This window comes from Paractinoplanes bogorensis, from assembly GCF_018829635.1.
Classification (GTDB): Bacteria; Actinomycetota; Actinomycetes; order Mycobacteriales; family Micromonosporaceae; genus Actinoplanes; species Actinoplanes bogorensis.
Map to the genome: position 1 here is coordinate 513203 of NZ_JAHKKG010000004.1, position 57671 is coordinate 570873.

Genomic DNA, 57671 nt, shown 5'->3' on the forward strand with positions numbered 1-57671 from the left:
CGAAGCGCGGGTCGACGGCGTTGAACACGTGGGTGATTCCGTGCTCGCGGCAGAGCTCGGCTACCGCGTCCTGGTCGGTGGCGTCGATCTTGGCAGCGACGAACCGCGGGTCTTCCGTGTTGCTCGCGGCTCTGGTGGCCCGGCCGAGGTCGTAGTCGGCCACGACGAACAGCTCGAAGAAGTCGCGGCGGGCCGCGATCGACGCGGCAGCGGATCCGACACCGCCCGCTCCGACGGCAAGGATGCGCATGAGAGACCGTACCTTTCGGGAATTTCGGTCGTGAGATCACTGAAACCGTGCCCCAAGAGCCTTGACGCCACGGAAATGCTTGTCAAGAGCGATCAACTCTGCGATAAACGCAGGACGACTGGTCCCGCCGTCGTCTCATCCAGAAACGGATTCCATTGATAACCGCAAACCGGACGAGTGATTCGATTGCCGTGCACCGGTCGGCCGGGAAGAATCGCGGCGTGACGGCGGACGTGGCACTGGACGACATCAACAAGCAGATCATCGAGCACCTGCAGCGCGACGGGCGGATGTCCTACGCGACGCTGGCCAAGACGATCGGGCTCTCCGAGGCGGCCGTACGCCAGCGGGTGCAGCGCCTGCTCGACGGCGGCCTGATGCAGATCGTGGCGGTGACCGACCCGCTGACCCTCGGGTTCGCGCGGCAGGCCATGGTCGGTCTCAAGGTGAACGGCGACCTGCGCGCCATCGCCGACGAGATCGCCACCATCCCCGAGGTCGACTACGTGGTGATCTGCGCCGGCGGCTTCGATCTGCTGGTCGAGCTGGTCTGCACCGACGACGAGCACCTGCTCGACCTGCTCAACGAGAAGGTCCGCTCGATCAAGGGCGTACTCGCGTGCGAGACGTTCATGTATCTCAAGCTGGCCAAACAGACGTACGCGTGGGGAACCCGATGATCCCGTCCTTCTGGCTGAGCACCCTCGACCCGGTCACGCCGCGGCCCCCGCTGCCCGGCGACCGGTCCTACGACGTGGTGATCGTCGGGGGCGGCTACACCGGACTGTGGACGGCCTACTACCTGTCGCAGGTCGCGCCGCACCTGTCGATCTGCGTACTCGAGGCTTCCTACTGCGGATTCGGGGCCTCGGGCCGTAACGGCGGATGGGCCTCGGGCCTGTTCCCGGTCGGCCACGCCAAACTCGCCCGGCGGTACGGCGCCGCCCAGGCCACCGCAATGCATGCTGCACTGGCCGGCGCGGTGGATGAGGTGGGCCGGGCGTCCGCTGCTGAGGGGATCGACTGCCACTACGCCAAGGGCGGGACCATCTCGCTCGCGCGGTCGCCCGCGCAGTTGCGGCGCGCGCGCAAGTCGGCCGGCTTCCTCCCGCAGGACGAAGCCGCGGCAATGTGCAACGCGACCGACGTGCTCGGCGGCGTCTACAGCCCCGACTGCGCGGCTCTGCACCCGGCGCGCCTGGTACGTGGGCTGGCGGACGTTGTTTCGCGACATGCCGACATCTATGAGGGCACGCGGGTCTTGTCCATTGCGCGCGGCTCGGTCACCACTTCCCACGGCACGGTCACGGCCGGGACGGTGGTGCGCGCGCTCGAGGGGTACACGTCGCAGCTCGAGGGGCACCGGCGCGCGCTGGCTCCGGTCTACTCGCTGATGATCGCCACCGAACCGCTGCCCGAGTCGGACTGGGAGCGCATCGGCCTGGCCCGCCGCGAGACGTTCACCGACGAGCGCCACATGATCATCTATGGCCAGCGCACGGCCGACGACCGGCTGGCCTTCGGCGGACGCGGCGCGCCCTACCACTTCGGGTCACGCGTCGAACCGTCGTACGACCAGGTCCCCGCGGTCTTCGACAGCCTGGCCCAGACGCTGACCGACATGTTCCGCATCCGCCCGCGGATCGCGTACCGGTGGGGCGGCCCGCTGGGCATCCCGCGGGACTGGATGCCCAGCGTCGGCCTGCGCGACGGCGTCGCCTGGGCCGGTGGTTACGTGGGCGACGGTGTGGCCGCGGCCAACCTGGCCGGCCGCACGCTGGCCGACCTGATCGCCGGCGAGACCACCGAGCGCACCACGCTGCCCTGGGTCAACCACCGCTCGCGGCGCTGGGAGCCCGAGCCGATCCGCTGGCTGGGCATCAACGCCGCCCTGCGCGCGACCACGCTGCGGGACGCCCTCGAGAAGCACCCCGCGCCCGCCCGCTGAGCCCGCTCACCTGGTCAGGTTGACCAGATTGCCGTCGGGGTCGTGGACGTGCGCGACCCGCTGCCCCCACGGCATGTCGTTGGGCGCGCCGAGCAGCTTCCCGCCGAGCGCCTCGACCGGCCCGAGAAGCGCGTCGACGTCGTCGACCTCGATGCTGAGCGCGTAGCGGGCCGACGCCTCGTGCCCGGCGTCCGGCTCGTTGACCAGCCCGAGTTCCGAGTCGCCGATCCGCAGCCCGACATAGAAGACGTCGCCCTCCTCGGGGAAGCGCATCGTCTCGACCGCCCCGAACACCCCCGCATAGAAGGCGAGCATCCGGTCGAACCGCGGCGTACTGAGGATTGATTGCACCGTAGACATGTCTCTCAGACCGCACCCGGCCCTCCAACTCATCGCTGCTCGCCTAGAGTTCCTCGCGTGGATGACCCGGAGACCATCGCCGCCGGCATCGCGCGGCTCGACGACGTCACCGGCGTCTGGGCCGTGGCCGACCAGGGCGACGCCGACTTCGTGGCCGACCTGGGCCTGGCCTTGTGGCATGTGCACGGCAGCGACCCGTCGCCGCCGTGGCAGTACCGCAGCGTCTTCGACCGCGTGCTCCGGCTGCTCACCCTCACGCCCGGTCCGATCGATCCCGCCGTACGCCTCCTCTCGGTCACCATCGACCGACGCCAGGCCCGGTACGTGGCGTCTCTGCTCGCGTCCGCGCATTCCGCCGCTTCCCTCCAGGCGTTCGACGACATGCCCGAACTGTGGGCGTGCCTGCGGCAGGAGCTGGTGCTGCGTGGACAGCCGGTATGGCCGGTGGACGGCTCGCACCCGCTGGACTGGTTGCCGTCGACGCTGCGGCCGATCGAGGGACAACCTCGCCTGCCGCGGTACGGCATCAACGGCATGAGCGGTGCATTGCCGTCGGCGAGTGTGCGGCCGATGGCCGGGACCGCCGCGCTGCCCGGCTGGCACGAGACGACAACGGGGTCGCGCATCGACGCGGCTGTCCGGAACTGGGCCGAGCACTCGAACGGCCGGATCGAGGCGCGGACGTTCGCGTTCGACGACGACCTGACGGCCGAGGCGGTCGGCGCCGCCCTTGCGGGTGTGGGGCTGAAGTCCGTACGGGAAACGGGGTCGGGTTGGGGTCTGACCTCGGCGGCCGATGCGTGGACCCAGCTGTTCATGGCGGCGTCGGCCGGCGGTGCCTACGGCGGGGCGCAGTTCGGGGCGTACGGGCGGCTGCTCGCCTGGCAGTCCCTGGGTGCGCTGGCCGGTGCGGACGACGACGTGACCTCGATCGAGGCTCTCGCCGGCGGATGCGAATGGTTCTGGTTCGCCGGCGCCTCCGACTGGTTCGAGCAGGTCGCGTGGGACATCGGCCTGGCCGCGGTGTCACCCGGCCGACGCCGGCTGGCCGTCCTGGCCGCGACGGACACCGACTGATGCTGGACGAGGTGCTGCGCCCGGCCGTCCGGGTGCGCGTGACCGATCGCGGCCCGTCCGGCCCCCTGGTGCTGGAGGTGACCGACGCCGCCGCGATCGGGCGGCTGCGCGCGGCCCTCACGACCACCGGCTCGACCGGCGCCTACTGCGCGTGCCACGGCGATCTCGGTTTCGACTTCCTCGACGCCGACGACCGGAGCCTCGCCGTGGTCGGCTTCCACCATGCCGTGACGCTGCGCTGGTCCGGCTGGGAAGACGGAGACGCCCGCTTGCGCGACGGCCGGGCGGTACTGCACTGGCTGGCTGATCAGGGGCTCCCGGAGCCGCTCGCCCAGGAGGAGCGACGCCGGCACGAGCGTTCGGAGGCCCAGCGGGTCGAGCAGAGCTGGATCGCCGCCGCGCCGCCCGTCGTGCGCGATCTGGCCGAGGTGGCCGCGAACGCCAGCCACACCAACGGCGTGATCCCGCCTGACCTCTACGACCGGTTGCGTGAGCGTCTCACCGCGGCGTTCCCCGGCCCGCTCGAGCGAACCGGCGTGCTGCTGGCCTGGTACGGCGCCGGTACGGGCCGGCTGAGCGGCTACCCGGTCCACGAGGCGGCCCCCGCGCCGCTGCTGGCCGAGACGCCGATCGCCCGCATCGTCGAGACCCTGCTGACCCACCCGGACGACGACGCGATCGCGGCCGGGGCGATCCGCCACCTGCGGCACTGGAAGAGCCGCCCACACCTCAAGCGCGACTTGGCGACGATCCCCGAGGCGCTACGGGCACGGCTGAACCTGAGCTGACGCCACCCGCCCAGCGAATCGTTCACAGCGGCAACACCACTGCTGACCAGCGCCCGGCTCACCGCCGGGCGCTGCTTGTCAACCCGGCCCAGCCGACCTGGTCCGTGTCGAAGGCACCGGCAGTTGCGGCGCCGGCCTGGCCTCAGCGGAACTGCGGCACCAGGTCGGCGGCCAGGCGCTGCATCGGGGTGTGGTCGTAGGCGACCCGCGGCACGTAGAACAGCACGTAGTCGGCGCCCGCCTCGACCAGGCGCTCGACCCGGCCGATGGTGTCGGCGGTGGACTCGGCCAGGTCGAGCTCGACCGTGGTCGACTTGGTGATCGCGCCGAAGTCGCGGCCCAGCCGGTCGCAGTGCTCGCGCAGCACGGACAGCTTGTGCCGGATCGTGTCCGGGTTGCCGCCGCCGATGTTGCAGCCGTCGGCGTACTTGGCGACCAGCTTCAGCGTCACCTTCTCGCCGCCACCGCCGAGCCAGAACTCGGGCTTGCGCCGCGGCTGGTTGATCGGCTCGTCGATCGAGAAGTGCCTGCCCTGGAAGACCGGCCGGTCCTCGGTCCACATCTTGTGCACGATCTCGACGGCCTCGCGGAACTCGGCCATCCGCTCCGGCACGTCCTTCCACTCGTAGCCGTACGCCTTCCACTCGTGCTCGTACCAGCCCGCGCCGAGCCCGGCGATCAGCCGCCCGTGGGACGCCACGTCGACCGTCGACGCGATCTTGGCGTACAGGGAGGGCTGGCGGTAGCCGTTGCAGCCGACCATCTGGCCGATCCGCACCCGGCTGGTGTCGCGGGCCAGCGTCGAGGTGGCCGTCCAGCACTCGAAGACCGAGTTCAGGGTCGGTTCGGGAACGGTGTGGAAGTGGTCGTACAGCCAGATCGCGTCCCACGGGCCGGCGTCGGCGACCCGGGCCACCTGGGTCATCGCCTCGTACTGCTCGACCGGGTCGGCGATCTCGGCCAGGTCCATCTTCCAGCCCTGCGGGACGAACACTCCGAAGCGCACACTCATGATCCTCAACCTAATCGATGCTTGGCAAACACCGCCGGTGGGACAAGAGTGTCGTGAGATCCACGCGTCACGGGGGAAGCGGGAACTCATGTACTACATCGCGCTCGACGCCGTCCGGCGGCGGTCCGGGCCGGCGCTGCTGCTGGGGTTGCTGGCCGCGCTGCTGGCGACCGGGGCGAGTGCCGCGGGCTGGTACGGCCTGACCGTGTCGTCGCGCAGCGCCGGGGCCGAGGTGCTGCGGGCGCCGGTCGAGGAGCGCGTCATCCTGGCCCGGACGGTGGGGGAGGCCACCAGCGATCCGCGCGGGTCGCTCGACCGGTTCGCCGCGACCGTGCAGGGGCTGCTGGCGGTGCCCTCGGGGACGCCGGTGCTGGGCGTGGCCCACGGTGCGACGTACTACTACCCGGGCCGGGGGTCGGCCGCGACCGGGCTGCCGATCGCCTACCGCGACGGGTTCTGCGACCACGTGAAGGTCACCGGTGCCTGCCCGTCGGCCGCCGGTGACGCGGTGATCAGTGCCGACACGGCCGCGCGGCTCAAGTTCAAGACCGGGGACAGTTTCTCCGTACGGTCGTCGACCTCGGCCGATCCGCTGACGTTCCGGGTGACCGGCGTCTACCAGCTCGTCGATCCCGGTGGCACGTACTGGAGCGACAAGCTGTTCCGGTCCCAGGGCTCGCTCGACCCGTTCTTCACCTCGCTCGACACGTTCCGCAACCCGCTGCTCAACCGCCCGATCTACGCGTGGGATCTCGACGTGCCGGTGCCCCTGTTGCGCGGCGACGGCGCGTACGACCTGAACGGGCTGGTCAACGAGGCGGGCCCGCGGTTCGCGGCGGCGCAGCTCGAGTTCTCCGCCCCGACCGGCAAGCTCGTCGACCGCGTACGGGAAGAACGTATCGCCGTGGCCCGGGGTATCGGCATCGCCCTGGGCCAGCTGGCCGTCCTCGCCTGGTTCGCGATCGCGCTGGCCGGCCGCTACACCGGTCGCGAGCGCCGGGCCGACGCCGGCCTGCTCAAGCTGCGCGGCAGCACGGCGCGCGGAATCCTGCGGCTGGCCCTGAGCCAGCACGTGGTGCCGCTGACCGGCGGTGGGCTCGTGGGCTGGGTGGCGGGTTTCCTGCTGGCCTGGCCGCTGGCCGGCGGGCTTCCGGTGACCGTCGAGCTGTGGGCCGCCCTGCTGCTCTCGCTCGGCCTGGTCGTCGTGGTGCTCGGCATCGCCCTCCTCGTGCTGCTGGCCGTCGACGCGTTGCAGCAGCGGGCCCCGGTGGCGACGCTGCTGCGGCGGGTGCCGTCGGCGCGGGGCGACTGGCGGTCCGCCGTGGTCGACCTGGCCCTGGTCGCGCTGGCCGCCGGCGCCGTCTATCAGGCCCGCGGGAACGGCAGCGGGCTCGGCGTGGTCGCGCCCGGACTGGTCGCGCTGTCGGTCGGGCTGCTGCTGGCCCGGCTGCTGCGCCGGGCGGCCGACCGGGTCGGCGCGGTGGCGCTGCGGGCGGGCCGGATCCGGCTCGGGCTGACCTCCGTCCGGGTCTCCCGCCAGCCCGGCACCGACCGGGTGTTCGCCCTGGTCGTGGTGGCCGTCGCGTTGACCGCGCTGACGTTCGGCACCTACTCGGCGGCCCGGGCCGAGCAGACCGTCCGGGCCGACGTCGAGCTGGGCGCCCCGCGGGTGCTCACGGTCACCGCCGCCACCCGCACCGAGCTGCTGCACGCGGTGCGCCGGGCCGACCCGGCCGGCCGGTACGCGATGGCGGTCGTCCTGGACACCTCGTCCAACCCGGCGATCCTGGCCGCGGACAGTGCCCGCCTCGCCGCCGTCGCCACCTGGCGTCCCGAGTACGGCCCGGCCGGCGCGCTGACCGCGGTGCCCCGCCCGGCGGTGCTCCCGCTGGTCACCGGCACCCGGCTGACCGTGGCGGTGACCAGCCGGCGCACCACAGCCACCCTGCTCGGCGCCACCCTGCAGCACGAGGGGACCGGCGAGAGCGTGCGGGTCGAGTTCAAAGGCATCCGGCCCGGCGCGAGCACCGTGTCGGCGGCGCTGCCGAAATGCTCGGTCGCGCCCGGCTGCCGGCTGGTCGGCTGGGAGCTGTTCACGCCCGAGGGCTCGGACGACGGCTCGGTCACCATCCGCTCGCTGACCCAGCAGGGCCCGGCCGCGACCGTGCTGACCGGCGCCCAGCTCTCCGACGTCAAGCTCTGGCACGGCGAGTTCGGCAGCGCGGCGGCCGAGCTGTCGACCACCGGGGGCGGGCTCACCATGACCACGATCACCGGTGGTTCGATCAAGGCGGTGGTCGTCGACTCGCCGTTGCCGCAGCCGATCGTGCTGGCCGGGCCGGCGCCGAGCCCGTGGGCCTTCGACGACGCGGCGGTGGGCCGGTTCGGCGACCCGGCCGCGCCCGTACGGATCGTCGCCGCCGCCCACGTGCTGCCGGTGCTCGCCGGCCCCGGCATGCTCACCGACCTCGACGCGGCCCGGCGGGTGGCCGGCGACAGCGACCAGGGCGGCCTGCTCCAGGTGTGGCTGACCGCGGACGCCCCGGCCTCGGTCGTGGACGCCATCGGCCTGCCGGTGCTGTCCGACCGCACCGCCGCCGCCCGGGCCGAGGACCTGGCCGCCGACGCCTCGGTCGTCACCATGCCGTTCGGCCTGTTCGGGGCGGCGCTGTCCGTGCTGATCGCGGCTGCCCTGCTCGGGGTGGCGGCCGCCGTCGACCGGGAGCCGCAGCTCGAGCACCTGCGGGCGTTGCGGGCGCAGGGCCTGTCCCGCCGGGTCGCGCTGGCCACGGCGTACGCCGGGGCCGGGTCGGTGGCCCTGGCCGGGCTCCTCGGCGGGCTGGTCGCCGCGCTGGTCGCCCGCCCGGTCTCGGACCTGACCGCACCGCCGTTCGCGGACGGCTGGCGGGTGATCCCGCCACCGGGTGTGCTCGGCCCGGTCGCCCTGACCGTGGCCGGGGTGGCCGGCCTGATCGTGCTCGGTGCGACCGCCTGGCTCTCGGTCCGCCGGCTGAGCGGGGAGCTGTCGTGATCGCCCTCGTGCTCGCCATGGTCTGGGCCCGCCGCGGCCAGGCCCTCGTCCTGGCGTTGCTGGCCCTGTTCGGGGTGACCGCCGCGGTGGCCGCCCCGGCCTACCTGCGCGCGGCCGACCGCGCCATCGCGGCCGGGCAGGTCGCGACGGCCGCGCCCGACGACCTGTCCCTGTCGGTGCGGGCGTTCCAGAACGACCAGCGCAAGGTCCCGGCCGGATCCGATCCGGTCGGGCCCAACCTCGAGCGCGACGGCGCGGCGCTGCTCGGCATGCCGGGCTTCGACTACGTCTACTCGGTCGAGTACTTCAGCATGGGTATCGAGCCGACCGATGCGTACGCCACCAAGACGGTCTATCGCCAGAACGTGTGCGACCACCTGGTCATGACCGCGGGCCGCTGCCTGGTCGGCGAGGCCGACGTCGTCCTGCCCGAGGAGACCGGACGCCGGCTGAAACTGCGGCCGGGCGACTCCATCGAGATGACGTTCGCCCTGCACGTCGCCCCGCAGGGAGAGCCGCCGCACTACATCGAGAACGGCCGGGCGCGGCGCTTCCTGGTCGCCGGCCTCTACCAGGTCCCGTCCCCGGGGGACGTCTTCTGGGGCCGGCACGCCTACTTCGACCCGCCGGCCGGGTTGCCGCCGGGCGCCGGCCGGCCCGTCTTCGTCACCAACGCCACCGTGAAGGCGACGGACCGGGGCGCGGTGGAAACCGGTCTCGACGCTTCGCCGCGGCCGGGGACCCTGTCGGTCGACAACCTTCCCGCCGTACGCACCGGTCTGGCCGCCGTGGAGTCCGGGGTGACCCTGCTCGGCGGCGGGGTCGACCTGCGCAGCGGCCTGCCCGACCTGCTCACGCGGATCGACTCGGGCCGCGCCGCCGGGCACCGCCTGGTGCCGGTGCTCGCCCTCGCCCTGGTGCTGCTGGCCTGTCTGACGATCTTCCTGGCGGTCGGCTACGGCACCGAGGGCCGGCGCCCGGAGCTCGCCGTGGTCGCGCTGCGCGGCGCCCGCTGGGGGCAGCGGTGGTGGCTGGCCACCGGCGAGAACGTGGTCGCCATCCTGATCGGCGCGGTGGCCGGCTGCGTGGCCGGGCAGCTGCTGGTCAACGCGTTCAGCGCCTGGCGGTTCCCCGGGGTCGGGGCCGATCCCGGGCTCGACTCGCTGCGCTGGGCGCCGGTGGCCGCGTTCGCCGCCGTCCTCACCGCCCTGATGGCCGAGCGGCGGCAGATCGCCACCCCGGTGGCCGAGCTGCTGCGCCGGGCCCCGGCCGTGCCGAACAGCGCGCGGGCCATCGCCGTCGAGGTCGTGGTGGTGATCCTGGCCGTGGTCGCGGTCGTGCAGCTGCGGGCCGGGCTGCGCGGCGTCGGCACCGCGGCGGCCGCGCTCGTGCTGGTGGCGGGCTCGCTGGTGGCCGCCCGGCTGCTGGTGCCGCTGGCCACCGTCCTCGGCCGGTGGGCGCTGCGCCGGGGCCGGGCCGGGATCGCGCTGGCCGCCTTCCAGCTTTCCCGCCGGCCCGGTGCGGTCCGCCTGTTCGCGCTGCTCACCGCGGCGGTGGCGGTGGTCGGGTACGCCGCCGCGGCGGTCGACGTGGCCGCGCACGGCCGGTCCGACGAGGCGGTCCTCGGCACCGGCGCGACCCGGGTGATCCAGCTCGGGCCGACCAGCCGGCAGAACCTGCTCGCGGCGGTGCGAGCGGTCGATGAGTCCGGATCGTTCGCCATGGCGGCCATGCGGCTTCCGAAGGATCCGGCCGGACCGGTCGTGGTCGCGGCCGATCTGTCCCGGCTGGCCCGGGTCGCGGCCTGGCCGGCCACCGGGCCGAGCGCCTCCGAGGTGGCCGCGGCGCTGCTCGATCCCCGGGTCGCGCCGCCGGTCGGCATCACCGGCACCGACGTGTCGTTCGACATCACCGCCCGCGGCTTCCAGCCGGGCAAGGCGGTCACGATGACGGCGATCCTGTCGCCCCGCGACGGCGGCAACGACGAGATCGTCCCGCTCGGCGTGCTGCGGAACGGCCGGGGTGCGTACGGGACGAAGGTGGCCGCGTGCGCCCGCGGGTGCACGCTCAACTCGCTGCGGATCGCCGGCGGCGAGGGCTCGCTCGACGTGGCCGGGCAGATCACCGTCCACCGGCTCGACGGCGTCCCGGCCGCGGTGCTCACCGACCCGTCCCGCTGGCGGGCCACCGAGGGCGGCGGGATCGCCCCGGAGGGCTCGCCGGACGGGCTGCACATCGAGGTGACGTCGCTGAACGGGCTGCCCGCGGGCATGTTCGTCCTGCCCGTGGCCACGCCCTGGCCGCTGCCGGTGGCGGTGGCCGGCATCGGCACGCTCTCCGCCGTCGAGGGCTTCGACGCCCGGGCAAAGGCGGTGTCGGTGAAGCTGGCCGTGGCGGCCGTGCCCGGTGGCGGATCGCCCGCGGTGCTGACCGACCTGAGCTACGCCGACCGGGTGGCGACCGACGGCGCGACCAGCACCAACGGCATGGTCTGGCTGACCTCGGAGGCACCCGCCGACATCGTCGCCCAGTTGACCGCGCACGGGCTGACGGTGATCGGCGACGTGCGGGCCGGCGAGGTGCGCGAGCGGCTCGACGCCGAGGGCCCGGCGGTCGCGCTGTGGTTCTACGTGATCGTCGCCGGGCTGGCCGCCGCCCTGGCCGCCGGGGCGCTGATCCTGGCCGCCGCGGTCGACCGGGACCGCCGCGTCGAGGATCTGTCGGCCCTGCGCGGCCAGGGCCTGACCCGGGCCGCGCTGCGTCAGGCGACCCTGTGGACCTATCCTGTGATGGTGGTGGTCGCGCTGGTCGCCGGTCTGGGCGTGGCGTTGCTGGGCTGGTGGCTGACCGGCTGGGCGCTGCCGCTGGCCGGCCTCGAGCCGCCCGAACTGCCGCTGGCCGGCTGGCCACGCGTGGTCAGCGTGCTGCTGACCGCGCTGGGCACCCTGCTCGTGCTGGCCGGGGTGGCGGTGCTGACCGGGCGCCGTACCCTGGGCCGGATCCGCTGAGCAGGATACCCCTACTCAAGTCAGGGGTTACCCGGCACCGAAGCCCGTATCTCCCGCGACAGGGCCCCTGTAGGGTGCTGACGAAGCATTTCAGGTGAGGTAGGGGCGCTTTCCGGTGTTCAGTCGAATTGCCATCGTCAACCGTGGTGAGGCCGCGATGCGGCTCATCCATGCCGTTCGTGAGCTGGCCGCGCAGACCGCGACCCCGATCGAGACGGTGGCCTTGTTCACCGACGTCGACCGGGGCTCGACGTTCGTGCGCGAGGCCGACATCGCGTACGACCTGGGCCCGGCCGCGTCCCGGCCCTATCTCGACCTCAAGACCCTCGAGCGGGCGCTGATCGACAGCGGCGCCGACGCGGCCTGGGTCGGCTGGGGCTTCGTGGCCGAAGATCCGGCGTTCGCCGAACTGTGCGAGCGGATCGGCATCACGTTCATCGGGCCCAGCCCCGAGGCGATGCGCAAGCTCGGCGACAAGATCGGCGCCAAGCTGATCGCCGAAGAGGTCGGCGTCCCGGTCGCGCCGTGGAGCCGCGGGCCGGTCGAGACCCTCGAGGCCGCCCTGGCCGCGGCCGAGCACATCGGCTACCCGCTGATGCTCAAGGCGACCGCCGGCGGTGGCGGCCGCGGCATCCGGGTCGTGCGCGACCCCGACTCGCTGGCCGACGCCTACGAGCGCACCAGCCAGGAGGCCGCCCGCGCCTTCGGCAGCGGCATCGTCTTCCTCGAGCGCCTGGTCACCGGCGCCCGCCACGTCGAGGTGCAGGTCATCGCCGACGGCCAGGGCACGGCGTGGGCGCTCGGCGTGCGCGACTGCTCGGTGCAGCGCCGCAACCAGAAGGTCATCGAGGAGTCGGCGTCGCCGGTGCTGCCGGCCGAGCGCGTCCTCGAGCTCAAGACGTCGGCCGAGCGGCTCGCCGTCGCGGTCGGCTACCGGGGCGCGGCCACGGTCGAGTTCCTCTACCACCCGGGCGACGACCTGCTGGCCTTCCTCGAGGTCAACACCCGCCTCCAGGTCGAGCACCCGATCACCGAGTCGACCACCGGGTTCGACCTGGTCAAGGCCCAGTTGCACGTGGCCTCGGGCGGGCGCCTGACCGGCGAGCCGCCCCTTGAGCGCGGCCACGCCATCGAGGCCCGGCTCAACGCCGAGGACCCCGACCGCGACTTCGCCCCGTCGCCCGGCCGCATCGCCCGGCTCGACCTGCCCGCCGGGCCCGGCATCCGGGTCGACACGGGGGTCAGCGAGGGCGACACGATCCCCGGTGACTTCGACTCGATGATCGCCAAGGTGATCGCGTACGGGAAGGACCGGGACGAGGCCCTGGGCCGCCTGCGCCGGGCCATGGCCGACACCACCGTGGTCATCGAGGGCGGGGCGACCAACAAGAGCTTCGTGCTCGACCTGCTCGACCAGCCCGAGGTGATCGACGGCTCGGCCGACACCGGCTGGATCGACCGCGTCCGCGAGCAGGGCCGGCTCGTCTCGCACAAGCACTCCGCCGTCGCGCTGGCCGCGGCCGCCATCGAGGCGTACGAGGAGGAGGAGCTGACCGAGCGCCAGCGCCTGCTCTCCACCGCGTTCGGCGGCCGGCCCCAGGTGCGGCACGAGAGCGGCACCCCGCTCGACCTCAAGCTGCGCGGCGCCACCTACCGCGTCCGGGTCGCCCGGATCGGCGCCCGCCGGTTCCGGGTCAGCATCGAGGCCGGTCACCTGCTGCGCACGGCCGACGTCGAGCTCGAGCGCTTCGACGAGCACACCGGCCGCATCACTGTGAACGGCGAGCGGCACCGGGTGCTGACCGGCGCGCACGGCGCGATCCTGCTGGTCGAGGTCGACAGCGTCACCCACCGGATCAGCCGCGACGAGGGCGGCGTGCTCCGCTCGCCGATGCCGGCCCTGGTCATCGCCACCCCGCTCGAGCCGGGGGCCGAGGTCGAGGCGGGCGCGCCCGTGCTCGTGCTCGAGGCGATGAAGATGGAGGCCGTGATCCGCGCGCCGTTCAAGGCCCGGGTCAAAGAGGTCGCGGTCACCGTCGGCGCCAAGGTCGACTCGGGTGCCCCGTTGCTGCGGCTCGAGCCGATCGGCGACGCCGAGGCCGAGCAGGAGGCGGCCGCCGGTGAGGTCGAGATCGACCTGCCCGAGGCGCCGGCCGCGCCGACCGGCCGGCAGCAGGTCGCCCGCGGTCAGGAAGACCTGCGCAGCCTGCTGCTCGGGTTCGACGTCGACCCGCTCGACGAGCGCCGCGTGCTGGCCGACTATCTGGCCGCCGCGTCCGGCGAGACGCACCGCCCCCTCGCCGGTGAGGTCGAGCTGATCGAGGTCTTCGCCGACCTGGCCGACCTGGGCCGCAACCGGTCGGCCGGCGACGACGGCCCCGGCGACACCCACGTGCACAGCGCCCGCGAATACTTCCACTCCTACCTGCAGAGCCTCGACGTCGAGCGGGCCGGGCTGCCCGAGTCGTTCCAGGCCCGGCTGTCCAAGGCGCTCGGCCACTACGGCGTCAAGGAACTGGAGCGCACGCCCGAGCTCGAGGCCGCCGTCTTCCGCATCTTCCTGGCCCAGCAGCGCGCCTCGGGCGACGCCGCGGTCATCGCCACCCTGCTGCGGGCCTGGCTGCAGTCCTCCCCGCCCGACGAGTCGCTGCGCGAGCCCGCCGGTCTGGCCCTAGAGCGGCTGATCGCGGCCACCCAGGTGCGCTACCCGGCCCTGGCCGACCTGGCCCGCGGCGTCGTGTTCTCGTGGTTCGGCCAGCCGCTGCTGCTGCGCAACCGGGCCCGCGTCTACTCCGGCATCCGCAAGCACCTGCGCCACCTCGACCTCGAGCCCGCCTCGGCCGACCGCGCCGACCGGGTGGCCGAGATGGTCCGCAGCACCGAGCCGCTGGTCCGGCTGCTCGGCCAGCGCCTGGTCCGCGACAACCTCGACAACTCGGTCATGCTCGAGGTGCTGACCCGCCGCTACTACGGCAACAAGGGGCTCACCGGCCTGCGTACGTCGGGCCTGTTCGTGGTGGCCGAGCGGGCCGGGTCGTGGATCGTCTCGACGGCCGTCCGGTTCGACCGGCTCGGCGAGGCCCTCGACGGGCTGGCCGCCCTGGCCGGCGACGCCGCGATCGACGCCGACATCTACCTGTCGTGGGAGGGCCAGCCGGCCGACCCCGACGAGCTGGCCGCCGCGCTGTCCGAAGTGGTCGGCGCCCACCCGCTGCCCGCCCAGGTCCGCCGGCTCACCACCACGGTGGCCGGCCGCGGCGGCGCGGTCATGCACCACCACCTCACGTTCCGCCCGTCCAGCGCCGGGATGGCCGAGGAACGGCTGATCCGCGGCCTGCACCCGTACATCGCCCAGCGCATGCAGCTCGAGCGGCTGCGCAAGTTCGACCTGACCCGCCTGCCGTCGTCCGACGAAGAGGTCTACCTGTTCCGCGCCGTCGCCCGGGAAAACGCCGGCGACGACCGGCTGGTGGCGTTCGCCCAGGTGCGCGACCTGACCGAGCTGCGCGAGCACGACGGCCGTCTGGTCTCGCTGCCGACCGCCGAGGACACGATCGCCACCTGCCTCGACTCGATCCGCCGGGCCCAGGCCCAGCGCCCGTCGGACAAGCGGTTCAGCACCAACCGGATCGTCATCTACGTGTGGCCGCCGATCTCCATCACCCGCGAAGAGATGGAGATGATCGCCCGCCGAGTCCTGCCGACCAGCGCGGGTGCCGGCCTGGAAGAGATCCTGTTCATCGGCCGCTACCGCGACCCGGCCTCGGGCGAGCTGACCAAGGTCGCCGTGCGCATCTCGAACGACGCGACCGGCGCCCCGGTGCTCACCATCGGCGAGCCCTCCGACGAGGTGGTCGAGCCGCTCGACAACTACCGGCTCAAGGTCCTGCGCGCGGCGGCCCGCAACACCGTCTACCCGTACGAGTTGACGGCGCTGCTCGGCTCCTTCCGCGAGTACGACCTCGACGATTCGCACACTCTCGTCCCGGTCGACCGGCCCAAGGGACGCAACAGTGCGGCCCTGGTCGCCGGTGTGGTCTCGTCGGTCACCGAGCGCCACCCCGAGGGCATCACCCGGGTCGTGCTGCTCGGCGACCCGACCAAGGCGCTGGGCGCGCTGTCCGAGCCCGAGTGCCGGCGCGTGATCGCCGGCCTCGACCTGGCCGAGCAGATGGGCGTGCCGCTGGAGTGGTACGCCCTGTCGGCCGGTGCCCGCATCTCGATGGAGTCCGGCACCGAGAACATGGACTGGGTGGCCGCCGCACTCAAGCGGATCGTCGAGTTCACCCAGGCCGGCGGCGAGATCAACATCGTGGTGGCGGGCATCAACGTCGGCGCCCAGCCGTACTGGAACGCCGAGGCCACGATGCTCATGCACACCAAGGGCATCCTGGTCATGACGCCCGACTCGGCGATGGTGCTCACCGGCAAGCAGTCGCTCGACTTCTCCGGCGGCGTCTCGGCCGAAGACAACTTCGGCATCGGCGGCTACGACCGGGTGATGGGCCCGAACGGTCAGGCGCAGTACTGGGCGCCCGACCTGGCCGCCGCCCGCGACGTGCTGATGTCGCACTACGACCACACCTACATCGTGCCGGGCGAGGTCTCGCCGCGCCGGGCCGTGACGGTCGACCCGATCGACCGCGACATCTCGTCGTTCCCGCACTCCGCGGCCGGCAGCGACTTCACCACCGTGGGCGAGATCTTCTCGGCGGCGGCCAACCCCGACCGCAAGAAGCAGTTCGACATCCGTACGGTGATGCGCGCGCTGGCCGACCAGGACCACGCGGTGCTCGAGCGCTGGGCCGGCATGGCCGACGCCGAGACCGCGGTGGTGCAGGACGTGCACCTCGGTGGCATCCCGGTCTGCCTGCTCGGCATCGAGTCGCGTTCGGTGTCGCGGCGCGGCTTCCCGCCCACCGACGGCCCCGACACCTACACGGCGGGCACCCTGTTCCCGCGCTCGTCCAAGAAGGCGGCCCGGGCGATCAACGCGGCGTCGGGCAACCGGCCGCTGGTCGTGCTGGCCAACCTGTCCGGCTTCGACGGCTCACCCGAGTCGATGCGCAAGCTCCAGCTGGAATACGGCGCTGAGATCGGCCGGGCCATCGTCAACTTCGACGGCCCGATCGTCTTCACGGTGATCTCGCGCTACCACGGCGGCGCGTTCGTGGTCTTCTCGAAGATGCTCAACCCGAACATGACGGTGCTCGCGCTCGAGGGCTCGTTCGCCTCGGTGCTGGGCGGCGCGCCGGCCGCGGCCGTGGTCTTCACCGGCGACGTGAACCGGCGGACGGCGGCCGACCCGCGGGTCAAGGAGGCCGAGGCCCGCGTGGCTGCGGCCTCGGGTGGCGACCGGGGTGCCCTGGCGGCCGAGCTCGACGAACTGCGCAACGCGGTCCGCACCGAGAAGCTGGGCGAGGTGGCCACCGAGTTCGACCGTGTCCACAGCATCCAGCGGGCGGTCGAGGTCGGCTCGGTCGACGCCGTCATCAAGGCCACCGAGATGCGCCCGCGCATCATCGAGGCCATCACCAACGCCCTGCGCCGCCAGGGCCGCTGACACCCGCGTTTCCTCGCACCGCGCCGTCCTCGTCTTGAGGGCGGCGCGGCTTCGCCGGTCAGCCCTGCAGGGCCGGCGCGCCGTACTGGCGCACGCAGTCGATCCCGTAGACCTCGGCCTGAATGCTCTCGTGGATCGGGGCCACCGGCAGTTCGTCGAGGATGGACCACATAGCCTCGGCGTTGCTGGCCAGTTGTGGGTCCTTGCCGTCGTTGGCGTCGGTGATCTTCTTGAAGGCGCCGTAGCTGCTCGTCATGAGGCTCTTGGCGGTCGCCTGGTCGCCGCCGTCGAGCGCGGCGAACATCTTGCGGACGTCGGCGCACGCGGCGAGCATCTCCGCGTTGCCTTTCCCCGGTGCCTTGGCCGCGGCGGTGGCTTCCGCCGCCGTGCCCGGCTCGGCGGCGCTGGTGGTGTCGTCGCCCCCGCCGCAGGCGGCCGCGAAGCCCACCAGGGCGACCGCCGCCAACGCCGCGGCCGTCCGCTTCACCTTGATGCTGCCCATGTCGTCCCCCACCCTTGTCCCCTGATGTCCCGGTCAGGGTGTGGGGTCGCGCCTAACAAACGCTAAAGGCCCGGCGCCGGCTCGTCGGGGGCCGCGACCACGAATGTCTCGGCTGCCGCGGCGTCGACACCGAGGCCGGCCAGCACGCCGGTGCCGTTCTCCTCCTCCAGCAGGCCGAGCAGGACGTGGCCGGTGCTGATGCTCTCGGTGCCGAGGCGGACGGCGGCGCGGAAGGTCAGTTCGAGCGCCTTCTTCGCCCGTGCGTCGTAGGGGATCAGCACCGGGTCGGCGTCGCCGGGCTCCGGCAGGGTGGCGGCGACGGCTTCGCGCGCCTGGTCGAGGTCGATGCCCTGCGCCCGCAACGCCCCGGTCGCCGTTCCCTCGTTGCCGAGCAGGCCGAGGACCAGGTGGGCCGGGGTCATCTCGGCGTGGCCGGCCCGCTTGGCCTCGCCCATGCTGCCGACGATCGCGCTGCGGGCGGGCTGGGAGAACCGGTCGAAACCCCGCGACGGGTCGGCGTCCGGCTTGCCGACGAACCGCTTCTGCGCGGCCTGCTTGGTCACCCCCATGCTGCGGCCGATGTCGGTCCAGGAGGCCCCGGACCGGCGGGCCTGATCGACGAAGTGGCCGATCAGGTGGTCCGCGATCTCGCCGATGCGGTCGGCCAGCAGCACCGCGTCGCTGAGCCGGTCGAGGGCGTCGTCATGGTTCTGCGTGATCGCCGAGATCAGGTCGTCCAACCGAACCGGCGGCGTAGTCTGCGTCATGCCGTCAACCATAGGTTGACGGCATGGCATCGTCAACCCGAAGTTGACGCGAGCCGTGGTCAGGGTTTTGCGGAGCGCCAGCCCGTGGGGTCGACGCCGCCGGGGACGGGGGATGCGGGGTCGTAGGGCTGCCGGGTGAAGACGAACGTGCCCATGTCGAGGTGGGTGACGGTGCCGCTGTCGTCGCGGACCTCGCGCAGGCGCTCGCCGGTGAAGTAGCCGCTCAGGCCGATCCACGTGCCGTCGCCGGCTGGGCGCAGCCGGGTGCCCCGGGTGCCGCCGCCGTTCAGCGGGCCCAGCTCGACGTGGCCGTCGGCCGCCGGGCGCAGCACGAACGCGGCCGGACCCCAGTACCACGGGCCGGCCAGCTCGAGGACCGACTGGTCGACCTCGGCCAGCGGCGCCCACGGCTCGGGGATGCGCGGCTCGCGGTCGGCGACGATCTCGAGCAGGTCGGCCGCCACGGTGCCGACCGGCAGGCCCGCCGTCGTGTTGGCCAGCAGCACCGCGCCCAGGCCGTCGGCCGGGCTCACCCAGACCGTGGCGACGAAACCGGGCACCGAGCCGGTGTGCCCGTTCAGCATCCGCTCGCCCCGGCGCAGCAGCTGGCTGCCCAGACCGTAGGACGACGGCCAGGTCGACGCCTCGGGAGCCGAGGACGGGAAGCGCATCTCTTCCAGGGACTCGGTGCGCAGCACCCGTGAATCGCCGTCGAGCAGGAACGTGGCGAAACGCGCGAGGTCGCCCGCCGAGGACCAGAGCTCGCCCGCCGGGCCCATCGGACCGTAGGCCTGGGCCGGCTCGGGCAGCAGCACGTCGGCCCACGGATGCACGGCCCAGCCGGTGGCCTGCGGCGGCGACGGCTGCAGACCGGTGCGGGTCATGCCCAGGGGCTCGAGGATCTCGCGCGCGAGCACCTCGGACCACGGCGCGTCGCGCAGCCGTTCGACCAGGGCGCCGAGCACGGCGAAACCGGGGTTGGAGTAGTGGAAGCGCCGGCCCGGCTGGTGCACGCGCGGATCGTCGGGCAGCACGTCGGCCAGCTCGGGACGCAGCGAACCGGGCGACCTCTCCCACCACGGCCCGGGCGGTTCGGCGGTCAGGCCCGCCGTGTGCGCCAGCAGGTCACCGATCGTGGCGTCGCCGACCGTCGTGCCGGGCAGGTGGTCGTCGAGCCGGTCGGCCAGGGCGATGCGGCCCTCGTCGCGCAGCCGCAGCACCAGGATCGTCACGAACGTCTTGGTGATCGAGCCGATCCGGTATTGCACGTCGGCGCCCGGGGTCGCGCCGTCGACGCTGCCCCAGCCCTCGAGCCAGACCGGACGGCCGTCGCGCACCACCGCGCCGACGACGGAGGGCGCCCGCGCGGCGACCTGGGCGGTGGCCAGGCGGTGGCGCAGGGCGCGAGAGGTCTCGGGGAGAAGTGCCATGCCGAGAACCTACAAGGCCGGACCGGCAGTTTCCGTCCCCTGTGGATAACTCGCGAGCGCGACGGCGAGGCGGTCGAGAACCGGGGTGACCGTGGGTGACAGCTGGTTGTTGACGATGATCGAGAACACGAGCGGACGGTGACCGGGCACTGTCACATATCCCGACAGGGCCGAGGCTCCGGTGAGCGTGCCGGTCTTGGCGTGCACGGTTCCGGCGGCGGGCGTGCCGAGCATCCGGTTACGCAGCGTCCCGCCGAGCACCGGGTCGCCGGCGACGGGCAGGGCCGCCGACCACAGTGGGAACCACGGTTCGGCCCGCACGGCGACCAGGAACCGGGCGAACGCGGCCGGGGGCACCAGGTTGCGCCGGGACAGGCCGGACCCGTCGACCTGCCGCAACGTCGTGACGTCGACGCCGAGCCGGGCCAGATAGGCGGCGACCGCCTCGGTGCCCGCGGGCCACGTTCCGTGCCCGATCGCCTTGATCAGCAGCTCCGCCATGCTGTTGTTCGACTGCTTGAGCAGCGGCGCCATCAGCTCCCGCAGGGGCCGTCCGGCATGGCGCGCCAGCAGCACGGCATCGGCCGGAGCAGCCCGGCCGGCGACGATCAGACCCGTTGCCCGTACGCCGTGCCGCCGCAACGCCGATCGGAACACGTCCGCGGTGAACGTGGCCGGATCGCGCACCGAGACCGCCTCGGTGACCGGAGCCGCGACGCTGCCCGTGACGGTGAGGACATTCGTGCCGTGACCACGCGTCACCGAGATACCCGTCCCGGAACTCGCCGTGACCGTCCGGTTGACCACCCTCAGTTGCCCGTTCGGCGGGCTCAGCGTGAGCCGGGCCGGCCGGTTGTCCACCGCCGCCGGAACGGCCTTGACGTTGACGGTTCCGGCCAGATAGTTCTCGTCCGGCGCCAGCGTCAACGCCGAGATCGGCGCGGCCGAGGAGGAGGTCTCGTCGTCCCACGCCCATTCCAGACCGAGCCGTTGCGAGTCGAAGGAGGTGTCGTCGGCCACCAGGTTTCCGGTGATCTCGCGGAGCCCGGTCGCGGCCACGTCCCGGGCCATCGCGTCGAGGTCGCCCGGCGAGAGCGCCGGATCACCCGTGCCGCGCAGATAGAGATCTCCGGCGAGGGAGGCGCCCCGGCGTACACCGGAAGCCCTGGCCTCGGTGACGAACCGATGCCCGGGACCGAGGATGGCCAGGGCCGCGGCCGAGGTGAAGAGCTTGGCGTTCGACGCGGGCAGCAGGCGGCGCGCACCGCGGCGATCGACCAGGGTCGCGCCCGTACGCGCGTCGGCCACCACGACCCCGACCTGCGACCCGGCCAGCACCGGATCGGCCAGGACGCCGTCGACGACCCGCCCGAGGCCGCCCGGCCCCACGGCATGAGCGGGATGAGCGGCGGGGTCGGCCACGAGACTGAGCGCGGCTACGGCGGTGACGACGAGGACACGTACGCGGGACATGTCTTGATCAACGACCGGGAACCTGATCCGTGGCTCGGGGCGTCGATCATGCGTACGCGGGACGCCTTTCGCTCGAGTTTCGGGTCGGGCGACCACGATGGCCGGTAACGACGACGGAGGTTTCTCGTGCGAGCACTGCCCGCCCTGATCGCGGCTCTGACCCTCGCCGCCTGCAGCACGGACGGCGGCACCGGCGACCCGGGCCCTGCCCCTGCCACCTCGACGGCGACCGGCCCCGACGAGATCGCCACCGGCCTCGACGTGCCGTGGGGCCTGGCCTTCGAACCCGGCGGCGAAGCGCTGATCGCCGAACGGGACAGCGGCCGCATCCTGCGCATCACCCCGGGTGCCGATCCCGAGCCGGTGTACCAGGTGCCGGGTGTCGCGGCCCAGGGTGAGGGCGGCCTGCTCGGCCTCGCGACCAGCGGCGACTGGGTCTACGCGTACTTCACCGCGGCCGACGACAACCGGATCGTCCGGTTCCGGCTCGGGAGCGGGTCCGCGCCCGAGGTGATCTTCGACGGGATCGCCAAGGCCGGGTTCCACAACGGCGGGCGCATCGCGTTCGGGCCCGACGACATGCTCTACGTCGGCACCGGCGACGCGGGGGAGACCGGCAGCTCGCAAGACCCGGCCAGCCCCAACGGCAAGATCCTGCGCCTGACCCCGGAGGGCGAACCGGCGCCGGGCAACCCGACGGCCGGCTCCCCGGTCTACAGCCTGGGCCACCGCAACGTGCAGGGGCTGGCCTGGGACGAGCGGGACCGGTTGTTCGCCACCGAGTTCGGGCAGAACGACCTCGACGAGATCAACCGGATCGAGCCGGGGAAGAACTACGGCTGGCCCGAGGTCGAGGGCGAGGGCGACACCGACGGTGGCCGCTTCACGAACCCGCTGGTCACCTGGCCGACCAGCGACGCTTCGCCGTCCGGGCTGGCGATCTCGGGCAACACGCTCTTTGCGGCCGCGCTGCGGGGTGAACGGCTGTGGAGCGTGCCGATCGAGGGCGACGGCGTGGGGGAGCCGCGGGCGTTGTTCGAGGGGGAGTACGGCCGGCTGCGTACGGTCGCGGTCGCCCCGGACGGGTCGCTCTGGCTGACCACCTCGAACACCGACGGCCGCGGTGACGCCCGCGACGGCGACGACCGCATTCTGCGCATCGCCGCCGCCGCGGAAGGAGCCTGAGCCGTCAGAACCGGGCCACGGCCCGGACGCCGAGTTTCCGGATCGCCGTGTCCGACGGGTTCGGCTTGACGAAGATCTCGGTCAGCAGGTCGTCCTGGAACGCGAGCACGATCTTCGTGTCGGAGCCGGCGCCGAGGTGGAAGACGAGCAGCACGGATTCGTCCCCGGCGAAGTCGGTGTCGGCGATCCGCACCGACTGTCCCGGCGCCGGCTTGCACCGTCGCACCCGGTCGGTCACGTCGGCGAGGTAGGCGGCCGCGCCACCCGGGGTGGTCACCGTCGTCTCCTGCAGGACGAACACCTCCGGGCCCTTGCGCAGTGACTGCACCCGCCCGGTGACCGCCTCCGGTTTCGACCCGCCGAGGCAGCCGATCGCCCCCAGGGTGAACTCGGCGCTCCAGTCACCGTCGGTCCCGACGGCGGACGGCACATATCCGGCGCCGACGTCCGACGGCTGCAACATCATCGCGGGCGTGACGTCGGCGGGCGGGGTCGACGACGGCGTGGCCGGCGGCCAGGACGGGGGCGGCGCGGTGGAAGGCGGCGGCGAGGGCGCCCCGGACGGTAACGGCGATGGTGAGGAGGATGGCGACGATGGTGACGGTGCGGGCAGGGGCGGGCCGGCCACCGGCGCGGACGGCGCGGAACCGATGGCGACCCCACCCGCGACCAGCCCGATCGCCACGACGGCACCCACCGCCCCGATGCCGATCGAGGTACGCCGCCGGGCTCGCGACCGCACCCGGTGGACGGATTCCCAGGCAGTGTTCTCGGTCTCGGCGAACAGGCGCCGGAACAGCGGATCAGGCATGGTCGTACTCCTCCTCGTCGAGCAGCCCGGCCAGCGCCCGGCGCCCCCGGGCCAGCCGGGTCTTGACCGTGTTGACGGGCACGCCGGTCTGCGCGGCCACGTCGGCGACCGGCAGGTCCATCAGGTGGTGCAGCGTGATCGCCTGCCGCTCGCCCACCGGAAGCTGCCGGAGCGCCGCGATCAGCGCCACCGTGCCGGGGTGGGGCGGGGGCACATCAAGATCAACCCCGTGTCTCCCGTACGCCCGCAGCCGGTTCCGCGCCTTCCGCCACTGGTTGAGGCACAACCGGTAGGCGACCGTTCGCAGCCACCCCTCGGGGTCGTCGTACCCGCTCACCGCCGGCCACCGCTGCCAGGCACGCACGTACGCCTCCTGCGCCGCGTCCTGAGCCTCGGCCCGGTCCCCGGTCATCGCGTACAGGTAGGTCACCAGCCGATGCCGGGTCCCGCCGTAGAACTCCTCGAAGCCGTCATGGCCGGCCACCGCGCCCCCTTTCCGGCGTCGTTACTGACTGACACCCGCCAGGTGGCCGCCAGGTTTCACGAGATCTTGTCGAGAATCGCCGGCAGGGGGGCATCGGCCGCACCGGCCAGCACGAGGTCGGCCGCCGTGAACCGGTCGACCGCCACGTACGCGTTGGGTACGGCCACGCAGCGCAGCCCGGCGGCCCGGGCCGCGGCCACCCCGTGCGGCGTGTCTTCGAACGCGAGCCCGCGCTCCGGCGCGATGCCGAGCCGGTCGAGGGCGAGCCGGTAGACGGCCGGATCCGGTTTGTGAGCCTCGACCTCGTCGCCGCAGGCGGTGACCGCGAGCCGGTCGAGCAGGCCGGCCCGGTCGAGGTAGCCGTGCACCCACGACCGGGGCGAGCTGCTCGCCACGGCCAGGCGCAGCCCCAGCTCGGCGGCCTGATCGAACCACTCCCGGATGCCCGGTGCGGGCTCGAGCCGCTCGTGCAGGACGTCGCGATACGCCGTACGGAGGGAATGGCTCTCGGTCTGGTCGTAGCTCTTGCCCACGGCGGCGGCGAGGGCGGCGTAACGCTGATCGTTGACGTTGCCGCCGTGATCGGCGAAGAAACCGTCGAGCGGCAGGTCGAGCCCGTGCCGGCGCCACTCCCAGCGCCAGCTCTCGAGGAGGGTCGACTCGGTGTCCATGAGCAGGCCGTCGAAGTCGAAGATCAGGGTGTCGGGACGCACGCCCCAGTATGGCCGGAACCGGACGGGATCGGATGATCGGATGAGGCCAGGAGCGTCGCCGGTCCGGTACCGTACCGCCGTCATCAGCTTTGAGCGGGGGAAACTCATGGTGCGTGGTAACGGACGGCTTCGCGGTGCTCTCATCGCGACCGGCGCGGCGACAGTGGCCGGCATCGGCATGATCGTGTTCGCGGCGCAGTCGTCGGCGGAGACCAACGGCGACGCAGCCAAGGTGCGGGCGTTGACGACGATGCCGCCGCCCGCGGCCCCGGCCGTCGCGATGAAGGTCACCGGGCTGCCCGGCGGCGTCGCGCTCGTCGAGTGGAGCGAGGTCCAGGCGCCGTCCGGCATCTCGTTCACCGGTTACCGCGCCACGATCACCGACACCACGGTGGTCGTCGTGCCGGGCCCCACGCCGACGCCGACCCCCACGCCGCCCGGGCCGCGTCCCGTCCTCGCGACGCAGGAACTGCCGCTCACCGCCCGGTCGGCCCGGTTCACCGGCCTCGACCAGACCCACCAGTACGCGCTCTCCGTCGTGGCCTACGGCACGCAGGGCCAGAGCGGGCAGAACGGCACGGCACTCAACCCGAACCCGGTCTCGGTGACCGCCGCGCCGACGTCGGTCGTCTACGGCAAGCCGGCCACGCTCACCATCAAGACCTACCGTGCCAACCAGAGTGTGCTGGTCGAGAAGCGGGCGCAGGGCAGCCCGACCTGGCTGCCGGTCAAGACGGTCAAGTCCGATGTGAACGGCACGGCCACCGCGAGCGTCGTGCCGGCCGAGATCACCGCCTACCGGGTCACCACGCCCGGCGAGCTCAGCACCTGGCCGGGCACGGCCTCGACCACGGTCACGGCCCGCTTCTCGGTCACGATCAAGGCCAGCGCCACCACGATCAAGCCCAACCAGCAGATCACCGTCACCGGCACGGTCCGTCCGGTGAAGGCCGGCACCAAGGCCAGCCTGCAGCGCAAGTCGGGCGCCACGTGGGTGACGATCGCGAGCAGCGCGGTGAAGGCCGACGGCACCTACTCGATCCCGAAGACGTTCGCCAAGGGCACCTGGCCGCTGCACGTGGTGATCACCGGCGGCACCACCGTCGCGTACGGGACGAGCGGGCAGGTCACCGTCACCGCGAAGTAGTTAATCGGAGGCGCCGCCCGATCTTGCCGGGCTAACCTCACTCCCGACCGGCCGCCGGCTGAGCGGCGGCCGGAAACGGACACCGGACCGCCGGATTCCGGGAGGGAGTGACGTGATGGAGAAGATCAACGAGCGCCTGGTGAACTGGGCCAGCCTGCTCGAGACGGAGACCAAGGGACAGGCCGAGAAGGCGTCCCGCCTGCCGTTCATCTTTCCGCACATCGCCCTCATGCCGGACGCGCACCTCGGCAAGGGGGCGACGGTCGGCTCGGTCATCCCGACGCTGGGCGCGATCATCCCGGCCGCGGTCGGTGTGGACATCGGCTGCGGCATGGCGGCGGTGCGCACGCAGTATCACAAGGACGAGCTGAAGCCGGGCCTGGCGACGCTGCGTACGGCGATCGAACATGCCGTCCCGCTGAGCGCCGGCGTCTACAACTCGTCGGTGACGGACACCGCCCGTACGCGAATCGAAGCTCTGACCGTCAAGGCGGACAAGGCCGGATTCGAGCCGGGCCGTTATGCCGGCAACTGGGAACTGCAGCTGGGCACGCTCGGCTCGGGCAACCACTTCATCGAGGTCACCGCGGACGAGAAGGGTCAGGTCTGGCTGTTCCTGCACTCGGGGTCGCGCGGCGTCGGCAACAAGATCGCCACGCACCACATCAAGGTGGCCCAGGAAGCGGCCAAGCGCTGGTGGATCGACCTGCCCGACCCCGACCTGGCCTACCTGGCCGAGGGGACGGACGAGTTCTGGCGCTACATCCGGGAGCTGCGCTGGGCCCAGGACTTCGCGCTGGCCAACCGCGACGAGATGATGGACCGGGTGGCCGGCTGCTTCGCCGAGTTCGCAGGCGGGCCGGTGCACGAGGTCGAGCGGGTGCAGTGCCACCACAACTACACGGAGCAGGAGACGCACTTCGGCAAGAAGGTGTGGCTCTCGCGCAAGGGTGCGATCAACGCCGAGAAGGGCCGCCCGGGTCTGATCCCGGGGTCGATGGGCGACGCGTCCTACGTGGTGGTCGGCAAGGGCAACCCGCTCGCGCTGAACTCGTCGCCGCACGGCGCGGGCCGGCAGCTGTCCCGGTCGAAGGCGCGCAAGACGTTCACCCGCGACCAGCTGCGTGAGGCGATGAAGGGCATCGAGTACCGGGACACTGACGCGTTCCTGGACGAGATCCCGGGCGCCTACAAGCCGATCGACGTCGTCATGCAGGACGCCGACGACCTGGTCGAGGTGCGTCACACGCTGCGTCAGCTGGTCAACGTCAAGGGAGACTGATCGCCGGCGTTCTATCGCAGCAGCGGGAACACCGTTCCGGCGATGAGTGCGCCCACGATCGTGCCCGCGACGACCTGGGCGAGCGTGTGCGCCGACAACACCAGCCGTGACCAGCCCACCAACGGGACCACGGGCACGGCGATCAGCGCGACGGGACCGTAGACGGCCACCAGCACGGCTACGGTCCCGGCGGCCACCCCGGCGTGGATCGACATCTTCCACCACGCGGTGACGGCCGCGAAGACGACCAGACCGGTGATCCCGGCCGCGAGCAGCGCCAGCAGCTCACGGGGCGCGCCGAGCGCGACGAGCACGGCGGTGCCGATCGCGACCGACACCATGCCGAAGATCAGCGGGCCACGGCGGTGCTCCCGCTCGGGGATGTGATGGCTGGTGAGGCGCCCCCGGCGGACACCCCGCACCACGTACGCCATGGGAATGCCCGCGGCGAACAAAGCGGCCGGCGCGCCCCACCATCGCGACACGCCCGGCTGACTGCCCGCGTGGAAACCGACGACCATCAGCAGCGTGGCGACCAGCACCCCCGGCGCGAACACCTCGGTGATTACGCGGGCTGTCCTCTGTCCCGCAGCTCTTTGTCCCGCCGTCGCGGTCCCGGTCCTCACACCTGCGCCTTCCGGTAGGACGCCGGCGGCACGCCGACCATGGCGGTGAAGTCGCGGGTCAGGTGGGCCTGGTCGCTGTAGCCGAGCTCGGCCGCGAGTTCGCCCAGGTCGACCGGGGTGCCGGCCGAGATGCGGTCGGACGCCTCGTGCAGCCGGGCGCGCCGGATCACCCATTTCGGGCTGACACCGACGTGGTCGGAGAACACGCGCTGGAGCTGCCGCACGCCGATCGCGAACTCGCGGGCCAGGTCGTCGACGCGCGTGATCCTCGTGTCTTTGCCGGCCTGCGCGACGACGGCCTCGGCCAGTTCGGCGGCGGGAGTCGGACGGTCAGGCGCCCGCGTGCGCAGAAAAGCGTCCATTTCCCGTACGGCGTCAGCGTCGTCCGCGGCCAGGATGCGCTCGGCCAGCCCGTCGCCGAAAACGTCCTCGACCGGCAGGTAGCGGCCGGTGACGGTGGCGACGGGCGCGCCCAGGAACGGGCGGAACCCGGCCGGCCGGAAGCGCACCCCGAAGACGCGTCCGGCACCCTCGAGGACCTCGTGGAACGGCCCGGTCACCACCCCGGCGACCCGGCAGCGCCCCGGCTTGAAGGTGACGTTGACCGCGGGATAGGGCAAGACCTTCTGCTCGTACGGGTCCTGGCCGCGCAGATCCCACGAGACGATCCAGTAGTGCTCGACAAAGGGTCGCAGCGCCTCGTGCGCGGCCGGCGAGCTGAACTGGAACTTCCGCCGGCCCTGGCCCGGGTTGAGGATCGCCGGCACACGGGGAGCCTAACAAGTCGCGTTTCTTCAATCGCGCTGGTGAGGGTCGTTCCTAGGCTGCCCGCATGGAACTTCACGACATCATGGTCCGGGCGCTGGCCGCGACGTCCACGGTGGTGCAGCGGGTCGGGGCCGGCCAGCTGGACCGGCCGACACCGTGCCGCGAGTGGGATGTGCGGGCGCTGACCAACCACCTGCTCCTGGTGGTCGAGGCGCTCGAGCTGGCCGGGCACGGCGCACCGATCCCGGACACGCACTGGACCTCGACCGCGGCCGCCGCGGTGCCTGTGTCCGCGCGGCCTGAGTCTGCGCTGCCTTCTTCCGCGCTGCCTTCTTCCGCGTTTCCGGATTCCGCTCGGGTTTTCCAGGGTGCGGCCTCGGCCTGGGACGCGCCCGAGGCCTGGACTCGCCCCGTGCCGATGGGAGGGATGCCGATGCCGGCTGACATGGCGGTCGCGATGCTGGTCAGCGATGTGGTGATCCACGGCTGGGACCTCGCCCGCGCCACCGGCTCCCCGTCGGCGGGCTCGTCACCGGCCGGGTCGCCGGCTTCCTCGTTCGCGGTCGATGACGATGTCGCGGCGATGACGCTGCGGTTCATGACCACCATGAGCGAACAGGGGCGGGCCATGGGCATCTTCGCCGCCGCCGTGCCCGCCGCCGGGGATGCTTCGGATCTCGACCGTGCTCTGGCGTTGAGCGGCCGCGACCCTTCATCCTGAGCGGCCGCGGTCTCTCGTCGCTCTGAGTGGCCGGATCCCCCTCGCAGAGTCAGCAGGCGCGGCGCCTCGGGCGTGTCCGGCGTCGTCGCGGTAGGTTGGCGTCCCGTGGCCTCCCGCTTGCAGACGACCGACCCGCCCTACGTCGGCCCCTACCGTCTGGTGTCCCGGCTCGGTGAGGGTGGCATGGGCTCGGTGTTCCTGGCCGAGGCCCCCGGCGGGCGGCTCGTCGCGGTCAAGGTCATCCGGCCCGAGTATGCGCACGAGGAACACTTCCGGGCCCGTTTCCGCAGCGAGGTGAGCCGGGCCCGGCAGGTGCCGCCGTTCTGCACGGCCGAGGTGCTCGACGCCGACCCCGACCACGACACGCCCTACCTGGTCGTCGAGTACGTCGACGGGCCGACGCTGAGCGAGGTCGTCGCCGAGAACGGGCCGCTGACCGGGGGCAGCCTCCACGGCGTCGCGGTCGGCGTGGCCACCGCGCTGGCCGCGATCCACGGCGCCGGGGTGATCCACCGCGATCTCAAACCGCGCAACGTGCTGTTCGCGCTGGGCCAGCCCAAGGTGATCGACTTCGGTATCGCGCGACCGCTCGAGCCGACCAGTTTCCACACCCGGGCCGAAGAGGTCGTCGGGACGCTGGCCTACATGGCGCCCGAGCGACTCGATCCCGGCAGTGAAGACCGGCTGACCCCGGCGGTGGACGTTTTCGCCTGGGGCGCCGTGGTGGCGTACGCGGGAAACGGTCGAACGCCTTTCGGTGGCGACACCCCGGCGGTGACCGCGGCCCGGATCCTGACCCAGCCGCCGCGGGTCGACAACCTGCCGTCGTATCTGGCCGAGCTGGTGACCGCGGCGCTGGACAAGGAGCCGCGCAACCGGCCGACCGCGGGGGAGCTGCTCGAGCGGCTGCTGGTGACCGGGGCGCCGAGCGGGCCGCCCTTGCCGCCTTTGCCGCCGCAGTTGCGGGAATCGGCCGAGGCGGCCGCGCAGCACTCGGGCCGGCACCAGACCGGGTCGTCCCGCCGTCCCCGGCGCCGGGCCACCCTGATCGCGGTGGCCGCCGCCACGGTCGTCGCGGCCGCGGTGGGCGTCGGGTTCCGGTCGCTTGGCGGCGGCGAACCGGTGGCCGCGGTCCCGTCGGTCGTGCCCACGTCGTCGGCCGCGACCGGGCCGAGCCTCTTCGATCCGTTGACCACCGAGTCGCTCTTCTCGAAGACCGCCGCCTGCACGTATCGCAACGGCCTGCGCGTGGTGGCGTCGGAGTTCTCGATGTGCGGCAACTACACCGACACCGTGTTCCCGTCCGCCCAGAGCATCGCCGTCCGGGCCACCCTGGCCGACGCCCGGTCCTGCGCGGCGATGTGGTTCCGGGTGACGCCGGGCGACAAGGACGAGTACGCGGACGGCTACCGGGCCCGGGTCTGCACCGACCAGGTCGAGCTGACCAGCTCGATCGACGGCCGCGAGACAGTGATCGCCGCGGCGAAGCGGACGACCTCCACCGGCGCCGCCCACCAGCTGCGGCTGGTCGCCGACGACCAGCAGGCCACGCTGTCGGTCGACGGGCAGGAGGCGGTCCGGGGGCCGCTCACCGAATCGTCGCTGACCAGCGGCCGGGTGCTGCTCGGGGCGGTGGCCGCGGGCGGGCGGGCCGTCGTCACGTTCACCGACGCCCAGCTGAGATCGGGCGACGGCACGGACGTGCCCCCGTTCATGACCGGCGACGCGCAGCTCACGGCGGGCATGCACATGCTGTACGACCTGGGGAAGGTCGCCATCCTCGAGCCGACCGAATATGTGACCGGGGCCGAGTACTGCCGTCGCTTCACCCTGCCGGCCACGTCGCCCCAGTGCGACAAGACGCTGGTGCCGATCGCCAGCGGTACCCGGGTGAGCCTGCCGATCGCCGCCAAGCCGCGCTACCTCGACTACCGCCACGACCCGGCGAAATGTTTCGACGAAAGCACCCATGCGGGCACGTGCGCGGTCCCGTTCAAGACCTACGTCACGGTCACGTCCGAGCCGTCGCCCCGGCCGTCCCTGGTAACGATCAAGGCCGGCCAGGTGACCACGGTGGCCCGCATCAACCTGGAATCCGACTGAGGCCTGTTTCCTAGATAGGGTGGGCCTCCGCAGCCCGCCTCAGTTCTGAAACAGGCCTCGCCGACTCTGTCTTGGCCGTCCTCGGCGGCGGAATCGGTTTGCGCGGGCGGTGACTCGGCGGCCAGTCTCTTCGGCATGTCATTCGAACCGCCGCCGTCGCCGCTGTCGTCACCCTCGCCGCTTTCTCCGCCCTCGTCGGTGTCGCCGCCCTCGTCGGTGTCGCCGTCGTCGCCGTCGCCGCTGTCGCCTCCGGAGATGGTCAACGCGGGCGAGCTGGTGCTCAAGCGCTGGGAGCTCGCGTGGGCCCCGGAGACCCTGGCCGCCATCCGCGAGTCGCTGCCCGAGCTGCGGGAGTTCCTGCCCTGGGCCACCGACGCCTACAACCTCGACGACATGCACGACTACCTCACAAGGTCGCGGGAGGGCTGGGACGAGGGGGATCAGTTCAACTACGCGATCTTCACCTCGGTCGGCGAACTGGTCGGGTCGATCGGTCTCATGACGCGGATGGGACCCGGGGTGCTCGAGATCGGGTACTGGACGCGGAGTCCGTACGCGGGAAGGGGTTTCATGACGGCGGCGGTCCGGGCTCTGACGCGGATGGCCCTGACGCTGGATGGCATCGAGCGGGTCGCGATCAAGCACGACGTGGCGAACAAGGCGTCGGCGGCGGTCGCGATCAAGGCCGGTTTCGCCGAGGTGCGCCGTGAGGGGCACGTGCCGGCCGCGCCGGGGGAGACCGAGGTGACGGTCGTCCGGGAGTTCGCCCGGGACGCCACCTGAGATATCGCCCGCTCACCTGCCCGCTATGTCGCCCGGCGCGTCGCCCGGGAAAGTGGACATTGACGGGCCCCTCTGTCTGCCAATAACTTACGGGGAACCTCCGGAAGTTGCGGGCGTGCGAAGTCCACCGTTTCGCCGCCCGCGACCCCGTACCCCGAAGGAGTCGGCAGTGAAGAGAACCGTTCTCGCCGTGGTGACCGTCCTCGCCACGAGCGCAGCTTTGATTCAGCCTGTTCAAGCAGGTGGGCACGCCAAGTCGCTTCGATCGGTAGCTCCGCGAGACTTGCGGATCGGCACCGCGGTGGCCGGCGGCGGCCACCACCTCGACCAGCCGTATCCCGACCCGTTCACCTACGACAAGCCGTACCGGCGCGTGCTGGCCAAGGAGTTCAACTCGGCCTCACCCGAGAACCAGATGAAGTGGGAGTTCATCCACCCCGAACGCAACAAGTACAACTTCGGCCCGGCCGACGCGATCGTGAAGTTCGCCCGGCAGAACGGTCAGGTCGTCCGCGGCCACACGCTGCTGTGGCACAGCCAGAACCCGGCCTGGCTCAACGAGGGCACGTTCACCAAGGCCGAACTGCGGCAGATCCTCAAGAGCCACATCTTCACCGTGGTCGGCCGCTACAAGGGCAAGATCCAGCAGTGGGACGTGGCGAACGAGATCTTCAACGAGAACGGTGAGTACCGCTCCGAGAACATCTGGATCCGTGAGCTGGGCCCCGGCATCATCGCCGACGCGTTCCGCTGGGCGCACCAGGCCGACCCGAAGGCGCAGCTGTTCCTCAACGACTACGGCGTCGAGTGGCCCGGCGTGAAGGTCGACGCCTACGAGGCGCTCGCCAAGCAGTTGCTGGCCGACCGCGTGCCGCTGCACGGCTTCGCCTCGCAGGCCCACCTGAGCATGCGGTACGGCGCCCCCGACCAGCTCGCCGGCGTGCTGCAGCGCTTCGACGACCTGGGCCTCAAGACCGCCATCACCGAACTCGACGTCCGCATGGACCTGCCCGAGGGCGGCGCACCCACCGCCGAGCAGCTGGCCACCCAGGCGTCCTACTACAAGACCACCCTCGACGCCTGCCTGGCCGTGGCCGGCTGCAACTCGTTCACGATCTGGGGTTTCACCGACAAGTACTCCTGGGTCCCGGTCTTCTTCCCGGCCGAGGGCGCCGCCACGGTCATGTGGGACGACTTCACCAAGAAGCCGGCCTACTACACCCTCCGCGACACCCTGGCCGCCGCCCGCCGCTGACCACCTCCCGCCGCGCGCGTTCCCGGCGCGCGGCGGCCCAGCGCGGTCCGAGTTCGCGTGCCGGGCACTCGTCGATCTCGCGGCCTGGCGAGCGTGCCTCGCGCAGTGCTGCCTCTGCGTGTGCCCGCCCGGACCCCCGATCTCAAGCCCGGGCGGGCACACGCGGCTCAGCGGGCCACCGCTCGGCCCGCCCGCGGTTCGGCCCGCTCGGCCCGCCCGCGGTTCGGCCCGCTCGGCCCGCCCGCGGTTCGGCCCGCTCGGCCCGCCCGCGGTTCGGCCCGCTCGGCCCGCCCGCGGTTCGGCCCGCGCGTGGCTCGGCACGGGCCCGCGACTCGGCGGTCAGCGCTCGTCGAGCACCTCGCGCAGCTTGGCGGCGAAGTTGTCGGGGTCGCCCTGCTGGCCGAACTCGCCGCCCAGGAAACCGGCGTGGCCGCTCGGGAACGGCGTCGCCTCGATGCCCAGACCGGCCGCGACCCCGAGCCCGGCCCGGTGCGCCAGCTCGCCCTTGGACTCCTCGCCCACGCCGACGACGATGCGCGTCGAACCCTCGCGAAGGCGGGCGAAGTCGGGCGCGTAGTGCGTACAGGAAACGAGGTTTTGACCCAGAAGAATGTCGTCGCGGGAGCCGTCGTCGTCGGACGACATGCCGAAATCCTCGGGCGACGGACCGGGCTGGTCGATCCATCCGGCCGGGATCTCGCCCTGGTGGCCGACGATCGAGATGAACTTGACCATGGCAGGGCCCGAGCCCGACTTCTGGTAGAGGTCGGAGATGGCGTGCACCGCGGCCGACGCGTTCGCATGGTCGGGCACCGCCGCCACGACGGGCGGCTCGTGCGCGACCAGCGTGCTCACCTGCTCGGGGTGGGCCGTGACCAGCGCGAGCGCGTTGACGGCACCGCCGCTGCTGGCGAACACGTCGACCGGGCCCCCGCCGACGGCGTCGATGACGCGGCTCAGATCGTCACCGTGCTGCTCGGGCGTCGACGTGGTCTGGCCGCCGGTGAGCTTGCTGCGGGAGACACCGCGCGGGTCGTACGTGACGATCTTGCGGTCGGGGAAGTGGCTCGCCAGCGTGACGAAGCCGCTCGCATCCATCGGCGAGCCGATCAGGAGCAGGACGGGGCCGTCGCCCGGGCGGACGTCATAGGTGATCTCGGCGCCGTCGGTGGTCAGCGTGTGCGTCTCAGCAGTCACTTCAGTGGCCTCTCATCTCAAGTCTTGCCGGTAGGACTCGCCTCGCCGTCCGGACTCATCGGCTGCGACGGAAAAATTCTCACCCGGCGGCGGCCGGCCCGACAGAGCCTTCGGTACTGCCGGAAACCGGAACTTAAGTACTGGGCCTGCCGCCGGAGCCGCGGCTACTCTTCCCGGCATCGGCTTCGAGGGGTCGGCATCGGCTTCGGCTTCCCGGCATCGGCTTCGAGGGGTCGGCATCGGCTTCGGCTTCGCGGCTTCGGCTTCGCGGGGTCGGCATCGGCATCGGCTTCGCGGCATCGGCCGAAAGTCGGAGCCGGACGGGACAGTTTCCCGCCCGGGGTCGATGCGAGGATCATGCCGGTTCCGCGATTCTCTATCCCGGAACCGACCACGGGAGGGTCACGATGACAATCGAGGACGACAACCGGCCGGCACGGCAGCGAGTCGCACTGACCGGCATCAGCTCGCGGGCGTGGGAGCATCCCGCCGACCGGGGCGCGCTGACGGCGTTGCGCGAGCTGCGCGGCTTCGACGACGTGGTGCGCGGCCTGTTCGGCATGTGGAACGAGCGGGGGTTCCGCCTGTCCTACCTGGCCGGGGCCATCCGGGTCGACCACCGGCAGTACCCGCGGGTGCACGGCCTGTTCGCCGAGGCGGCCGACGCGCTCGACGTCGCCGAGCGGCCCGAGCTCTACGTCAGCCAGCAGCCGGTCATCACCAGCAAGTCGATCGGCATGGACCGCCCGTTCATCGTGATCAGCACGGCGGCCGTCGAGAAGCTGGACGACGAGGAACTGCGCACCCTGCTCGGCCGCGAGATCGGCCATGTCCGCAGCGGTCACGCGGTCTACCAGACGATCATGACGATCCTGACCCGCTGGGTGACCAACATCAGCTGGGTGCCGGTGGGCGTCATCGCGATGCGCGCGATCATCGCGGCGATGTACGAGTGGTGGCGCAAAGCCGAGCTGTCGGCCGACCGAGCCGGTCTGCTCGCCGCGCAGGATCCGGCGGCGTCGCTGCGCCTGTTCATGAAACTGGCCGGTGGCGGCGACCTGTCGCAGATCGACACCGTGGCGTTCCTCGAGCAGGCAGCGGAGTACGAGGGCGGCGGCGACATCCGCGACAGCATCCACAAGATCGGCATGACCGCGTTCAACAACGAGCCGGTCCCGGTGGCGCGCGCCTCCGAGCTGCAGAAATGGGTCGACTCCGGCGACTACGCCCGCATCCTCGGCGGCGACTACCCGCGTCGCGACGACGACCGCGACGCCTCGGTCACCGCCGACATCAAGGACGCGGCCGCCAGCTACCGCGACACGCTGCGTGACACGCCTGACCCGCTGGTCACGTTCGCCCGGCGCGCCGCCGGCGGTGCGGCCGACCTGGTCGGCTCGGCCGCACGCGGAGCCCGCGACTGGGCCCGTGGCCGCGGCGACGGCGGCAACAGCGACGGCGGCACCAACGGCAACGGCGCCTGACCTCCGGCCGGGCGCAACCGGCCGGCGCAGGACGACGAGCGCCCGGCAGCATCGGCTGCCGGGCGCTGGCGGGCGGCGTGGCGAGCGTGCACCGGGCGCCGGGCGGCGTGGCTAACGCGCACCGGGCGGCAAGCGGCGTGGCTCTGACGAGCACCTGGCACCGGGCAACGCGAGCCGTAGTAACGGACGTGCGCGCCGCTCGGTGTCAGAGCGTGGCGTCGTGGGCGGCCATCACGTCCTGGCGGGCCGGCTCCTCGCGCAGGATCGCCGCGTTGAGCCACTCGTCGGGGATCGCGAACGCGTCGACCAGCGTGGTCATGTGCGGGCGCAACTGCCGCAGCAGGTCGTTGACCATGCCGGTCACCGCCTTGGACCGGGCCGGGGTCAGCCGGCCGTGCTCCAGGTACCAGCCCTTGTTCGCCTCGACGGTGCTCAGGGCGTACAGGTCGCAGACCTTGCTCAGCAACGCCTTGACCTCGTCGTCGGCCGTGCGGTCGATGCCCGCCACGAAAGCCTCGAGCACGATCCGGTCGACGTGCGCGCGGGCCGTCTCGAGCACGTGGTCCTGCACGTCGTTGAAGATGTCGAACTGCCGCTCCGGCTTCAGCGAAGCGCCCTTGCGCAGCCGTCGCACCGCACCGTCGAGCAGGTGTTTCTCCCGATCCTCGAACAGGGCCAGGTGCCAGCCGCGGTTGGTCAGGGCGACCTCCTCGTCCCGGCCGGGCACCGCGTCGATGAGCCGTTCGATCAGGCTGCGGGCCGCCGTCCGTTCGAGCACCATCGATCGCACCTGGTCGGCGACGAACGTGGCCCGCCCCCACCCGTCGAGCGACCCGAACGCGTCCCGATAACCGGTCAGCAGCCCCTTCGCCACGAGCTGGAGCAGGACCGTGTTGTCCCCCTCGAACGTGGTGAAGACATCGGTGTCGGCCTTCAGCCCCGGCAGCCTGTTCTCGGCCAGATAGCCGGCCCCGCCACACGCCTCGCGCGCCGCCTGGATCGAGCGGGTCGCGTGCCACGTCTGCGCGGCTTTCAGCCCGGCCGCCCGCGACTCCAGTTCGCGCTGGCGGTGCTCGTCGACCGGACCGTCCGCGGTCTGCACGTCGTGCAGCGCGGTCACCAGCTCGTCCTGCGCGAAATGCAGTGCGTACGCGGTGGCCAGGTTGGTGGTCAGCACCCGCTGGTGGGCCAGATAGTCGTTCAACGCGATCTCGCGGTCCTCGCCGGGCGCGCCGAACTGACGACGAGATTCCCCATACCGTACGGCGATGGTCAGCGCGCTCTTGGCCGCGTTCGCCGCCGACCCGCCGACCACCACGCGCCCGCGCACCAGGGTGCCGAGCATCGTGAAGAAGCGGCGCACGTCGTTGTCGATCGAGCTCGTGTACGTGCCGTCGGGCGCGACCTGCCCGTACCGGTCGAGCAGCATCTCGCGCGGCACGCTCACGTGGTCGAACGAGAGCCGTCCGTTGTCCACGCCGAGCAGGCCCGCCTTGTGCCCGTCGTCGCCGGTCGTCACCCCCGGCAGCGGCTTACCGTCCTCGTCGCGGATCGGCACCAGCCACGCGTGCACGCCGTAGCGCTTGCCACCGCTGATCAGCTGGGCGAACACGACTGCCATGCGCCCGTCGCGCGCGGCGTTGCCGATGTAGTCCTTGCGCGCCGCGTCGTGCGGGGTGTGCAGGTCGAATGTCTGCGTCGCCGGGTCGTAGGTGCAGGTCGTCCGCAGTTGCTGCACGTCGGAGCCGTGCCCCGTCTCGGTCATCGCGAAGCAGCCGAGCAGATCGGCCGAGATGATGTCGCGCAGGTAGCGGTCGTGATGGTATTTCGTGCCGAGCGCGACCACCGCCCCGCCGAACAGGCCCCACTGCACGCCCGCCTTGACCATCAGCGACAGGTCGATCTGGGCGAGCATCTCGGCCGCGACCACCGAACCACCGGGGTCGGCCTGGCCGCCGTACTCGATCGGGAAGCCGGCCGCGACGCCCGGGTCGGCCGGCAGCCGGCGCAGTTGCCGGGTGACGCGTTCGCGGGCCTCGTCGATCGTCTCGCCGAAGACCGTGACGAACTCGTCGCCGGTCAGCTCGGAGCGCGCGGCTTTCCGCACATGCGCCCACCGGCCGTCGAGAACCTCTTGCAGTCGCGAGCTGAGCATGTCGCCTCCACCACTTGTTACTGGTGAGTAGCAACTTTACCCCGGCCCGCGCGCGATCAACCGGTGAAGCACGCCACGTCAGCCGGCGAGGACCCAGCGTGGCCGACCGGCGTCGTACAACTCGTCGACGACATGGCGGGCCCAGCGCATGCGGGGAGCGGCGCACTCGGGGTGGTCGCCGTACTCACCGGCGACGTCGGCGGCGCACCCTCGGACGCCGCCGTGCGTGCGCACCGCGTGACGGATGGCCTGCTCGGCGGTGGCGTGCGACGGGTGGCTTCCGGTCGCCAGAGGGCTTGTGAACAGCGCTTCCGCGCGGGCAACGGTCAACATCGGGGCGATGGCGGTCATGGGGATCTCCTCCTTCAACTGACACTCTCCGTAGGTAGGACCGGAGTCCCCTCGGGAACTCATCGCCAAGTTAGCCCCGGGGTACGACAATTTCTGCTGCGCGGCCGCGAGCCGAACCCGCCGCAACGGCGCGGTGACTCGCGGCCACGGATCAAGGGCCCGACGCACGTGGAGCGTGACTCACGGTGACGGCCCTGCGTCAGCCGTAGGTCGGGTGCTGCGGCCAACCGCCGGGGGAGTCCTCCCAGTCCTCCTGCCGCCCGTACGCACTGAGGTCTCGAACGTTGTTCGAGAACAGCAGACGATCGACACCGCGCTGCCCCGTGCTGTACGTACGGAAAATCTCGTCGCCGTCCCGCAGGAACATGCTCAGCAGAAAGCCCCCGCCCGCGCCGCAGTCGTCGGCGAACGTCGTGCCGTGCGACGAGACGAACGGCAACGTCCACCCGCGCTCGGCCTTGTACCCTTCGATCTGCTCGATCGGCATGTTCGAGACCGTGGCCCAGCTGATGCCGCTCGCGGCGAGCATCTCGAGACCGTGGTCGGGCACGTTGTCGGTGAACGCGGTGCAACCCGGGCAGAAGTGCCCCGGACCGTTGTCCATGAACTGGTAGACGGCGAGCTCGGGGCGCCCCTCGAACAGGTCGAGCAGCGAACGCTTCCCCGACGGCCCCTCGAACGCGTAGTCGTTCGCGAACCGGACCATCGGCAGCCGGCGCCGCCGAGCCGCGATCGCGTCGAGCTCGCGGGTCGCTCTCTTCTCGGCCACGAGCAGCTCAGCGCGTTCGCGCTCCCACTCTTCGGCCGTCACTACCTGCGGTTTCTCCATCATCGACCCCTTCCCGCCGTACGCCCGCACGAAACGCCCGACGCCCCCACGAAGCGCCAGGTGCCCGCACGAAACGCCAGGCGCCCGCGCGAACGCCCGATGCCCGCGCGAAACGCCGACGCCCGCGCGAAACGCCCGACGCGCCCACGGGTGGTTCGGCCGGCTCGACGCGGTAGGCGAGGTACCGGCGCGGGGTCAGCCCGAAACCATCAGGTGCAGCATCATCCCCGCGTCGGCGTGGGGCAGGTTGTGACAGTGGTTGGCCCACATCCCCGGATTGTCCGCTTGAAACGCCACCTCCCACACCTCGCCCGGCCGCACATCGAACGAGTCCAGCCACAGCGGACTCCCCGTCGCGGGCCGGCCGTTCCGTGACAGCACCAGCACGTGATAGCCGTGCAGATGCCACGGATGCACGACGAGCGACCGGTTGACGATCCTGAACCGGACGACATCCCCGAGCCGGACCGACTGCACGGGGATGTCCGGATCGGCCGCGCCGTTGACCGTGTGCGCATAACGGGGCAGCAACCCGCGCAGATCCAGTCCACGATCGAGCACCAGAGTGAACGTACGGTCGAAACGCGCGAACGGCCCCGGCGCCGATTGTCCGTAGGTGAGCGGATCGAGCACCGGCCACCCGTCCGGAGCGGCCGTCGCGCCACCGGCCGACCAGAGCAGCCGCCCGTCCACGGTGAGCGCGGCCGGCGCCGTCATGACCACGTCGTACCGACCGCCGGCCGGAATCAGCAGCGCCGTCCCGGACACCGTCGGCGGATCACGCAGCTCCCGCCCGTCGATGGCCGCGACGCGATAGCTGCCGCCCGGTGCGTACCGATGCGTCGTGCTGTCCGTGTTGATCAGCCGCAGCCGCACCGGCGTCCCCGCCGGAACCGCCGCCTCCTCCGGCGCCGGCAACACCACCCCGTCCAGCGTGTGCACCGGCACGACCACGTCGCTGTCGACCTCGGAGGTGGCGGGGTGGACGAGCAGCACGCCGTAGAGGCCCTTCCGCACGCCGATGTCGGAGGCGGAATGCGTGTGGTACCAGTAGGTTCCGGGCTGGTCGGCGCGGAAGCGGTAGACGAACTCGTGCCCCGGGAGCACCGCCTCCTGGGTCACGCCCGGCACTCCGTCCTGGTCGTTCGGCACGTCGTAGCCGTGCCAGTGCAGGGTCACGCCCCGGTCGATGTCCTTGTTGCGCAGCGTCACCTCGATCACGTCGCCGACCGTGGCCGAGATCTCCGGGCCCGGAACCTGTCCGTTGAATGTCCATGCCTGCACGTTTCGGCCGTTGACGTTCACGGTGGCCGTCGCGGCGGTGAGCGTGAACCGTCTGGCCGGCTTGCCCACGACGGTCGCCGTTCCTCGGCCGACGGACGCCGGGGGAGCGGTGTGCGCGTGACCGGCGCCCGAGGGAGCGGTGTGCGCGTGACCGGCGCCCGAGGGAGCGATGTGCGCGTGACCGGCGCCCGAGGGAGCGATGTGCGCGTGACCGGCGCCCGAGGGTGAACCCGGCGAGACGGCGAACCCGGTTCCGGCCACCAGCGCCGCGACCGACGCCAGGACAGCCGCGCGGAACACCCGGCGCGAGGGCCGCGGACCGACGAATCGCCATGTCGCGACCGTGGCGGCCAAGACGCCGGCGGCCGCGAGCAGCCCCGCACCCACCGATACCGGATAGCCGTGCAGGAGCGAAACGAGCAGTCCGGCGATCGACGTATAACCCGCGAACAACAACGGAACCGCCGCCGCTCGACGTCGGACCAGCGAGGGCGCGGCGACGGCGACTCCGGCGACCGCGAACGGCCCGGCGATGAGCACTTTCTCCGCCGCGAACCACCAGCCCGCCCGGGCCAGCGCCACCACCGTGACCGCGCGGACAACCGTGGCGAGCAACGCGAACAGCCCCAGCCCGAGAGCGACCCGCCCCCGTCCGGCCGCGGCCGCTCCTCCTGCCCCGAGCCATCCAGCGCTGACCAGGACCGCCACCACAAGATCGGCCGCGATCAGAGACCCGGCACTCACGCGGCCCCACCAACGGTGCTCGAGCTTTTCGGAGTGATGGAAGCGGTCGCCGGCTGCGCGAATCTGCTCGCCGCGCGCACGATGCCGACCACGACGTGGACGGCGATGATGCCGTTGACGGCGTGCAGGCCGCCGACGATCAGGCCCACTGTGGTGCTCCCGCCGGCCGCGTCGGTGAACGCTCCACTGAGCGCGGCGAGCAACGCCTGCACCAGGGTGAGGCCCAGCGGCAGGAGAGTCATCGCGATCAGCCGGCCCGGCGCCTTGGCCAGCACGGCGGACAGTGTCGTCAGGATGCACAGGGCCGGGATGACGGCCATTCCGGTGAGGCTGTGCAGGGCGTACGAGCTGTCGCCCTGGGGTCTGGTGAAAGCGCCCACCGCCGCGAACACGAACTGCAGGGCGAACACGACGAGCAGCACGGTGCTGACGATGACGAAGGCTCTGCGCATGACAGCGTCCTATCGGTGAGCCGGGGCGAGCGCCCGGGCGACGTGGTCGGTGGCGGTGAAGGCGCCGTACGCGATGAGGCGGACCAGATCGGCCGGGCCCGGACGGGAGAGTTGCCACAGTCCGGCGTCGCCACGGCTGATCGCGGCCGGTGCGAACGCGGCCAGCAGGGCGATCCGCGTCCCCACCCGCTCGGCCGCCGGGAGGTCCCGGACCAGGTCGGCGGCCCATTCCGCGGGCCGGGCCGGGTGCCGCCCGTCCTCCCACCGGACGGTGGCCGCGACGGTCTCGCGACCGGCTTCGCTCAGCGACTCACCGCCGAGCGAGGCCGCGCCGCGCAACGCCTCGTAGGCGACGCCGATCGGCGTGGACAAGGACCAGGCCGGGGGCGGACTCACCGGCGCGGGCAGCAGGGGCAGGCTGCGGCCCGGTTCCGGGGCGGCGCGGGCGGTCCGGGCGACCAACCGGCCGCCGGTGGACCGCACGGTCGCGTAGCGCTGGATCCCACCGGGCAGCAGGTCGGGACCGAGCAGCGCCGAGACCATCCGGTTGATGAAGTGGAAGGCGAGCAACGTGCCGGTCAGCGGCGGACCGTACGGGCCGGTCCAGGCCGAGGCCCGCGGGGTGCGACTGGCCGCGGCCCAGCGGGCCAGCGTGGCGTGCCGTGGCCGGAGAGGCGGGTCGTCGCGGGCCAGGGTCTCGGCCAGATCGTGTTCGCCGAGGCCGTGCAGCATCGTGAGGTGCGCGTCGAGGCAGAACCGGCAGCGATTGGCCCGGGAGATGGCGGCCGCGACGATCTCGCGTTCGACGCGGCCGGCGTCACCGGCGAGCAGCGATTCGCGCATCAGCGCCCAGCTCGCGGCCATGACGTCCGGGGCGGGGGAGAGCGCCCGGAAAGTGGGCACCGGTCCGAGGAAGTCCTCGCGCAACTGCCGCTGCACGAGCGCGGCCAGACCGGTCGCTTGTGGAGGGTCGAACAGTCGGTAGGTCATGGATCCGATGCTCGGCCCGGGTATGAGCGAAAGCGTCCGGCCGCCGCAGGCAGTTGCGCACGGCCCGGTACTGCGTGCGCAGTACGCCACAACTACCGCGCAAGTGGGATGCCCGTCGAGGACCGGCCGTCCTACAGTGCGGGGGTGCGCCCGGACCTGCCGTACCTGATTGCCGGCGCCGCCCTGGGCGGCCTGCTGCTCGGCAACGCCGCCTTCGCGCCCGACGCCGGCCCGGTGCGGGCCCTCGACGTCGTGCTGGTCGTCCTGATGGCCGCGGCGGTGAGCGTTTGCCGTCGTTTCCCGGTGCCGGCGCTCATCGTGGTGACCATTTCGATGCTCGTCCTGCACATCCGGGTGCACGCCGGAGTGGCCGCGGCGTTCCCGGTGCTCGGTCTGGTCTATCTCACCGCCTGGCGCGGCCTCCGGGTTCCCGCGGCCGTGGCCAGTGTGGTGTTCCTGACCGGGTTCCTCGCGCGTGACATCACGGCCGCGCCGGCCGGGCTGACCGGGGAGCCGCTCGTCGAGCGCACGTCGCTGCTGCTCGGCTGGTTCGTAGCGGCCAATGTGGCCGGTCTGGTGGCCGGGCAGCGGCGGGCCTACCTCGAGCAGGTCGAGCAACGGGCGGCCGACGCCGAGCGAACGCGCGAGGAGATGGCGCTGCGGCGGGCCGGCGAGGAGCGGTTGCGGATCGCGCGCGACCTGCACGACTCGCTCACCCACAGCATCTCGGTCATCAAGGTGCAGGCCGGGATAGCGGTGCACCTGGCCCGGAAACGCGGCGAGGATCCGCCGGCCGCGCTGCTGGCCATCCAGGAGGCGGGCGGCGCCGCGATGCGCGAACTGCGCGCGACGCTCGATGTGCTGCGCTCACCGTCCGATCCGGACGGTGTCGGGCTGGCCCGGGTCGGCGAACTGGCCGAACGGACAAGAGCGGCCGGCATTCCCGTACGCCTGACCGTCGCGGGCGATCCGGCCGACGTGCCCGCCGCGGTGGACGAGGCCGGCTACCGGGTCGTGCAGGAGGCGCTCACCAACGTCGCGCGGCACGCCGGACCCGCCACGGCCGACGTACTCGTGGAGTACGCGCCGGCGAAACTGACCGTATCGATCACCGACGACGGTGCGAGCACCCTGACACCGGTGACACCGGGCGTCGGACTGATCGGAATGCGCGAACGCGTCACCGGACTGGGCGGCGAACTGCACGCCGCGCACAAAGAGCCGTGCGGTTTCGCCGTACGGGCAACGTTCCCGCTGAACGGCGCGACGTGATCCGGGTTCTGATCGCCGACGACCAAGCGCTGATGCGGGCCGGGTTCCGGGCCCTGCTCGAGGCCGAGGACGACCTGGAGGTCGTGGGGGAGGCGGCCGACGGCAACGCGGCCGTACGGCAGTGCCGGCTCCTGCGGCCCGACGTGGTGCTCATGGATGTGCAGATGCCCGGGCTGGACGGTATCGAGGCGACCCGCCGCATCGCCGCCGAACCCGGGCTGAACGCCGTACGCGTCCTGATCCTGACCAACTACGGCCTGGACGAGTACGTGTTCGCCGCGCTCCGGGCCGGGGCCAGTGGGTTCCTGCTCAAGGACGCCGACCCGGCCGACCTGCTGCAGGCGGTCGCCGTGGTGGCCCGGGGCGACGCGCTGCTCGCCCCGGCCGTCACGCGCACCCTGATCAGCGAGTTCGTCACCGGGCCGCCACCGCCCGACCCGGCCGCCGGGCGCGACGTGCTCACCGGCCGCGAGCAGGAGCTGGTCGGGCTGGTCGCCCGCGGGCTGACCAACGACGAGATCGCCGCCCGCATGGTGATCAGCCCGCTCACGGCCAAGACGCACATCAACCGCGCGATGACCAAGCTGCACTGCCGCGACCGCGCACAACTGGTCGTCTGGGCCTACGAGTCCGGGCTGACCGCACCGCGCAAGAGAGGCTGACCGCACCGCGCAAGACAGGCTGAGCGCGCCGCACAAGAAAGGGCTGAGCGCACCGCACAGGAAAGGGCTGAGCGCACCGCACAAGAAAGGGGCTGAGCGCACCGCGCAAGAGGGGCTGACCGTAACGCGCAAGAGGCTGAGCGTCCCGCGTAAAGAAGCCGGGCGTCCCGCGCAAAGAAGCCGAGCGGGACGCAAGGAACGCGCAGCAAAAGGCCGTCAGTCGGCGATCGGGCGGGACAGCGTCGCGATGATGCGATCGATCTCGCCCAGGACGAATGCCGCGAGCCGCCGCTGCGCGGTGATGGCGTCCGGATCGGTCTCCTCCAGATCGCCGAGCACCACGATGTTCTCGTCGTTCAGGTGGTGGCCGGCGCCGTGTAGTTGAAACTTCCCAGGATCACCAGTTGCTCGTCGATCACCATCAGTTTGTGGTGCACCTTGCGGACACCGTTGCCGGGCGTGTTCTCGTACAGGGAAGCGCCCTTGACCTTGAGGGGGACGGTGGCCGCCCACTTCTGGCTGCCCTGGCCGCGATCGAGTATGCCGCGCACCGGAATGCCGGCCTTGAGCAGCCAGAACATCGTGTCGTCGATGCCCGAGGACTGAGCGAAGGTGAACATCGCGAAGTCGACACGGTGCGAGGCCTTCAGCATCTGCTTCATGATTTCCATCTCCGGCCCCTGGTGCGGCGCGAAGACCGGTTTGACCCGGATTCCGCCGAGCCGGAACTCCCGGGGACGGGGTTCGCGCCGTTCGTGCAACTCACCGAACGTGCCGCTGCGCAAACGCTCGAATTCGCGCACGTACAGGCCCGTCGCCGTCTGCCCGCGCAGGATCAGGATGTGGTTCAGGTTGTTGCCCGCGGCGCCGTTGCGACCGGTGTCGGTGAGCGTGAAGTTGGTCGACCCGGTGAGCACGGCCGCGGTGGGCGCGCCCGGATCCCGTACCAGAAACTTCTGGTGGAAGATTTTCGGATTCAGATCGGTGACCAGGTCGACGCCGGCGCGCAGCAGGGCCGCGTGGATGACCCGGTTCTCCTCGTTGTCACCGGCCAGGCTCCACGGGTCGGCGGCGGGCGGGTCCTCGACCAGGTAGTCGCCCTCGAGAATGATCTGCACGCTCACCTTGCGCGCCTTGGCCGCCAGGACGGCCTCGGCGATGGCCCGCGAGTCCAGTTCCTGCACGGCGATCAGCAACGTGTCGGTGGCGCCCGCGATGAACTCCCGGATGACCGCGTCGAGGTCGTCCGGGCCGCCCAGCACCGTCGGTCCCGTGTAGAACTCCACACTTCCCAGATCCAGCCCCATGACGATCAGTGTGGGCGTCCGCGCGGTGCGGCGATGTCAACTGCGCGACCCTTGGCGGGTGCTTTCGTCCGGAGAGTTGATGTGGCCCGGCCGGCTCATCGACCAAGCTGAGCGGGGCGCGGGAGAACGGGGACACATACATGGCACTCGTGACGTCGAGCAGGATCGATGCGGTCGACGAGGCGTACCTGGAACGGGCGGTGGCTCTGGCCTGGGATGCGCGCAAGCGAGGCGATCATCCGTTCGGGGCGTTGCTGGTCGCGGCGGACGGCACCGTGGCCGAAGCGCTCAATTCGACGGTCACCCAGGCCGACCCGACCGGGCACGCCGAGACCAACCTGGTGCGGGTCGCGGGTGGCTGGGGATTGCGCGTTCTGGGCGAAAGCACGCTCTATACGAGCACCGAACCGTGCGCGATGTGCGCCGGGGCGATCTATTGGTCGGGCATCGGGCGGATGGTGTTCGCCTTCGCGTCCGACGAGCTGAGCGCGATGGTCGACGAGGAGGAGGGCGTCCCGCCGCTCAACCTCTCGTCGCGTGAGGTGCTGGCCCGGGGCGGCCGGCCGATCGTGGTCGACGGGCCGGCCGGGCTGGCCAGTGCGGCCGACGTGCACCGGGGTTTCTGGCGTTGAGTGCCGGTTGCCCGAAAGGATGATCGAATTCGGCCGGGTGTGAGGATCGTCGCGTCTTTCCGGCTGTTTACCGGGTCACCGCCGGCGTGGTCCCGTACGTAGGCTGTGTGCCGCATGCCCGCGGACTCCCGACTCGGCCGTGAAGGACTTCGATGACAGCAAGCACCGCCACGGCCGTGGCGACCGACGGCGCGCCCGCCGCGCCGGCCAGGTCGCGCAACCGGTACATCGACACGCTTCGCGCGACCGCGATCATTCGTGTCGTCGTCTACCACGCGTTCGGCTGGGCCTGGCTGACCTGGGTGCTGCCCGCGATGGGCGTCATGTTCGCGATCGCCGGCTCGCTGATGGCCGCCTCGCTGGCCAAGGGCGGCACCCGCAAGGCGGTCTGGTCGCGTATCCGCCGCCTGCTGCCCGCGCTCTGGACGTTCGCCGCGGTGGCGCTGCCGATCATGTTCTGGCACGGCTGGTCGTCGTCCGATCCTGATCACCCGCTGCACAAGCTCAACCTGCTCTTCTGGATCTTCCCGCTGGAAGACCCGCCGGGCAGTTCGTGGGGCGAGCCGTTCTGGGAGGTGCTGTGGTATCTCCGCGCCTACCTGATCTTCGTCCTGGTCTCGCCGGTCCTGTGGTTCCTCTACAAGAAGCTCGGCTGGATCACCATCGCGCTGCCGCTGGCCGCCGTGGCCGCGCTGCACGTCACCGGGTTCCGCCTGCCCGACCCGATCGACGGCATCATGTGGGACTTCGTCACCTACGCCGCGTGCTGGATGGCCGGTTTCGCCCATCGTGACGGTCGACTGCACCGGCTCCCGGTCGCGGCCTGGGCGGCCGTCGTCACGGTGATCGGCGGCATCGGCCTGTACTGGCTGTTCACCCACCCGACCGACTGGGGCTTCGACCTCAACGAGGAGCCGATCGCCCGCACCATGTGGTCGCTCGCCTTCGTGCTGATCGTGCTGCGCTTCCGCCCGACCATGGACTTCCTCGACAACTTCAAGTGGCTGTCGGAGTCGGTCCGGGTGATCAACGCCCGCGCCATCACGATCTACCTCTGGCACTTCCCGCTGATCACGCTGGGTGCGCTCGTGCTCGAGCACTACCAGGTGCCGTGGGCGACGTTCCAGTACATCGTGTGGATGCTCGTGCTCGAGACCGCCATGGTGATCGTGGCCGTGCTGCTGTTCGGCTGGGTCGAAGACGTGTCGGCCAAGCGCAAGCCTTCGTTGTGGCCGCGCCTGGCCGTGGCGACTCCGGCTCCGGTGGCGGCTTCAACGTCAACCCCGGTTTCCCGTACGGCGTTGAGCCCGACCCTCCCCACACAGGCCCCCACGGCGTCGGGTCCCCAGGCGGGTCCGCAACCGGGTCCCCAGGCCGGCCCTCAGTCGGGTCCGTCCCGCGCTTACGACTACGGCCCGCCGACCGGGTCAATCCGTCGAGTCGACCCCGCACCGCCGGCCGCCCCGCCCGCGCGGCCCGCATCAGGCACTGTCTATGGGTCGGCGTCCCGCGGGGTTGCTCGCGTGGAGCAGCCCCCGCGGGACCAGTAGCTCAGCCCTTGATGCCGTTGACCGGTGGCACGGTGAGAGTCCGCTTCTTCGCCGTGCCACCGAGCACGATCTTGCGCAGTGACGTGTTGTTCGCCGCGCTCACCTCGCTCAGTTTGCCGGCCGGGTTGGCCTTCACCTGGATGTAGTAGGTGCCGTTGGGCAGCCCCGTGATGTCGAACGACTGGCCCGGCCGGTCCTGCGTGTAGGTGTCGCCGTTGCCGATGTCGAGCACCTCACGCACACCCACCGAGGTCTGCATGCCGCATGACGTGGACAGGTCGGTGTTGTTCGGCCGCCACTTGGCCAGCGGGATCGTGTAGTCGACGGCGTCGGTGTTGGCCAGGCAGAACGCCTCCTTGCCGCTGCGCGCGACCTGCTTCTGGTCCGCCTTGAGCAGGTTGTACTGCGCGAAGTCGGTGAAGTGCCAGTGGTTGTGACCGGCCCGCGCGTCCCACTCCATCGTCCCGGCCGGCACCGCGCCCACCTGGTTGCCGTCGGCGTCGAAGAAGTACTGGTACGCGTCCATCAGGCCCTGCCCGCTGCGCCGGAACCCGTCCACCAGCAGCGGCGAGTTGCCCGCGTTCCACACCGTCGCGCCGAAGTTGACGTACCACTTGTTCTTCGGCTCTTTGCTGAGCGAGATGCCCCAGGCGGGCAGCGACCGCAGGTCGGGCCGCGGTCCCGGGCCGGCCTTCTTGGTGACCGGGCGCTTGGTCGGCGCCTGGAACACCTGCGGGCCGTGCTGGTGCTCGTCCGTGCTCGTGGCTGCGCTCTTCCGGAGCGCTTCGGCGGAAACGCTCGGCTTGACCACGGACAGGTTGAGCGCCACGGTCGCGTCCTTGGCCGTCAGGCCGAACAGTTTCTGGTACGGCGGATTGACCACCACGGTCACCGAGTACTTCCCGACCGGCAGGTCGAACGGCTTCCCGTGGGTCGGCACGTCACTGGTCGACGCGCTCCAGCCCGCCTGGACGCCCCACACCGCGCCGAGAACGAACGGGTTCCCGTCGGCGCATCCGGTCGGATACGGCGTCTGGGCCGGTGCGTCGGGCCGGGTACGCACCGAGTCGTACGAGTTCGGGCAGAAGTTGGTCCAGTAGCGCCGGACCACCGTCCCCTTGGTGTTCTTGATCGTCACCGTGGTGAGCTGCTTGAGGCCGGCGAAGTCGGTGACCAGCGCCTTGGGCAGGGTCACCCGGTCGTCCCCGCGGATCAGCTGCGCCACGATCGGATCCGCGTACGACTTGCGCGTCGCCCGGATCTCCAGCGGCTCCCGCCCGGCCACGATGTTGAGCCCGAGATCCAGGTCGACGCTGAAGCCGTCCCCGTTGTCCCACCGCTCGGCCTTGATGTTCTTCCCGGCCGACACCAGCCGTACGCCGTCGGTGCTGGTCGCCGCGTCGGCCACCTGAACCCCGGCGAACGCCAGCCCGGCCGGCGTCACCAACGCGACGGCCGCCAGCGACCACCTTCGTACCCGTCCCACCACAAACCCCCCAGTGCACAGCCGATGATTGTGCGCTCACTAAATCGCTCACTCTGTGAGTCGGCTGTGAGACGGGCTGTCATATCCGTCGAATCAGTGACGTCGTGTCCGAAGCCCGACTCGTCCCGGGTCGCGTGCGTGGCTCATCTACTCTCGCGCTTGATCGGATCGACGGCCGTCGGTCCCGCGTTCGGTCTCGTGTTCGGCGGAGGAGTCGGGATGGCGTTCGGTGGCCAGGAGTGCCCGGATTGCAAGCGGCGCGTGCGCGAGCCGTTCGAAAAGACCGTCACCGGCCGGCTTGTCTGCCCCGACTGCGCCCAGGCCTTGTTCATGGGTACGGCGGCCGCGGTGACCACCGGCAACCTGGGCTCCGGCTACGGCGTCCTGGCCATGCTGATGCGCAAGATCCGCCGCACCGACCCCGACGGGAAGTGACCGTCCGCTGACCGTTGCGGTTGCCGGACGGAAGCGGCTCAGCGACGCCGGGCCCGGCGGGCCAGCACCAGGCCGACGCCGCCCACGGCCATCGCCGCGACCCCGATGGCGACCGCGGTGATGTAGGCGACCGGCGGCCCGTCCTCGGCCGCGGCGGCCCTGGCATCGGGTGCCGTGGCGTCGGGTGTGGCGGCATCATCGGTTGGGGGAGCGGACGACGATGGTGATGGCGGCGCAGCCGGCGTAGACGCGGCCGGCCGGTCGGGCAGGGGATAACGCTGGATCACCGGGTCCGTGCCGGCGTCCGATCGCTCGGAGACGGTCAGTAACGAGCGACCGTCCGCGCTGTACGTGACCGATTCGCCCTGGGGCTCGTCGGGCAGCGGGATCTGCCGGGGTTTCCCGGACGTGAGCGCACCGATCACATCGTTGTCCGTGACGTCGAACTCGAACGCGTCGGCATAGGTGCGCAGCACGACGTGGCGGCCGTCCGGCGAGGTCGCGGCGCCGGTGATGACCGCGCGGCCCAGGAACGAGAACGGGTTGCTGGTCGTGGTCATCGGCAGCGTGACCTCGCCCGCCTTCTCCAGCGGCGTCGTGGAGTCCCGGGTCAGCGCGGACTTCGGCCGGTAGATCCCGGCCGTCCCGCCGTCCTTGGTGACGACGATCGGGGTGCCGTCCGCGGTGACCAGCAGCGCCTCCGCGTCGTGGGCGCCGTCCGGATAGGCCATCCGGTGGAGGACCGGCCGCTTGGCGCCGGGGGCGAGCTTCCACACCGCGATCGTGTCGCGGCTGCCGCTGTTGTCGCCGATGTCGCCGATCCACAACGTGCCGTCGGCGCCGCGGGCCATGTCCTCGGTGTCGCGCGGCCGCGACGGATACGACAGGGTCCGGGTGACCTTGCAGCGTGCGTCCAGAAAGAAGATCTTCCGGCGGGCCGCGAAGTCCGAGCCGTCGTTGACCACCACATATCCGGTCCCGGCGGCCACCATGCCGGACAACTCGTCGAGTCGCTCGTCGCGGATCGTGCACACCGTCGCTGCGGCTGCGCGTTCGCTCATCTGCGCGCGATCGAGCTGCAGCAGCGACCGGTCGACCGGCGAGGCGGCGCGGGCGGCGGCGGCCGGTTGCGCGGCGATGACGGGTGCGGACAGGAAGCCGGCGGCGAGGAGCATGGAGAAAGCGCGCACGATGACCGATTCAACCTCCCGAGCCGACACAACCATCCGAACTATTGCAGGGATCAACCACTCGGGGCGGGCGCGGGTGCGGGTGATGACGCTTGGGGGCGTACGGGGAAATGGGTTTGACCGCGGTGCCGGGGCTGTTTCGAGACGGTCGGCGGATTTAACATCCTGGAGATGAGCCGCCCGACGATTTACGACGTGGCGCGCGAGGCGGGGGTGGCCGCCTCGACGGTGTCCCGTGCGTACGCCCGCCCGGGCCGGGTCAACGCGGACACCGCGCAGCGCATCTTCGAGGCGGCCGAGAAGCTCGGCTACCGCACCGGCACGGCGGCCCGGCGGCCCGAGCCCGGTGTCGTCCGCAACGCCATCGGCCTGGTCGTCGCCGACGTGACCAACCCGTTCTACGGCGACATCATCAAGGGTGCCTACGAGGCCGCCCGCGAGGCCGGCTACCAGCTGATCCTGTCGCACACCAACGAGTCGCCCAAGGTGGAGCGGCAGACCATCGAGCAGGAACTGGCCCAGGTCGACGGCGTGGTCATCGCCAGTTCCCGGATGACCGACTCCGCGCTGCGGATGGTGGCCAAGCAGAAGGCCGTCGTGCTGCTCAACCGGATCATCCCCGAGGCCAGTTGCGTGCTCAACGACGCCGAACGCGGCATCCGGCGGGCGGTCGAGCACCTGGCCTCGCTCGGGCACGACCGGATCACGTACGTCGCCGGGCCGGAGACGAGCTGGTCGGACGGCGTCCGCTGGCGGTCGTTGCGGATGGCCGCGGCCGACCTGGGACTGGAGGTGCGCCGGCTGGGCCCGTACGAGCCGACGGTCCTGGCCGGTCTGAGCGCCGCGCTGCGGGTGGCCGAACTCGACGCGACCGCCGTGCAGGCCTACAACGATCAGCTGGCGATCGGCATCGTGAAGGGCCTGAGCCGGCTCGGTGTGCCGGTGCCCGAGCAGGTCAGCGTGGTCGGCTTCGACAACATCATCTTCGACGAGCTGGTCGAGCCGCAGCTCACCACGATCGCGTCGCCGCTCTACCGGATGGGTTTCACCGGCATGCAGAACTGCATCGCGGTCGCTCAGGGCGCCAAGCCGTCGGGTCGTCCCTTGGTTCTTCCCGTACGCCTCGTCGTGCGCAATTCCACGGCCCGGGCGCGCGCGACGGTGCACGCCCGCCCGCCGTTGACGCCCCGGCCGCGCTGAGCGTCAGCGCAGTCGGAACAGCACCTCGCCGGCGCGCGGCACGACCAGGGTGTCCGGGTCGGAGGCGAACTCGCCGACGTCGATCGTCGCCGGGTCGCGGTAGCCCAGATTGACCGCACGGCACACCTCTTCCGGAATCCCGGTGGCCAGAGTGACCGCAACGCGCAGTTTCTCGACCCCGGTCTCCGCGTCGTAGGTGCCCGCACCGCGCAGATGTGTCGAATGCGCGAGCACTCCCCAGTGCACGTCCTTGAACCGGTCCCACTGCTTCACGAAGTAGTCGCGGCAGTGGTAGCCGATCTCGTGGATCTGCGGATGGCTGGTCGCGATCTCGCGGATGTGCGGCGCGTACAGGATGACCTCGCCGCCGTCGGCCACGATCGGCTCGACCTTGTAGAACCCCTTGGCCCCGGTCCAGATCTCGTCGTACATCTCGGGTACGAGCGACAGCACCCGCCGTCGCGGCCGGTCGAGGTAGGTCACGTGGGTCGCCGCGCTGATCTCGGCCGCGCTCGCCCACGACGCGATGCAGTCGCCGAACGAGATCGAGTGCAGCGCGCTTTCCTGAGTGTCAGCGGTGACCACGCAGAACGCGTACGTCTCGGCCGGTATCAGCGCCGCACCGTCGTTGATCAGCGCCCGCACCGGGGTGAGCCCGGTGGTCCCGATGATCTCGGCCGACGTGATCAGCGCCCCGAGCCAGTGCGACACGTCGATGATCTGCTGGCCGGCCACGCCCGGGAAGAAGTACTTGTTCCCGCCCGACATCCCGACGACCTCGTGCGGCAGGACCGGCCCGACGACGAGCGCGATGTCATGGTCGACGACGGCGCGGTTGAGCATCACGGGCACGTCCCCGCTCATCCGCCCGCCGGACAGCTCCTCGATCCGCGCACTCGGAATCGTCCCCAGATTGGCGAACGTCTCCGGCTTCCACCACTCGTGGTTGATCACCTCGGTGCCCGGATAGACCCCGACGTGCGCGCGCAGCGCCTCCTCCGACATCGCGCCGTGCGTCCCCAGCGCGATCAGCACGGTCAACCGCGACACCCGTCCGTGCAGCGCCCGGTGCACGGCGCCGACCAGCAACGGCAACGGGCACGTACGCGTGGCGTCCGGCACGAGCACGCACACGCTGCGCCCGTCCACGTCGAGCCCGCCGAGCTGCTCCACGACGAAGCCGGTGACCTCGTCGTCGCTGAGCACCCTATCGGCGCCACCGACCCGGGCCGCCCGCCCTTCGATCACGGATGTCATTTCTCGTCCCTCCGCGAAAAGCCTTGCACAGTTCAGTCGGTGACGCGGCCGGAAAGTGTCCGTCGTGCCCACGCGAACGACATCTCGTGCGACTCGAGCTTCGACGCCACCGACGGCTCGTCCACCTCGATCATGAAGTCGCCGTCGTACGACTCGGGAATGGCGGCCAGCACGGCGTCGAAGTCGACCACGCCCAGGCCGGGCTCGGCCCACAGCCGCTTGGACGCCGTGGCCTCGCGGTACGAGAGGGCCGAGCCGGTCAGGTGGTCGGGGAAGACGTCCTTGATGTGGATGCCGCCCATCCGGTCGGCGTAGCGCCCGATGAAGGCCGCCGGATCGATGCCGGCCCACTGCAGGTGACCGGTGTCGGGCCCGACCCCGATCACGCCGGGACCGAGGTCGTCGAGCAGGCGGGTGATCTCGTGCTCGGTCTCGAACACGCCGCCGATGTGGGAGTGGTGCAGCGGCCGCAGCCCGCCGGCCTTGAGCGCTTCGCACACCGCGCCGCACATGTCGATCGCGCGGGCGAGCCGGCCCTCGTCGAAGCCGGCGCCGACCGCCGGTTGTTCGAGGCGCTCGGGAACGGCCATCGAGGAGACCATCGTGCGGTCCAGACCGAGCGCCACCTGGTCCTCGGCGAAGTGCTTGGCCTTCTCCACCTCGCCGGCGACTGTGACCGTGTCGTCGAACGGGGAGTTGAACAAACTGAGCGACGGCGACAACCCGTATCCGCCGATCCACGCCCGATAGTCGGCCGCCGTCATGCCTTCGGGCACGTCCGCCTTGACCGCCGTGAATCCGATGGCGTGGAAGTCGGCGAACGCCTCCTCGAAGACCTCGCGCGTCTTGCCCGCCGACGCCCAGTACGGGATGGGGTTGGCCGCGATCCTGCTCATTTGAGCACCACCGGCCGACCGGTGCGCGCGGATTCGTACGCGCCGGTGATGACCGCGATCGACTGCCGGTTGGTCTCCAGGTCGACCCGCAATGTCGCGGTCCCGGCCAGGGCGTCGAGGAAGTTCAGGTATTGCAACCGGTGCGCGTCGGACAGCGATCCGGGGTTGCTGCCCGCCGTGGCGACCTCCTCGCCACCGGACAGCGCCTGCGTCGTGCCCATCAGCTTCTCCTCGATCGGCGCCCCGGCCGGAGTGGAGTGGAAGAACGCCAGCGTGTCGTTGTCGATGACGGCCGACCCGCGGTCACCGTGCACCTGCAGCCGGGCGCTCAGTCCCGGGTAGGCCGACGTGGTCGCGTGCAGCACGCCGAGCGCGCCCGACTCGAAACGAACAACACCGACCGCCACGTCCTCGACCTCGATGCGTTCGTGGGCGAGCGTTCCGGCGTACGCGAAAACCTCCACCGGCCGCCCGAGCGCCGCCACGAGCAGGTCGACCGTGTGCACGCCCTGGTTCATGAGGGCGCCGCCGCCGTCCAGTTCCCAGGTGCCGCGCCAGTCGCCGGAGTCGTAGTAGCTCTGCCCGCGCCACCAGTCGATGGCCGCGATGCCCGACGTGACCCGCCCGAACTCGCCGGCCTCGATCGCGGCCAGGGTCTGCTCGGTGGACGGGTCGAACCGGTGCTGCGAGATGACGGTGACCAGCGTGCCCGCTTTGTCGCGAGCGGCAATGATTTCGTCCGTACGGGCCACGGTGGTCTCGGCCGGCTTCTCGATGATCACGTGTTTGCCCGCCTCGAGAGCCTCGATCGCGACGGCGCCGTGCAGGCCGGTCGGCGTGCACACGACCACGACGTCGATGTCCTCGGCGGCGAGAGCATCGGACAAAGCGCTGTAGGGGCGTCCGCCGCGGGAATCGGCGAGTTCCGCCGCGCGCGAGGGGACCACGTCGACGACCGCCTTGAGAGCAAGACGAGAGGCGAGCTGACTCATCACGAGCCCGTGCTGTTTGCCGATGACACCCGCACCGACCAGGGCGAACGAAGGGACACTCATGCGTACTCGATCTCCTCGGTGTCGAGCAAGCCGGTGAAGGCCCGCCACGCGGTCGTGAACAGTTCCGGCCCGCTGAACCCGCCGGTGGCGTGACCGCCGGCGAGGTGCGGTTCGAGCGAGAAGAACCCGTCGAACCCGTCGTGCCGCAGCGCCCGGACGGTGGCGGCCAGCTCGCCGTCGCCCTGCCCGGCCGGCACCACCGAGTTGTCCGCGAACAGCGCGTCCTTGATCTGCATGTACTCGATGTGCGGCCGCAACTGCGCATACCCGTCGGTGTACGGGCGCACGCCGACCTGCACGAAGTTGGCCGGATCCCAGGCCAGCCGCAGGTACGGCGAACCGACCGAGCGGATCAGGTCGAGGCACCGGCCGGGCACGTCGCCGTAGATCTCCTTCTCGTTCTCGTGCAGCAGGATCAGGTCGGCCTCCTCGGCCACCCGCACCAGAGCGCGCATCCGTTCGATCACTTCCGCGCGGTGGGTGGCCGGGTCGTCGCCGGCCGGCATGAAGAACGAGAAGATCCGGATGTACGGGGCTCCGAGCAGCCGGGCGACCTCAGCCGCGTGCCGCATCCGGTCCAGGTGCGGCGCGAAGTCCTCGGTGATGGCGATCTTCCCGATCGGCGACCCGATCGAGGACACTTTCAGCCCGTACGCGGAAAGGGTCTTCTTGACCGTCTCGAGCTGATCGGGGGACAGGTCGAGGATGTTGACGTCCCAGGCGCTGCGCACCTCGACGTATTTCAGGCCGAGGCCCTGGACGACCTCGCACTGCTCGGTGAAGTCGGGGGAGATCTCGTCGGAGAATCCGGAGAGAGTCCACATCGGCGGTGCCCTTCCTCAGTGGTGGTAGATCTCGTCGATCAGGTGCTGCGCCTTCAACGCCTCCTGAGGTCCGATCCAGAACGGCGCCGGGTCGTCGAGCGAGCGGTAGAAGTCGGCGATGAGCAGTTCGTGCGAGGCGCCCCAGTAGGCCCGCCCGCCGCCGTCCGGGGCGAGCTCGGCGATCGTCTCGGCCCGGCCGTCGGTGTACGTCACCGTCAGGTCGCCGCGGACGAGCAGAGTTGCGCGTTCGGTCACTATCTCGATCGTCACGGGCGAGTCGACCGCGTTGGTCGTGGTCGCGAAGAACACGCTGCGCGTGCCATCGGCGTGATCGAGCACCATGTGCGCAGTGTCCTCGACATCAACCGAGCCACCACCGGCCACGCCGCCATATCGACCGGCGTGGCCGCGGACCGAGGTGACCTCGCCGAGCAGCCATTGCAGCAGGTCGAGCGTGTGGATGGCCTGGTTGATCAGGACGCCGCCGCCCGAGCGCCGCCGCTGCCCCCGCCAGCGCCGGGCGGCGTAGTAAGCGGCGTCCCGGTGCCACAGCACGGACGCCGAACCTCCGCGGACCGCGCCCATCTCGCCGCTCCGCAGGAACTCGAAGAGGGCCTGGGACGTGAGGTTGTACCGGTTCTGCAGGCACACCCCGACCTTCAGCGCGGGGTGGTCCTTGACCGCGGCGACCAGCCGGTCGGCCTCCTCGAGGGTGTGCGCGACCGGCTTCTCCATCAGCACGTGCACGCCGCGTTCGAGGGCGGCCAGCGCGACCGGCACGTGCTGGTCGTGCGGTGTGCAGATGTGGACGACATCGGGCCGGACCTCGTCCAGAAGTGCGCGGTAGTCGCCGCGCGAATCGCACACTCCGACGAGCGTGGCGCCCAGTTTCTCGATCGCCGCCAGGTGCACGACCGACACGTCGCCCAGGCCGACGACGGCCACCCTCACTTCACACCGCCCGCGGTCAGGCCGCCGACCAGGTAGCGCTGGAACGTCAGATAGAGCAGCACGACCGGCAGCGCGCAGATGAGCGAGGCGGCCATGGTCTGCGAATAGACGGGCAGCGCGCCGCCCTCCTGCGCCGAGCCGAGGATGGACAAGGCGACCGCGGCGGTGTGCGTTTCCGGCCGGGTGAGCACCGAAGCGAACAACACGTCGTTCCATCCGAGCAGGAACGCGAAGATCCCGGACACCACGATGGCGGGCAGGCTGAGCGGGAAGATGATCTTCCACAGGATGATGATCGTGGACGCGCCCTCGGTGCGGGCGGCCTCCTCGAGCTCGCGCGGCAGCCCGCGCAGATAGGTGACCATCACCCAGGTCGAGAAC

The 57671-nt window shown here is 71.5% G+C and carries 50 protein-coding genes (2 of these 50 running past the window's edge); 21 read left to right on the plus strand and 29 right to left on the minus strand.

Annotation, left to right across the window (positions count from 1 at the left end):
- Positions 1-250, minus strand: the 5' portion of a protein-coding gene (locus KOI35_RS14210) for a saccharopine dehydrogenase family protein (protein WP_215787448.1). Its footprint begins 956 nt before the window's first position; 250 of the gene's 1206 nt are visible here — the first part of the coding sequence; the start codon lies at positions 248-250; the stop codon falls past the left edge of the window.
- 221 nt (positions 251-471) lie between these two features.
- Here KOI35_RS14210 and KOI35_RS14215 point away from each other — a divergent pair, with 221 nt between their 5' ends.
- Together KOI35_RS14215 and KOI35_RS14220 are read left to right on the plus strand one after the other, a co-directional pair.
- A complete protein-coding gene (locus KOI35_RS14215) occupies positions 472-930 on the plus strand; it encodes an Lrp/AsnC family transcriptional regulator (RefSeq protein WP_215787450.1) in 459 nt (152 codons plus the stop codon).
- The gene (locus KOI35_RS14220; protein WP_215787998.1) at positions 927-2198 is read left to right on the plus strand and encodes an NAD(P)/FAD-dependent oxidoreductase; all 1272 of its coding nucleotides are present in this window, start codon (positions 927-929) and stop codon (positions 2196-2198) included. The genes KOI35_RS14215 and KOI35_RS14220 overlap by 4 nt, the downstream gene beginning before the upstream one ends.
- Before the next feature lie 6 nt (positions 2199-2204).
- Here KOI35_RS14220 and KOI35_RS14225 read toward each other — a convergent pair whose 3' ends face one another.
- Complete coding sequence (locus KOI35_RS14225) at positions 2205-2549, minus strand: VOC family protein (protein WP_215787452.1); 345 nt, start codon at positions 2547-2549, stop codon at positions 2205-2207.
- 66 nt (positions 2550-2615) lie between these two features.
- On the opposite strand from KOI35_RS14225, the gene KOI35_RS14230 reads away from it, so the two are divergent.
- Positions 2616-3635, plus strand: a complete 1020-nt coding sequence (locus KOI35_RS14230) for a DUF6183 family protein (RefSeq protein ID WP_215787453.1) — start codon at positions 2616-2618, stop codon at positions 3633-3635.
- Entirely contained in the window at positions 3635-4423 is a 789-nt protein-coding gene (locus tag KOI35_RS14235) for a hypothetical protein (RefSeq protein WP_215787455.1), read from the plus strand. The genes KOI35_RS14230 and KOI35_RS14235 overlap by 1 nt, the downstream gene beginning before the upstream one ends.
- Before the next feature lie 142 nt (positions 4424-4565).
- Here KOI35_RS14235 and KOI35_RS14240 read toward each other — a convergent pair whose 3' ends face one another.
- The gene (locus KOI35_RS14240; protein ID WP_215787457.1) at positions 4566-5435 is read right to left on the minus strand and encodes a TIGR03560 family F420-dependent LLM class oxidoreductase; all 870 of its coding nucleotides are present in this window, start codon (positions 5433-5435) and stop codon (positions 4566-4568) included.
- Between the two features lie 88 nt (positions 5436-5523).
- Between KOI35_RS14240 and KOI35_RS14245 the strand changes: the two genes are divergently transcribed.
- The 3 genes from KOI35_RS14245 to KOI35_RS14255 all read left to right on the plus strand — a co-directional run bounded on the left by KOI35_RS14245 (position 5524) and on the right by KOI35_RS14255 (position 17037).
- Positions 5524-8466: an FtsX-like permease family protein gene (locus KOI35_RS14245; protein WP_215787459.1), complete on the plus strand. Its 2943-nt coding sequence runs from the start codon at positions 5524-5526 to the stop codon at positions 8464-8466.
- Positions 8463-11474: an FtsX-like permease family protein gene (locus tag KOI35_RS14250; RefSeq protein ID WP_215787461.1), complete on the plus strand. Its 3012-nt coding sequence runs from the start codon at positions 8463-8465 to the stop codon at positions 11472-11474. The genes KOI35_RS14245 and KOI35_RS14250 overlap by 4 nt, the downstream gene beginning before the upstream one ends.
- 115 nt (positions 11475-11589) lie before the next feature.
- Positions 11590-17037 carry an ATP-binding protein gene (locus tag KOI35_RS14255; RefSeq protein ID WP_215787462.1) on the plus strand — a complete coding sequence of 1816 codons (5448 nt, stop codon included), beginning with the start codon at positions 11590-11592 and terminating at the stop codon, positions 17035-17037.
- A gap of 58 nt (positions 17038-17095) precedes the next feature.
- On the opposite strand, the gene KOI35_RS14260 is transcribed toward KOI35_RS14255, so the two are convergent.
- From KOI35_RS14260 to dacB, 4 genes are all read right to left on the minus strand, one after another.
- The gene (locus KOI35_RS14260; protein WP_215787464.1) at positions 17096-17539 is read right to left on the minus strand and encodes a hypothetical protein; all 444 of its coding nucleotides are present in this window, start codon (positions 17537-17539) and stop codon (positions 17096-17098) included.
- Positions 17540-17601: 62 nt separating this feature from the next.
- Entirely contained in the window at positions 17602-18318 is a 717-nt protein-coding gene (locus KOI35_RS14265) for a Clp protease N-terminal domain-containing protein (RefSeq protein ID WP_215787467.1), read from the minus strand.
- A 47-nt stretch (positions 18319-18365) separates the two neighbouring features.
- Complete coding sequence (locus KOI35_RS14270) at positions 18366-19736, minus strand: serine hydrolase domain-containing protein (protein WP_215787470.1); 1371 nt, start codon at positions 19734-19736, stop codon at positions 18366-18368.
- Positions 19737-19745: 9 nt separating this feature from the next.
- Positions 19746-21209: a D-alanyl-D-alanine carboxypeptidase/D-alanyl-D-alanine endopeptidase gene (gene dacB, locus KOI35_RS14275; RefSeq protein WP_215787472.1), complete on the minus strand. Its 1464-nt coding sequence runs from the start codon at positions 21207-21209 to the stop codon at positions 19746-19748.
- A gap of 126 nt (positions 21210-21335) precedes the next feature.
- On the opposite strand from dacB, the gene KOI35_RS14280 reads away from it, so the two are divergent.
- Positions 21336-22394 (plus strand): PQQ-dependent sugar dehydrogenase, encoded by a 1059-nt coding sequence (locus tag KOI35_RS14280; RefSeq protein ID WP_215787474.1) that lies wholly within the window; start codon positions 21336-21338, stop codon positions 22392-22394.
- 4 nt (positions 22395-22398) lie between these two features.
- On the opposite strand, the gene KOI35_RS14285 is transcribed toward KOI35_RS14280, so the two are convergent.
- From KOI35_RS14285 to KOI35_RS14295, 3 genes are read right to left on the minus strand one after another with little or no spacing between them, the layout of a single operon-like run.
- Positions 22399-23205, minus strand: a complete 807-nt coding sequence (locus tag KOI35_RS14285) for a hypothetical protein (protein WP_215787476.1) — start codon at positions 23203-23205, stop codon at positions 22399-22401.
- Positions 23198-23689, minus strand: a complete 492-nt coding sequence (locus KOI35_RS14290; protein ID WP_215787478.1) for a sigma factor-like helix-turn-helix DNA-binding protein — start codon at positions 23687-23689, stop codon at positions 23198-23200. Before KOI35_RS14290 ends, KOI35_RS14285 begins: the two co-directional genes overlap by 8 nt.
- A 56-nt stretch (positions 23690-23745) precedes the next feature.
- Entirely contained in the window at positions 23746-24402 is a 657-nt protein-coding gene (locus tag KOI35_RS14295) for an HAD family hydrolase (protein ID WP_215787480.1), read from the minus strand.
- 106 nt (positions 24403-24508) lie between these two features.
- On the opposite strand from KOI35_RS14295, the gene KOI35_RS14300 reads away from it, so the two are divergent.
- The gene (locus tag KOI35_RS14300; protein WP_215787483.1) at positions 24509-25549 is read left to right on the plus strand and encodes a hypothetical protein; all 1041 of its coding nucleotides are present in this window, start codon (positions 24509-24511) and stop codon (positions 25547-25549) included.
- Between the two features lie 115 nt (positions 25550-25664).
- The gene (locus KOI35_RS14305) at positions 25665-26831 is read left to right on the plus strand and encodes an RtcB family protein (RefSeq protein ID WP_246613055.1); all 1167 of its coding nucleotides are present in this window, start codon (positions 25665-25667) and stop codon (positions 26829-26831) included.
- 11 nt (positions 26832-26842) lie between these two features.
- Here the strand turns inward: KOI35_RS14305 and KOI35_RS14310 are convergent, their stop codons facing one another.
- Both KOI35_RS14310 and KOI35_RS14315 read right to left on the minus strand, forming a co-directional pair.
- Positions 26843-27388, minus strand: a complete 546-nt coding sequence (locus KOI35_RS14310) for a phosphatase PAP2 family protein (RefSeq protein WP_308120968.1) — start codon at positions 27386-27388, stop codon at positions 26843-26845.
- A 65-nt stretch (positions 27389-27453) separates the two neighbouring features.
- Positions 27454-28224 (minus strand): AraC family transcriptional regulator, encoded by a 771-nt coding sequence (locus tag KOI35_RS14315; protein ID WP_308120969.1) that lies wholly within the window; start codon positions 28222-28224, stop codon positions 27454-27456.
- 65 nt (positions 28225-28289) lie between these two features.
- Here KOI35_RS14315 and KOI35_RS14320 point away from each other — a divergent pair, with 65 nt between their 5' ends.
- From KOI35_RS14320 to KOI35_RS14335, 4 genes are all read left to right on the plus strand, one after another.
- Complete coding sequence (locus KOI35_RS14320; protein ID WP_215787489.1) at positions 28290-28946, plus strand: TIGR03086 family metal-binding protein; 657 nt, start codon at positions 28290-28292, stop codon at positions 28944-28946.
- Between the two features lie 105 nt (positions 28947-29051).
- Positions 29052-31049 carry a serine/threonine-protein kinase gene (locus KOI35_RS14325; RefSeq protein WP_308120970.1) on the plus strand — a complete coding sequence of 666 codons (1998 nt, stop codon included), beginning with the start codon at positions 29052-29054 and terminating at the stop codon, positions 31047-31049.
- Positions 31050-31184: 135 nt separating this feature from the next.
- Positions 31185-31832 (plus strand): GNAT family N-acetyltransferase, encoded by a 648-nt coding sequence (locus tag KOI35_RS14330; protein WP_215787491.1) that lies wholly within the window; start codon positions 31185-31187, stop codon positions 31830-31832.
- A gap of 169 nt (positions 31833-32001) precedes the next feature.
- The gene (locus KOI35_RS14335; protein ID WP_215787493.1) at positions 32002-33087 is read left to right on the plus strand and encodes an endo-1,4-beta-xylanase; all 1086 of its coding nucleotides are present in this window, start codon (positions 32002-32004) and stop codon (positions 33085-33087) included.
- A gap of 339 nt (positions 33088-33426) precedes the next feature.
- Here KOI35_RS14335 and KOI35_RS14340 read toward each other — a convergent pair whose 3' ends face one another.
- Positions 33427-34284: an alpha/beta fold hydrolase gene (locus KOI35_RS14340; RefSeq protein ID WP_215787495.1), complete on the minus strand. Its 858-nt coding sequence runs from the start codon at positions 34282-34284 to the stop codon at positions 33427-33429.
- Positions 34285-34691: 407 nt separating this feature from the next.
- Here KOI35_RS14340 and KOI35_RS14345 point away from each other — a divergent pair, with 407 nt between their 5' ends.
- Positions 34692-35768, plus strand: coding sequence for a M48 family metallopeptidase (locus KOI35_RS14345; RefSeq protein WP_215787497.1), 1077 nt, complete (start codon positions 34692-34694; stop codon positions 35766-35768).
- 205 nt (positions 35769-35973) lie between these two features.
- Here the strand turns inward: KOI35_RS14345 and KOI35_RS14350 are convergent, their stop codons facing one another.
- From KOI35_RS14350 to KOI35_RS14375, 6 genes are all read right to left on the minus strand, one after another.
- Positions 35974-37923 (minus strand): acyl-CoA dehydrogenase family protein, encoded by a 1950-nt coding sequence (locus tag KOI35_RS14350; protein WP_215787499.1) that lies wholly within the window; start codon positions 37921-37923, stop codon positions 35974-35976.
- Positions 37924-38001: 78 nt separating this feature from the next.
- A complete protein-coding gene (locus tag KOI35_RS14355; protein ID WP_246613056.1) occupies positions 38002-38274 on the minus strand; it encodes a hypothetical protein in 273 nt (90 codons plus the stop codon).
- 199 nt (positions 38275-38473) lie between these two features.
- The gene (locus tag KOI35_RS14360; RefSeq protein ID WP_246613057.1) at positions 38474-39106 is read right to left on the minus strand and encodes a DUF899 family protein; all 633 of its coding nucleotides are present in this window, start codon (positions 39104-39106) and stop codon (positions 38474-38476) included.
- Positions 39107-39298: 192 nt separating this feature from the next.
- Positions 39299-41131 carry a multicopper oxidase family protein gene (locus KOI35_RS14365; protein WP_215787501.1) on the minus strand — a complete coding sequence of 611 codons (1833 nt, stop codon included), beginning with the start codon at positions 41129-41131 and terminating at the stop codon, positions 39299-39301.
- Positions 41128-41583 (minus strand): DUF6220 domain-containing protein, encoded by a 456-nt coding sequence (locus KOI35_RS14370; RefSeq protein WP_246613058.1) that lies wholly within the window; start codon positions 41581-41583, stop codon positions 41128-41130. Before KOI35_RS14370 ends, KOI35_RS14365 begins: the two co-directional genes overlap by 4 nt.
- A gap of 9 nt (positions 41584-41592) precedes the next feature.
- Complete coding sequence (locus KOI35_RS14375) at positions 41593-42573, minus strand: carboxymuconolactone decarboxylase family protein (RefSeq protein ID WP_215787502.1); 981 nt, start codon at positions 42571-42573, stop codon at positions 41593-41595.
- A 144-nt stretch (positions 42574-42717) separates the two neighbouring features.
- On the opposite strand from KOI35_RS14375, the gene KOI35_RS14380 reads away from it, so the two are divergent.
- Complete coding sequence (locus tag KOI35_RS14380) at positions 42718-43845, plus strand: sensor histidine kinase (RefSeq protein WP_308120971.1); 1128 nt, start codon at positions 42718-42720, stop codon at positions 43843-43845.
- Entirely contained in the window at positions 43842-44507 is a 666-nt protein-coding gene (locus KOI35_RS14385; RefSeq protein WP_215787506.1) for a response regulator transcription factor, read from the plus strand. Before KOI35_RS14380 ends, KOI35_RS14385 begins: the two co-directional genes overlap by 4 nt.
- A gap of 216 nt (positions 44508-44723) precedes the next feature.
- Here KOI35_RS14385 and KOI35_RS48395 read toward each other — a convergent pair whose 3' ends face one another.
- Both KOI35_RS48395 and KOI35_RS14390 read right to left on the minus strand, forming a co-directional pair.
- Entirely contained in the window at positions 44724-44849 is a 126-nt protein-coding gene (locus KOI35_RS48395; RefSeq protein ID WP_281420088.1) for a hypothetical protein, read from the minus strand.
- A gap of 14 nt (positions 44850-44863) precedes the next feature.
- On the minus strand, positions 44864-45814 hold the full coding sequence (locus KOI35_RS14390; protein ID WP_215787508.1) for a phospholipase D-like domain-containing protein: 951 nt from the start codon (positions 45812-45814) through the stop codon (positions 44864-44866).
- Positions 45815-45954: 140 nt separating this feature from the next.
- Between KOI35_RS14390 and KOI35_RS14395 the strand changes: the two genes are divergently transcribed.
- Positions 45955-46446 carry a nucleoside deaminase gene (locus KOI35_RS14395; RefSeq protein WP_215787509.1) on the plus strand — a complete coding sequence of 164 codons (492 nt, stop codon included), beginning with the start codon at positions 45955-45957 and terminating at the stop codon, positions 46444-46446.
- 152 nt (positions 46447-46598) lie between these two features.
- Entirely contained in the window at positions 46599-47996 is a 1398-nt protein-coding gene (locus KOI35_RS14400; protein ID WP_215787511.1) for an acyltransferase family protein, read from the plus strand.
- 1 nt (position 47997) lies between these two features.
- Here the strand turns inward: KOI35_RS14400 and KOI35_RS14405 are convergent, their stop codons facing one another.
- Complete coding sequence (locus tag KOI35_RS14405) at positions 47998-49482, minus strand: lysyl oxidase family protein (RefSeq protein ID WP_308120972.1); 1485 nt, start codon at positions 49480-49482, stop codon at positions 47998-48000.
- Positions 49483-49701: 219 nt separating this feature from the next.
- Here KOI35_RS14405 and KOI35_RS14410 point away from each other — a divergent pair, with 219 nt between their 5' ends.
- Complete coding sequence (locus KOI35_RS14410) at positions 49702-49917, plus strand: hypothetical protein (RefSeq protein WP_215787529.1); 216 nt, start codon at positions 49702-49704, stop codon at positions 49915-49917.
- Positions 49918-49955: 38 nt separating this feature from the next.
- Here the strand turns inward: KOI35_RS14410 and KOI35_RS14415 are convergent, their stop codons facing one another.
- On the minus strand, positions 49956-51107 hold the full coding sequence (locus KOI35_RS14415) for a hypothetical protein (protein ID WP_308120973.1): 1152 nt from the start codon (positions 51105-51107) through the stop codon (positions 49956-49958).
- A gap of 171 nt (positions 51108-51278) precedes the next feature.
- Here KOI35_RS14415 and KOI35_RS14420 point away from each other — a divergent pair, with 171 nt between their 5' ends.
- On the plus strand, positions 51279-52307 hold the full coding sequence (locus KOI35_RS14420; RefSeq protein WP_215787534.1) for a LacI family DNA-binding transcriptional regulator: 1029 nt from the start codon (positions 51279-51281) through the stop codon (positions 52305-52307).
- 3 nt (positions 52308-52310) lie between these two features.
- Here the strand turns inward: KOI35_RS14420 and KOI35_RS14425 are convergent, their stop codons facing one another.
- The 6 genes in view from KOI35_RS14425 to KOI35_RS14450 are tightly spaced (at most 32 nt apart) and all read right to left on the minus strand, a layout consistent with a single transcriptional unit that may run on beyond the window.
- Entirely contained in the window at positions 52311-53564 is a 1254-nt protein-coding gene (locus KOI35_RS14425; protein WP_215787536.1) for a lactate racemase domain-containing protein, read from the minus strand.
- Positions 53565-53596: 32 nt separating this feature from the next.
- Entirely contained in the window at positions 53597-54460 is an 864-nt protein-coding gene (locus KOI35_RS14430; protein WP_215787537.1) for a sugar phosphate isomerase/epimerase family protein, read from the minus strand.
- Entirely contained in the window at positions 54457-55515 is a 1059-nt protein-coding gene (locus KOI35_RS14435; RefSeq protein WP_215787539.1) for a Gfo/Idh/MocA family protein, read from the minus strand. Before KOI35_RS14435 ends, KOI35_RS14430 begins: the two co-directional genes overlap by 4 nt.
- Positions 55512-56339 (minus strand): sugar phosphate isomerase/epimerase family protein, encoded by an 828-nt coding sequence (locus KOI35_RS14440; RefSeq protein WP_215787540.1) that lies wholly within the window; start codon positions 56337-56339, stop codon positions 55512-55514. Before KOI35_RS14440 ends, KOI35_RS14435 begins: the two co-directional genes overlap by 4 nt.
- A gap of 15 nt (positions 56340-56354) precedes the next feature.
- Positions 56355-57284: a Gfo/Idh/MocA family protein gene (locus KOI35_RS14445; protein WP_215787542.1), complete on the minus strand. Its 930-nt coding sequence runs from the start codon at positions 57282-57284 to the stop codon at positions 56355-56357.
- Between the two features lie 2 nt (positions 57285-57286).
- Positions 57287-57671, minus strand: partial view of a carbohydrate ABC transporter permease gene (locus KOI35_RS14450; protein WP_215787544.1) — the end only. It continues 485 nt past the right edge of the window; 385 of the gene's 870 nt are visible here — the last part of the coding sequence; its start codon lies beyond the right edge, outside the window; its stop codon occupies positions 57287-57289.

Excerpts from the sequence above, each read along its gene's own strand:
- KOI35_RS14220 (WP_215787998.1), top strand. The coding sequence starts at position 927 with ATGATCCCGTCCTTCTGGCTGAGCACCCTCGACCCGGTCACGCCGCGG.
- KOI35_RS14235 (WP_215787455.1), top strand. The coding sequence starts at position 3,635 with ATGCTGGACGAGGTGCTGCGCCCGGCCGTCCGGGTGCGCGTGACCGAT.
- KOI35_RS14240 (WP_215787457.1), bottom strand. The coding sequence starts at position 5,435 with ATGAGTGTGCGCTTCGGAGTGTTCGTCCCGCAGGGCTGGAAGATGGAC.
- KOI35_RS14245 (WP_215787459.1), top strand. The coding sequence starts at position 5,524 with ATGTACTACATCGCGCTCGACGCCGTCCGGCGGCGGTCCGGGCCGGCG.
- KOI35_RS14260 (WP_215787464.1), bottom strand. The coding sequence starts at position 17,539 with ATGGGCAGCATCAAGGTGAAGCGGACGGCCGCGGCGTTGGCGGCGGTC.
- KOI35_RS14265 (WP_215787467.1), bottom strand. The coding sequence starts at position 18,318 with ATGGTTGACGGCATGACGCAGACTACGCCGCCGGTTCGGTTGGACGAC.
- KOI35_RS14270 (WP_215787470.1), bottom strand. The coding sequence starts at position 19,736 with ATGGCACTTCTCCCCGAGACCTCTCGCGCCCTGCGCCACCGCCTGGCC.
- dacB (WP_215787472.1), bottom strand. The coding sequence starts at position 21,209 with ATGTCCCGCGTACGTGTCCTCGTCGTCACCGCCGTAGCCGCGCTCAGT.
- KOI35_RS14285 (WP_215787476.1), bottom strand. The coding sequence starts at position 23,205 with ATGCCTGATCCGCTGTTCCGGCGCCTGTTCGCCGAGACCGAGAACACT.
- KOI35_RS14300 (WP_215787483.1), top strand. The coding sequence starts at position 24,509 with ATGGTGCGTGGTAACGGACGGCTTCGCGGTGCTCTCATCGCGACCGGC.
- KOI35_RS14305 (WP_246613055.1), top strand. The coding sequence starts at position 25,665 with ATGGAGAAGATCAACGAGCGCCTGGTGAACTGGGCCAGCCTGCTCGAG.
- KOI35_RS14320 (WP_215787489.1), top strand. The coding sequence starts at position 28,290 with ATGGAACTTCACGACATCATGGTCCGGGCGCTGGCCGCGACGTCCACG.
- KOI35_RS14330 (WP_215787491.1), top strand. The coding sequence starts at position 31,185 with ATGTCATTCGAACCGCCGCCGTCGCCGCTGTCGTCACCCTCGCCGCTT.
- KOI35_RS14345 (WP_215787497.1), top strand. The coding sequence starts at position 34,692 with ATGACAATCGAGGACGACAACCGGCCGGCACGGCAGCGAGTCGCACTG.
- KOI35_RS14350 (WP_215787499.1), bottom strand. The coding sequence starts at position 37,923 with ATGCTCAGCTCGCGACTGCAAGAGGTTCTCGACGGCCGGTGGGCGCAT.
- KOI35_RS14355 (WP_246613056.1), bottom strand. The coding sequence starts at position 38,274 with ATGACCGCCATCGCCCCGATGTTGACCGTTGCCCGCGCGGAAGCGCTG.
- KOI35_RS14360 (WP_246613057.1), bottom strand. The coding sequence starts at position 39,106 with ATGATGGAGAAACCGCAGGTAGTGACGGCCGAAGAGTGGGAGCGCGAA.
- KOI35_RS14370 (WP_246613058.1), bottom strand. The coding sequence starts at position 41,583 with ATGCGCAGAGCCTTCGTCATCGTCAGCACCGTGCTGCTCGTCGTGTTC.
- KOI35_RS14375 (WP_215787502.1), bottom strand. The coding sequence starts at position 42,573 with ATGACCTACCGACTGTTCGACCCTCCACAAGCGACCGGTCTGGCCGCG.
- KOI35_RS14390 (WP_215787508.1), bottom strand. The coding sequence starts at position 45,814 with ATGGGGCTGGATCTGGGAAGTGTGGAGTTCTACACGGGACCGACGGTG.
- KOI35_RS14395 (WP_215787509.1), top strand. The coding sequence starts at position 45,955 with ATGGCACTCGTGACGTCGAGCAGGATCGATGCGGTCGACGAGGCGTAC.
- KOI35_RS14400 (WP_215787511.1), top strand. The coding sequence starts at position 46,599 with ATGACAGCAAGCACCGCCACGGCCGTGGCGACCGACGGCGCGCCCGCC.
- KOI35_RS14410 (WP_215787529.1), top strand. The coding sequence starts at position 49,702 with ATGGCGTTCGGTGGCCAGGAGTGCCCGGATTGCAAGCGGCGCGTGCGC.
- KOI35_RS14420 (WP_215787534.1), top strand. The coding sequence starts at position 51,279 with ATGAGCCGCCCGACGATTTACGACGTGGCGCGCGAGGCGGGGGTGGCC.
- KOI35_RS14425 (WP_215787536.1), bottom strand. The coding sequence starts at position 53,564 with ATGACATCCGTGATCGAAGGGCGGGCGGCCCGGGTCGGTGGCGCCGAT.
- KOI35_RS14430 (WP_215787537.1), bottom strand. The coding sequence starts at position 54,460 with ATGAGCAGGATCGCGGCCAACCCCATCCCGTACTGGGCGTCGGCGGGC.
- KOI35_RS14435 (WP_215787539.1), bottom strand. The coding sequence starts at position 55,515 with ATGAGTGTCCCTTCGTTCGCCCTGGTCGGTGCGGGTGTCATCGGCAAA.
- KOI35_RS14440 (WP_215787540.1), bottom strand. The coding sequence starts at position 56,339 with ATGTGGACTCTCTCCGGATTCTCCGACGAGATCTCCCCCGACTTCACC.